Source organism: Nissabacter archeti (assembly GCF_018257325.1).
Classification (GTDB): Bacteria; Pseudomonadota; Gammaproteobacteria; order Enterobacterales; family Enterobacteriaceae; genus Chimaeribacter; species Chimaeribacter arupi.
On the sequence record NZ_JAERKB010000010.1, the window covers coordinates 57,672 to 115,342 of the forward strand.

The window sequence follows — 57,671 nt, forward strand, 5'->3', positions numbered from 1 at the left end:
TGTCGTCCAGGAAGAAGGTGCCGTCGAGGATCTGATCCTGCGCCTGCTCCCCGGCATCGACCACATCATCCCCGGCAAAGGGGTAAAACACGAAGCCGCCGCTGAAGGGCTGCGTGTTAAAGGTGACGTTGTGGCTGGCGGTGGTGAGCGTGCCGTCCGGGGCGGTGAGTTCTGCCGCCAGGGTATAGACGCCATTAGTGACGCCGCTGAAACTGCCCGCCGGTACGGTCACCTGCCAGGTGCCGTCAGCCGCCACGGTGCCGGTGTAGCGGTAGGCCGGGTCCTCAAAGGCGGTGACGGCAACGGTGCCGCCCGCCGCGCTCACCGGCGCATGGCCGCTGATGACGACGTCGTTGGCTGTTTCCTCCGCAGTCAGGATGTTGTCTTCGGTCAGCGGATCAAGGCGGAAGTCATCGAACGCGACCCTCAGGGTGAGCGTGTCACTGACCGGCACGGTGTTGGTGTCCAGCGCGTCGGCGGTAACGGTGTAGACGCCGCTGGTCAGGTCAGCCAGATCCCCGGCCGGGATTTGCAGGCTCCAGGTGTTATCACTCTGCACCAGCGCGGTGTAGCTCTGGCCGCCCAGCGTCACGGTGACGGTGTTGTCCGCCGGCACGCCGATCACCACGCCGCTGACCGTCAGGTTGTTGGCGGCTTCGGCGGTGTCGAGCTGGTTATCCCCGGCCACAATCCCGATGGCCACTGCCGTGCGGCCGGTGACCACCGTCACCTCTTCGGTGGCGGTGACGCTCTCGCCCCCGGCGTTGCTGACAGTGGCGGTGAGGTCATAGCGCGGGCGCACCACACCCAGTTCAGCCAGGTCGGCCTGCGGCACAATCAGCCGCCAGCTGCCGTCCGCCTCCACCGTGGTGGTGTAGGTGTTGTCGTTAAAGGTGACGGTGATGGTCTGCCCCGCCTCCACGTTGGTGGTGGTGCCGGTCAGCTCCTGCGCCACGCCGCGTTCGGCGCTGTTCAGCTCGCTGTCACCGGTGAACGGGTCAATGATCAGCCGCGGCAGGTCGGTCTCTGCAACGGTGATTTCACGGCTCACGAGGGTTTCATTAAGGAACCCATCGCCCACCCTGGCCGTCACGGTATAGCTGCCCGGCGCGAGGCCGTTCAGCGCCGCCGGGGAGAGCACCACGTTCCACAGCCCGTCGCCGTCCACAGAGCCATAATAGTTATTGCCGTTGAAGGTAACGAAGACACTGGTGCCCAGTTCGTCACTGTGGCCGGTAAGGGTGATGCCCGCCAGCAGCTCCGCGCGGTCCAGCGTGTCGTCCCCGGTGACCGGGTCGAAGGTCAGCGTTGGCGCGGTGACATCCACCTCCAGCTGGCTGGTGGCGCTGCGGCTGTTGCCCGCCATATCGGTCACGGTGGCGGTCAGCGGGTAGTTGCCGTCATTCAGGGTTTGCAGGACACCGGCAGGCAGCGTGACGCGCCAGGTGCCGTCGCTGCCCACCGGCCCCTGGTAGGTCTGGCCGTCGAGGGTGACGCTGACAACCGGGTTAAGCCCGTTGACTTGGGCGGTGCCGGACAGGACCTGATCCTGCTGGGCGCGCTCAGCGTTGATTGAAATGGGGAAATCGATAGAGATCTGCGGCAGCGCACCGGCGTAGACGCCCAGGGTCAGGCTGTCCGTCAGCGGGTCACCGGCGGCGTTAACGGTGGTGACTTCTGCCGTGACCGGCCCATCGGACAACGCCTGAAGGTCGGCGGCGGGCACGGTGGCCTGCCAGCGGCCATCAGCCGCCACGGTGCCGCTGTAGCTCTGGCCGTTCAGCGTCAGGGTCACGGGCGTGCCCTGCGCCAGATTGCTGGAGGCCCCCTGCACTGTCAGATCGCTTTGCGCCTCCTGCGCATTGAGGCGGTTATCCCCGGCAAGGGTGTCGATGGCGATGCCGTCCAGCGAGTCTTCCACCGCAAAACGGTTGATCACCGTTTCCGCCGGGTTACCGGCGCTGTCAGTGACGTCGGCCAGCAGGATATTGGCCCCGTTGGGCAGCGCGGCGATGTCCGCCGCCGGGATAATCAGGCTCCAGCTGCCGTCGGCCTGCACCACGGCGGTGTAGCTTTTTTCATTCAGGCTGACGGTCACCACCTGCCCGGCTTCCACGTTCTGGGCAGTGCCGTAAATCGCCTGCGCGACCTGGTGCTCCGCACCCGTCAGGATATTGTCCAGCCCGCCGCTTAACGAGGGGAGTGAGGCGGGGTCGGCGTTGATCCGCAGTTCCCGTGTGGCGGAAACAGGGTTGCCGTCGCCATCCGCGGCTTCGGCAACCAGCGGGTAGGTGCCGTCCGGGAAGCTGCCGTCACGGGCGCTGAGGGTATGCGCCGGGATGGTGAACTGCCAGTCGCCCCCGGCCCCGGTCTGGGCGGTAAAGGTCTGGCTGCCGAGGGTTACGGTGACCAGCGCGCTCTCCAGCGAGGAGGTGCCGCTGACAACAATATCCTGTTCAGCTTCGGCAAAGTTAATGACGTTGTCCGGCACCAGCGGGTTGATGGCCAGCACCGGGACGGCCAGCGCGCTGCTCGCGGTGGCGGCCACCACCCCGGCGCGGCTCATGTCTGACGCGCCGGAATAACGGGAAAGTTCTGGGTTATTTTTCATAGGCTGCCTCTTATTTAAAAAAACCGACTACATTCCATCCTGAACGCCCCCGCTTATTTCATTCGGAGGCAAAAAGAAGATGGAAAATTATCTGTACACCCTGCCCGGCAAGGCGTACCTCTTTTTAATGAGCGAACCTGAATAAAAAATCACCCTATGAAAACGGTTATTTTCCTGTGCATTATTCCTGTGTATTGATAAGCAATGTTTTTTAAATAACCACCGCGTTGAATTTCCTTTTCAGCCCTGCTTATCTGTTCTGTTTTTCACTGCACACGCCGGGCAGAAATAACCTTTATGCTCAAAGAGATGGGGGGTTACATACAAAAACAGGGCGTTACAGGCCGCCCCGCGCCTGGCATTGTCACCCGCCCCGGTTTTAACAAATTTAGCTATTGTTAAAATCAGGTTAAATAATAGGCTTATTTCCTGGCAGATTAAATAGCCTGCAACTTCCGCCCGGCGATTTTATTCATTATGGGAGCTGAATCGCAAATAACCCAGCGCCTATTAACGGCGTACAAAATAAACCGTCATTTCATCTGCTGTTTAAAAGAATAAACAGCGAAGCGGCAATAAAAAAGGGCCACAATAGCGGCCCCTGATATAAATAACAGGCTGTTTTGGGTTACACCTGCTGCACCTGAATACCGTGCTGCACCAGCAGGTCGCCCAGCGCATCGGCGTTTTCCAGCCCGGTGGCGTGGTAAACGTCAAATGTCAGGCCGCCGACCTCACGCTGGCCGTGTGTCTCCCAGGTGTTATCGCCGGTGAGCACAAGCTGGCTGCCGTCCGTCCCGCGGATAAACAGGTTCTCTTCCGGCGTATCCCGCACCGTTTCGGCCTCGTGCAGGCCCAGCGTCAGACTGTTGTGGCCGTTACCGAGGTCAAAGATATCGATGTTCTCTATCTTCAGCCCGAGCGCGGTGAGGTCCAGATGCTGGTCGCTGCCCGCCAGCAACAGCGTGTCGGTGCCGCTGCCGCCGTCGATGTGCAGGAAGTCCAGGGTGTGCAACACAATGGTGTCATTGCCGCTGCCGCCGAGGGCTTCACCGCCCGGTTCCGTCAGGGTCAGCGTCTGCCCGCCGATGGTGTAGGTGCCGTGCCCGGCCGGGGTCTCCGCAGCGGCCGCCTCCGGCGTGACCAGCGCGCTGGTCAGGGTGCTGTCGGCGTTATCTGCCGCCACCGCCTGGCTGGTGACCGTCAGGGCGGAAAGCTGTTCGGCGCTATCGGTATCCGGTGCCGCGTCCAGCGTGATCGCACTGGTCACCGTGGTCAGGTTCCCGGCCACGTCCGTGAGGCTCACCGTCAGCGGGTAGTCACCGGCCGGTTGGTCGGCCAGTGCCTCAGGCGGGATCGCCACCGACCAGTCACCGCTCGCCTGCACCTTACCGTGATACTCCACGCCGTTAAGCACCACCAGCACCAGCAGCCCGGCGGCGGCCATCCCGGCGCTGCCGGTCAGGGAGAAGCCCGCCTGCACCTCCTGCTGGCTTATCCGGTTGTCGCCGGTAGCTGGGTTAAATGCCAGTTCAGGGGCGGTGGTGTCCACCGTCAATACCGCTTTGGCGTAGAGCATCTGGCCGCCGGCGCTTTTCACGCAGGCGGTCAGCGTGGCGCTGCCCGCTTTCAGTGCTGCCACATCGGCCGCCGGGAGTATCGCCGACCAGTTGCCGTCTTCCCCCACGGTGGCGGTGTAGTGTTTGCTGTTCAGCGTCAGTTGTACTGTCGCCCCATGCTGCACGCCGTCGGTGTGGCCGGTCAGGATGATCGCGCCGCCCGCTTCGTCACCGTTGATCAGGTTGTCGCCGGTGACCGGGTCGATGCTCAGGCCGTCACGGTCACTTTTGATGTTGAGGTTGCGGCTGGCGGTGGCGCGGTGGCCGGCCGCGTCCATGACGCTGGCGCGCAGCGTCAACCCGCCATCGCCCAGCGCCGCCAGATCGGCGGCCGGGACAATCAGCGACCAGCCGCCGCCCGGCTGTACCTGGGTGGTGTAGGTCACGCTGCCGATTTTCAGGCTCAGCGTCTGCCCGCTCTCCACGTTCTCTGAGCTGCCGGTGATGACCTGGTCGCTCTGGAGTTCCGCGCCATTGATCAGGTTATCCCCGGAGATGTTATGGATGCGCAGCACCGGGCGGACGGTGGATTCCACCTCCAGGCGCAGATCCTGGGTGGTGGTGGTGGTGTTGCCGTGGTCGTCGTTTGCCGTGAGCACCAACTGATAGGTGCCATCCGGGAAGCTGCCGTCGCGGCCGCTGAGGGTATGCGCCGGGATGGTGATCTGCCAGATGCCGTTACTCCCGGCCTCGGTGGTGAGGGTCAGGCCACCGAGTGTTATCGTCACTGTCGCATAGGGTTCGGAGGAGGTGCCGCTGAGGGTGATATCCTTTTCCGCCTCGGCGAAGGTGATCACGTTATCCCCGGCGACCGGCTCCAGCGTCAGGGTCGGCGCAACCAGGTCAACGGTGACGAAATACCGGTCCTCGGTCGCAGTGTTACCGGCAATGTCACTCACGGTAACGATAAGCGTGGTGAAATCTTTACCGGCCAGCGCCTGCAACGCAGAGGACGGCAGGATCAGCTGCCAGTTCCCCTCTTCATCAACCGTCCCGTTGTAGGTGATGCCTTCCATCGTGACGGTCGCCGTCTGCCCCGGCCCGCGCAGGCCGGTGGTGCCGGTGAGCAGCTGGTCAACGGCGGCCTTCTCCGCGTTGAGCACCTCGTTGCCAAACGGCGTATCAAGCTGGGCCGTGGCGGAGTCGTAATGCATGCCAATCTGTATGCTGGCACTCCGCCCGTCCGGCGCTTTCACCGTCAGCGTCTGTTGGTCCACCCGATTCCAGTATCCGTAGAGCTCGTCACTCGAGATCTTATACGACCAGCTGCCGTCTTCGCGGGTGGTGGTGTGATAATACCGGATGCCGCCGTCGCTCGGGTGCTGGAGTATAGTCAGGGTAAGCCCGGTACCGGCCGGCAACCCGTCCGTCATACCGCTCAGGGTGATCCCCGCCTTGCCTTCCGCATAGTTGATCAGGTTGTCACCGGCCACTGGGTTGATGCTGATGGGGGCGAAAACCAAATCCACCTGGGCAGTGGTGGCCGCGCTGCCGCTGTTACCGGCCGCATCGGTGGCCAGCACTGACAGCGCCGCAGCACCCTCCGGCAGCGCCTGCAAATCCACCGCCGGGAGCGTGGCCTGCCAGTGGCCGTCATTATCGACGGCAGCGGCATAGGTTTTGCCGTTCAGCGTCAGGGTCACTGACTGCCCGCTGCCGGAGACGCCGGTGGTGCCGGTGAGCAACTGGTCGGTGGCCGCCTCCTCTGCCGTCAATACGCCGTCACCAAACGGCAGGTCAAATGCCGGCGTGGGGCTGGCCTGAATCGTTACGTTCACGTCGAGTGTGGCTGGGGTCGTACCCGGCACGCTGGCCGTCGCGGTGACGATGCCATCCGGTAAGTTGATCAGCTCCACCGTGGGGATCGGCACCGACCAGCTGCCGTCTTCGTTGATGGTAGTGGTATGGGCCACGCCGTTGAGCGTCACCGTCACCGTCAGCCACGCCGCAGCCGGGTCGGCGCTGCCGCTGAGCGTGATGCCTGCCGCCGCTTCCGCGGCCGTGATGATATTATCCCCGGTCACCGGATTCAGGGTCAGGTTGATCTCACCGGGTACGATGTCGACGGAATGGGTCGTCGTGGTACGGTTCTCGGCCACATCAAAGGCTTCCACCGTGAGCCCTGCCTGGGTTCCCCAATGGGCAATCAGCTCCTGCAATCCCTCCGGGGTGAGGGTCACGCGCCAGTGGCCTTCTGCGTCCACGGTACCCTGATATGTCCCATTACCAATGCTGACCTCCACCCGCAGCATGCCTTTTGAGGCAGTGCCGGTTAATACCTGGCCCTGCGCTGCTTCTGCGGGCGTCAGCACGCCATCGCCAAAGGGGATCTCTGACTTCACCCAATAGTTTTCGCGATTTAAATAGAGCCCCACTTCCCGGGTGACCGGCGCGCTGCCCGGTGCGGAAATGGTGAAATTATACTGGCCGTCAGGAAGGCGGAAAAATTTATAATAATCAACGTCGATACTCCATTCCCCATTTCGCTGTACTACGCCTTCAAACTTGTTATCGGCAAACTCAACCCTGACTCTCGACCCGGCGGGAAGAGAGGGTGCCGTTCCGCTGATAACCAGAAAATTTGCTTCACCGACGTTGACATAGTTATCCCCGGCGATGGGGTTTACCGTCAGCCTGTTTGAGGTATAAGCCACCGTCAGGATTTCACTGCCGTGGGTGGTCTGCCCGGCCAGGTTAGCGGCGCTGGCGGTAATCTCTGTCTGGCCGTTATAGAGTTGCAGCAGATCGGCGGCCGGCACCGTGGTGGCGAAGCTGCCGTCTGCCGCGACGGTGGCGCTGTAGGTTTTATAATCCAGGGTAAGGGTGACTACCTGTCCCGCCTCAATGCCGGTGGTGGTGCCGCTCAGGATCTGCGGCCGCAGCGCTTCGGCATCACTCAGCACATGGTCAGTGGCAAAGGGATTAATGGACAGAGAGGGCTGGCTGCTGTCCACCGTCAACTTGCTGGTGTAACCCGCCTCCTGCCCGGCCAGGTTGCTGACGGTAGCGATAATCTTTGCGCCGTCAGGTAACGCAGCCACCTCGGCCGCCGGGACGGTGGTTTGCCAATAACCGTCCTCCCCCACGATCGCGGTGTAGGTGTGGCCGTTAAGCGTCAGGGTGACCGTCTGCCCCGCTTCCACATGGTGGGTTCTGCCGCTCAGGATCTGGGTGGCCTGGCCTTCCGGGCCGCTGAGGGTGTTGTCACCGGCAAACGCATACACAAGCAAGGAGGGCCAGGCGCGGTCGGACGTCATCGGCACGCTGACGCTGATCTCGTCCCCTGTTTCCGTTCTGGCAGACACCTCAATCGCAGGGCCGGCCCCCTGCCTGAGCAGGGTATCCATTTCTGAAGACGTAAGTTCCGTGCGCCAGCTGCCGTCCGCCTCTACCGTGGCTGAGACCATATCCACAAAGTTACTGAGCCGGAGGGTGACTATACTTCCGGCCGCAATGCCGGTGGTGGTGCCGCTCAGGACGCGGGTTTGAATAAAATCGCCTTCAAACGGTGTAAGGATATTGTCTCCGGCAAAGGGGTCAACGGTAATTGACGGGGTCACAGCAGCCTGCACGTCAGTGGTGGCGGCGGTTGCCTGCACGGCCAGCGCACTCAGGGCGTTTTCATCGGACGCAGAGGAAATAAGGTTGCCGGTAGAGCGGGAGGAACGCGTGGTAGTCATATACTGCCTCTTGTTTAATAATCCTGAATAATTGCCCTGCGGTATATTCCGGTGAATGGAAATAAACCGCATGGCGATTCCATAAAGACTCAACGATCATGGCGTTACGCTTTCCAGGCTGGTGCAGCAAGGCAAAAAAAGAATAAAAAGGTTAATTAATCACGCGACTAAAATAACAGCCTGCCCTGATGGGCGCTTATCCACCACTGGGGCGGATTAACGTATTGATTCAGGGTCTATTGTCAGGTGCCCAGTGTAACCGAAAAATAACAGGAAAATAGGGTAAACCGGGTTATTTATATTTTCTTCTGTTGGTATCTGAATATCATTTCTTAATCTATCAGGAATAAAAAAATCGCTTTTTAAGAAAAAGGCCAGAGACGCCTCGTTTTTAAAACCGGCTATATCCGGCAAATAAGGCGCCGGATTCCCCGGCGCCTCTTTTAATTACCCCTGTTGCACCAGAATGCCCTGCTGTACCAGCAGATCCGCACTCTCCAGCCCGGTGGCGTGGTAGACATCAAACAGCAGGCCGCCGACTTCGCGCTGGCCACTGGTTTCCCAGGTGTTATCGCCCGCTAACGTCAGCTGGCTGCCGTCTTGCCCGCGGATAAACAGGTTCTCTTCCGGCGTATCCCGCACCGTTTCGGCCTCATGCAGCCCCAGCGTCAGGCTGTTGCTGCCGTTGCCGAGGTCGAAGATGTCGATGTTCTCAATCTTCAGCCCGAGCGCGGTGAGGTCGAGGTGCTGGTCGCTGCCCGCCAGCAGCAGCGTGTCGGTGCCGCTGCCGCCGTCGATGTGCAGGAAGTCCAGGGTGTTGAGCAGGATGGTGTCATCGCCGCTGCCGCCGAGGGCTTCGCCACCGCTTTCCGTCAAGGTCAGCGTCTGGCCGCCGATGGCGTAGGTGCCGTCTGCCGTGTCAGTTGAGGTGTCCGGTACCGCCAGCGCGCTGGTCAGGGTGCTGTCAACGCTCTCCGCCACCGTCTGGCTGGTGACCGTCAGGGCGGCGGTCTCTGTGGCGTCCGCGTCCGGCGCGGCTTCCAGCGTCACGACACTGGTCAACGAGGTGAGGTTGCCTGCGGTGTCGGTGAGGCTTACCGTCAGCGGGTAATCCCCGGCCGGTTGGTCAGCCAGCGTCCCGGCCGGGATGGCAACCGTCCAGTCACCGCCCGCCTGCACTGTGCCGTGGTACTCCACGCCGTTGAGCACTACCAGCACCAGCAGCCCGGCCGCCGCTATCCCGGCGCTGCCGGTCAGCGCAAAGCCCGCCTGCGCCTCCTGAAGGCTGATGAGGTTGTCACCGGTGACTGCGGTCAACGTCAGCTCCGGCGCACGGGTGTCCACCGTCAGCACCGCTTTGGCATACAACATCTGGCCGCAGGCGCTTTTCACGCAGGCGGTGAGCGTGGCGCTGCCCTCTTCCAGCGCCGCCACATCGGCGGCCGGGACCTTAGCCGACCAGCTGCCGTCTTTGCCGACTTTGGCGGTGTAGTGCTCACCGTTGAGCGTCAGCCGTACCGTGGCGCCATGCCGCACGCCGTCGGTGTGGCCGGTCAGGGTAATCGCGCCCTCTGCATCGGCAGCGTTAATCAGGTTGTCGCCGGTGACCGGGTCGATGCTCAGGCCGTCACGGTCGCTTTTAATGGTGAGGTTACGGCTGGCGGTGGCGCGGTTGCCGGAGGCATCGGTGACGCCGGCGCGCAGCGTCTCGCCACCGTCACCCAGCGCCGCCAGGTCTTCCGCCGGGACAATCAGCGACCAGCCGCCGCCCGGCTGCACCTGGGTGGTGTAGGTCACGCCGCCGATTTTCAGGCTCAACGTCTGCCCGCTCTCCACGTTCTCCGAGCTGCCGGTGATAATCTGGTCGCTCTGAAGCTCCGCGCCGTTGAGCACGTTATCGTGGGAGATGGTGTGGATGCGCAACACCGGCCGGTTGGCCGGGTCGGCGTCCAGCAGCAGCGACTCCGTGACGGTGGTGGTCTGGCCGTTGAAACCGGTCTGGCTGAGGGTCAGGGTATAGCGGCCATCTTCCAGCCCGGCGAGGGCACTGTTCGGCAGGGCCAGCTGCCAGCTGCCCTCTTCATCAACCCCGGCCTCATAAGTCACGCCGTTGAGCTGTACGCTGACCACCCCGCCCGCTTCCGAACTCTGGCCGCTGAGCACCACCCCCGCCGCCGCTTCGGCGGCGTTGATGATGTTATCCCCGGCGATCGGGTCGAGGGTGATCACCGGCACGTAAAGATCGACCACCAGCAGGTTCAGGCCGTTTATCTGATTGCCGCTGAGATCGGTGGAGGTCGCCGAGACCCAGTACTCGGTGTTGCCCAGCTGCGCCAGATCCTCCACCGGCACCGACACTTGCCAGCTGCCGTCAGAGGCCGTGACCGTGGTCTGGTAGAGGTGGCCGTTCAGGTCCACCGTCACTGCCGCGCCCACCCGGCCGTTGGTGATGGTGCCGCTGATAACCAATGGCACGGTGGCCTCATCGGCCGTCAGGATGCCGTTCCCCGCCAGGGTGTCGATGTTGAGCTCGCCCGGCGTGCGGTAGAGCAGGAAGGTATGGCTGCCCGCCGCCAGCAGGTTGCCGTCAGCATCGGTGACCGTGGCGCTGATGTCGGTGGTGGCGTCATTGGGCAGGGTTTGCAGATCCGCAGACGGGATCAGCACGCTCCAGCTGTGGTCCGCCTGCACCTCGGCCTGGTAGGTAAAGCTGCCCAGCGTCAGCGTGATGATACTGCCTGCCGCGAGGTTGCCCGCCTGGCCGCTGAGCAGCTGGTCACTCTCCAGCTCATCTTCATCCAGGTAGTTGTCATCCCCGCCGAAGGGGTTGAAGGTCAGCGGTTGCAGGTCGCCCAGATCCACCGTCAACGTCGAGGTCGCGGTAATCAGGTTGAATTCAATATCGTAAGCCGTGACCGTGACGGTCAGCGGGCCATCCGGGAAGCCGGCCAGCTGTTGCGGGGTAAAGGTCACTGACCAGTCAGAACTGTAATCAGAGAACCCCTGGGAGACGCCGTTAATCGTCACCTCAAGGGAGAGCGGCATATCCAGGAATTCGCCGCTGCCGCTGACCACCAGCCCGTTACCAATCTCATCCACAGTCAGCACGTTATCCCCGGCGATCGGGTCAATGGTGAGGGAGCCGATGCCTGCCAGCACCGTGAACTGGCTTTCATTGCTGAGGGTATTGCCTGCGCCGTCAGCCACCGTGCCGACCAGGTTTACCCAGCCGTTGCGTAATTGCTCCAAATCAGACGACGGCAGGGTCACCTGCCAATACCCATTCTCGCCGGTGGTGGTGGTGTAGGTGAATTGCTGGCCGTCGAATGTGGTCATCTGGATAGTCACCGCCAGCCCCGCGACATTACCGCCGTCGTCGCTGAAGACTTCCCCCTCCAGGATTTGATCCTGCGCCTGTTCCTCGGCGTTCAGCACATCATCCCCGGCAAAAACGTAGAACGCAAAACCGCCGCTGAACGGCAGCTGGTTGCTGGTGACGTCATGGTTAAGGGTGGTGACGGTGCCGTCCGGCGCGGTGAGTTCGGCCACCAGCGTATAGACACCGTTGGCCCGGCCGCTGAAGGCCCCGGCCGGCACGGTGACCTGCCAGGTGCCGCCCTCCTCCACCGTCGCGGTGTAGCGATAAGCCGGGTCGTCAAAGGCAGTGACCGTGACGGTGCCACCCTGGGTGCTTAACGGCGCGCGGCCGGTGATCACAATCTCGCCGTCCGCCTCATCGGCATAGATCACATCGTCGCCGGTGACCGGGTCAAGGGTCAGCGTTGACACATCGCTCAGGTTCACCTCCAGGGTGGCGGTGGTGGTCACCCGGTTCCCGCTGAGGTCATACCCGGAGGCGGTCACTGTCAGCGGGCCGTCCGGCAGGGTGGCGATAAACTCCCGGCTGAAGGTCACTGACCAGTCGGACTCATAATCGGCATAAATGCGGAGCGTCCCGTTTATCTCGACCTCGATCTGCGTATACCGCTCCCCCATATAGGTGCTGCTGCCGCTGATCGTCAGCCCATCGCTGATTTCATCCGCCGTCAGCACATTGTCCCCGGCGATCGGGTTAACGGTGATGGTGCCGCCGGTTGCCGGCAATACGGCGAAGTCTGCTTCGCGGGAGCTGGAGGCACCGTTGCCTGCGGCGTCTGTGGCGGTGGCCGTCATGTAACTCCAGCCCTCGCTCAGTTGTTGCAGGTCGGCGGCCGGAATGGTGACTGACCAGCGGCCGTTGCCGTCCGTGGTGCCGGTATAGGCAAAGGTCTGGCCGTCGTTGTCATGCATGTAGACGGTGATCCCCAACCCGCTGACATCGTTCTCCTCGCTCGCGAAGGTGCCGCTGAAGAGCTGATCCTGCGTGCGCTCTTCCGCCGTCAATGTGCTGTCGCCGGTAAAGTCATCAAAGTAGAAGTCACCGCTGAAGGGCCACACGTTAATGGTGATGTCGTGGGTGGTGGTGGTGACGGTGCCGTCCGGTGCGGTGAGTTCCGCCACCAGCGTATAGACGCCATTCGATGTGCCGCCGAAATTATATTCCGGCACGGTAACCTGCCAGGTGCCGTCTGCCGCGACGGTGCCGGTGTAGCGGTAAGCCGGGTCGTCAAATGCGGTGACGGTGACGGACCCGCCCACGGCGCTGACCGGCGCACGGCCTGTTATCACAATCTCACCGGAGGTTTCATCGACGTAGAGGATATCGTCACCGGTGACCGGGTCTACGCTGAAGGCCGGGGCGGGAGCAAGATCCACCGTCAGATCCTGTTGGGTGGTGACCGGTTCGAGGTCAATGTTGATGGTGCCGGCGGTCACGGTGTAGACACCGTCCGTCAGCCCCGCCAGATCGGCCGCCGGAACCTGCACGCTCCAGGTGTCATTACCCGGTGCGGTGGTGGTGTACTCCTTGCCGTTCAGCGTTACGGTAATCGTTACGCCCTCCGGCACCCGGTACGACACGCCGCTTACTGTCAGGGGCGTCGCGGTTTCGGCCGCTGTCAGGATATTATCGCCGGTGATCGGGTCAATGGTCAGGGTGGCGGGGCTGAAGACCAGCTCAAATGACCTGCCCACGGCGATGCTGTTCCCGGCCAGATCCGCGGCCTGCACATACACATAACCATTAGGGTTTTGCAGCGCCTGCAAGGCGGCGGCGGGCACGGTGATCGTCCAGTTGCCGTCGTTGTCCACGCTGCCGGTGTGGGTGACCCCTTCCAGCTCGGCGCTGATTGTCTGGCCCGCGCCGGTGATACCGGTGGTGCCGGTCAGTACCTGATCCTGCAAGGTTTCACCGGGGGTCAGCACGTCGTCACCGAACAGGGTATCGATCTGCACGTTGAGCTGCGCCTGGTTATCAATGTACAGCCCGACATCCAGCGTCACCGGCGCACTGCCCGGCGCGCTGAAGGTGATGGGGTACTGGCCGTCGGGGAAACTGTTCACCACCAGGTCACTGACGTAGGTGCTCCAACTGCCGTCCGCTTCGACTTCGGCGCGGAAGATGCGGTCATTGAAGGTGATGACGACCCACGACCCGGCCGGTACATCCACCGTTGTGCCGCTCAGCACCAGGTAGCTGGATTCACTGGCATTGATGTAGTTATCCCCCGCGACCGGGTCGACCACCAGCCGCGCGGTGGCGAAGTCCACGGTCAGGATCTCGCTGCCCTGGGTCTCCTGCCCGGCCAGGTTGGCGGCGCGGGCCGCGATCGTGGTCTGGCCGCTGTAGAGCGCCAGCAGGTCAGCAGACGGCACGGAAAGGGAGAAACTGCCGTCCGCCGCGACGGTGGTGCTGTAGGTTATTTCGTTCAGTGTGACCGTGACGGCCTGCCCCGCCTCCACGCCGGTGGTGGTGCCGCTCAGCGTCTGGGCGCTTTGCGCCTCGGCATCACTCAGCACATTGTCGGTGGCAAACGGGTCAACGGTCAGGGACGGCAGGCTGCTGTTGACCGTCAGGGTGGCGCTGTCCCCGGCTTCCCGGCCGAGCGCATTGGTGACGGTGGCGACCAGCTGCGCGCCGTCCGGCAGCGCGGCCACGTCTGCGGCGGGCACGCTGGTGCGCCAGTAGCCGTCTGCATCCACGGTGGCGGTGTAGGTGTTGCCGTTCAGCGTCAGGGTGACCGTCTGCCCGGCTTCTACCCGGCTGGTGCTGCCGCTCAGGATCTGGGTCGCCTGATCTTCCGGGCCGCTGATGACGTTATCCCCGGCAAAGGCGTTCAGGGTCACGGAGGGCCAGTCGCTGAGCACCTGGAACGGCACGCTGACGGTGGCTTCCTCCCCGGCCGCATTGGCGCTTTCCGCGGTGATCTCGGTGGAGCCGTAGCGCAACAGGTCGTACATCGACGCGGCGTTAAGCGTCAGCTGCCAGCTGCCGTCGGCCTGCACCTCCGTCCAGAAGGAAACTATGCTGTTGAAGGCGACCGTCAGCGACTGCCCGGCCTCAATGCCGGTGGTGGTGCCGCTCAACACCTGCTCGACCTGCCCTTCGGCGTAGTTGATGATGTTGTCACCGGCAAAGGTATTGATGGTAATCGTGGGTGTATCGGCCGCATCAACATCAGCCACGGCGTTAATGTCGGCGGCGCTCGCCTGGGTGCTGCGCGCGGCGCCGGCGGCCTCAACCGGCGCGTGGTACGCCTTAAACACCGGCGTCAGGCTGCTGCTGCCGGCATCATGGCTGAACACCGCCTGCGTGGCCGGGCCGCTGCCGTCATCAAATACCAGGGTACCGGCGCTGCCGGCCGCGAAGAAGTGACGGTATTGCAGGGTGGTGCCGTCTTGGGTCGCCAGCGACAGGTCGTCACCGCTGCGGGAATAACCGGTGGCCCAGTCGCGGGCGTTATTAATGGTAATCACGCTGGGCTCTGTCAGTGAAATAACCTGACTGGCATCAATAATCTGGGAAATAAGGTTGCCGGTCTGCCGGGAAAAAAGAGTTGCGGTCGTCATGGATTGCCTCTTATTCAATAAGCTGTAAATAATGTCCATGCCGTTTTCCCCATTATTCATGGGTAACGGGCATGGTGATCATAAAATCACTTCAACATCACATAGCTACGCTTTCTGAACTGGTGCGGCAACGCTAAATAAAAATGAAATAAAAGCGAAATGAATAAACTTTTTTTCTATTTTTAAAAAAACGACATCGCCTTAGCGGAAAGGGAAAGGCGTATTAAGCCACCCTTCCGCTTATTATTAATAAGCAGAATGACACATTAGAAAAATGGCGCGAAATTTGATTTAAGGCGCACAGTGTAGACACAAATTTTCACAACTTAAAAGGGGGTGCCGGCAGGTTGCCGGGCGCTATTTTTCACCGCCTGCCAAAAACCTCGTGCGCCCCGGTCTCTCCGGCGGGGGCCACGGGTTCACTTTCGGAAAAATGCCACGTTATACCCTGTTACTTTCTGCTAACATGACGCGCTTGCCCGCCCGCGAGGTCAATGTGAAACCCACTGAACAGTGCTGGCAGCGGCTGCAAACCTCACCGTTTCGCGCCCGCTTCCGGCTGAATACCCACGATGCCGCTTACCTGCACGCCAAAGGCCTGCCGCAGGTGCTGGCCCATGCCCGGGAATTCATTGCCCGGCGGCTGGCGGCGGCCCACCCGGCCAATGACGGCAAACAGACGCCGATGCGCGGCCACCCGGTGTTTGTTGCCCAGCACGCCACCGCCACCTGTTGCCGCGGCTGCCTGGAGAAATGGCACGGGATCCCGCGCGGCGTGCCGCTGTCCCCGGCGCAACAGGCGTATAGTGTGGAGATGATCGCGCTGTGGCTGCAACGCCGTGCGCCCACGGCACCGGCCCCCGCCCCTGCCCCGGCAGCGCCGCAACAACTGGAACTGCTGCCGCCCGGCGGCCGGGAACGTTAACTGGTTTTACCAGATACGCTAAAAACGGTATCCTTCACATAACAGGTCTGAAACAGGGAATTCGTATCGCCATGACCACTGACTACTGCGCCGGGCAACCTGCGCCGGGCATTGCGCAACAGATCGCCACCCGTGTGACGTTTTTTGTCGCCGGGTTCGGGATGTCCGCCTGGGCGCCGCTGGTGCCGTTTGTGAAAGCGCGGCTGGCGATTAACGACGCGTCACTCGGCCTGCTGCTGCTCTGCATCGGGGCCGGCTCCATGCTGGGGATGCCGCTGACCGGCGTATTGACCGGCCGCCTGGGGTGCCGCTGGGTAATTATGCTGGCGGCCGCGCTCATCTGCCTGGACCTGCCGCTGCTGGCGGTGATGGAGAGCCAGGCCGGGATGGCGCTGGCGCTGCTGTTGTTCGGGGCGGCGATCGGGATGCTCGATGTGTCGATGAATATCCATGCGGTGCTGGTGGAGAAAGCCAGCGGGCGGGCGATGATGTCCGGGTTCCACGGCTTTTTCAGCATCGGCAGCATTGCCGGTGCGCTGGGCGTGAGTGCGCTGCTGTGGCTGACGCGCTCGCCGCTGTGGGCTGCCCTGGCGGTGGTGGCGGTCACCGTGCTGCTGATGGCCCCGGCGCGCCGCCACCTCTGGCCGCAACATGAGCCACAGTCGGGGCCGCTGCTGGTGCTGCCGCGCGGCTGGGTGGTGTTCCTCGGTTTCCTCTGTTTTGTGATGTTCCTGCTGGAAGGCGCGATGCTGGACTGGGGCGCGCTGTTTTTGATCGGCTCACGCGGCGTGGCACCGGAACATGCCGGCATCGGCTATGCCGCTTTTTCGGTGGCGATGACCCTGGGGCGGCTGAACGGTGACCGCATTGTGCAGGCGCTCGGCCGCTTCCGTGTGCTGCTGTCCGGCAGCCTGTGCGCCGTGGCCGGGCTGCTGCTGGCGATCCTGGTGCCGGGCCTGGTGAGCGCGCTGGCCGGGTTTGTGCTGGTGGGCATCGGGGCGGCTAACCTGGTGCCGATTATGTTCAGCGCCGCCGGTAACCAGACGGCGATGCCCGCCAACCTGGCGATCGCCTCAGTCACGACGCTGGGCTACGCCGGTATTCTGGCCGGGCCGGCGCTGATTGGTTTTATTGCCCAATTGAGTAATTTGTCGGTGGCCTTTGCCTGCGTGGCCGCCCTGATGCTGGTAGTCACTGCCAGCGCCAGATTCGTGACGCGGTAATCAAGGATCCCTATTCACTTTTATGCAAAAGTATTTGTCATTGACGTCTACCAATATCACCCGGTTTTTTCTGGTGTTTATCCTGTTGCTCACCACCGGGATTGGGATATATGGGTATAACTACACCACGGCGTATCTGAACGATAAAAAGCACGTGCTGGAGAACATCGCCGGCCGGATGCAGCAGCGGATCGATATTTACCGCTATAACACCTACCAGATTTACGACAACTATACCGGCAGCCCGCAAGGGGAGAGCGCGACACCGGCGCAGGAGATCCGCCTGCGGCCGGACGTGTTCTATGTGCAGAAACCGCACCGCAAAACCGACGCGGTGATTTTCGGCAACCATGAGAGCGCCACCCTGGATTTGACCCTGCAGGTGTCGAACTACCTCGACATGCAGTGGGGCGGCAAGCCGCAGACCTACACCATGTACTACCTGAACGGGCAGGATAACAGCCTGATCATGGTCACCACCCAGCCGTTGCAGGAGCTGACGTCGCGCTTCAAGGAGAATTACCTCACCACCTCCGCCGACGCACGCCGCAATGAGATGCTGCAACAGGCCAATACGCTGGATGAGCGCGAGAGCTTCTCGACCCTGCGCAAATCCCGCTTCAGCAATGACATGTTCTTCTCGCTGCGCACCACCTTTAATAACCCCGGCCATCTGGCGACGGTGATCGCCTTTGACCTGCCGGTGAACGACCTGCTGCCGGCCAACCTGGCGCGCGCCAATTTCCAGTTGCGCGAACCCACGGCACCGGCCGGCGAAGGTGAGGCCGACAATAACGGCAGCAACACGCAGGTGACGCGCACCGGCTGGTGGCTTGATTTCTCCACGCCGCTCGCCAACGCGCCGTTAGAGGTGGTATACCGCGTTCCCCTGCCGGGCCTGGCGCTGGATATGCTGCACAATAACAGCTGGCTGCTGCTGATTAACCTGGCGCTGCTGGGGATGGCGATGAGCGGCATCTACTTTATCCGCCATCAGTTTATCCGCCCGAGTGAGAACATGGCGGCGCAACTGCGCGCCCAGCAGGCGCTGAACCAGGAGATTGTCTCCAGCCTGCCGACCGGGCTGCTGGTGTATAACTTCGGCAGCAACAGTGTGGTCGCCAGCAATAAGATTGCCGACCACCTGCTGCCGCACCTCAGCCTGCAAAAGATCGCCGCGATGGCGGAGCAGCACCACGGCACCATTCAGGCCACGGTGAACAATGAGGTGTATGAGATCCGCATGTTGCGCAGCAAGTTTGCGCCGGAAACCTACCTGTTCCTGCTGCATGACCAGGACAAAGAGGTGATGGTCAACAAGAAGCTGCAACAGGCGCGGCGCGAATATGAGAAGAACCTCCAGGCACGCAAACTGATGCTGCATAACCTGGGGATCGAGCTGAACCAGCCGCTCAACACCATCCATGCGCTCTCCACCGCCCTCCAGGAAGCCCCGGACAACGAGCGGCAGCCGCTGCTGGATGACCTGGCGTATGAGTCGCAGTCGGTGCTGACGCTGATTGACAACATCACCCTGCTGACCCGGCTGGAAACCCAGGACTGGCAGCCGTCCCGCCACCAGTTCTCCCTCTCCGGGATGGTGGATGAACTGCTGCTGGAGACGCTGCCGGCACTGAACCGCAAAGGGCTGTCGCTGTTCAACCACTTCCAGCTTGATGCGACGCAGAACTACATCGGCGACGTACAGGCGCTGAAGAAAGTGCTGTCGCTGCTGCTGGACTACGCGATCGTCACTACCGCGTTCGGCAAGATCTCGCTGATTGTGGAGAGTGAGCCGCAACAGCCTGAGCAACTGATTTTCCACATCACCGACACCGGCAGCGGCATCTCCAAAGAGGAGATCCGTAACCTGAACTACCCGTTCCTCAGCCAGACGCTGATCGACCGCTTCAACCACGGTTCCGGCCTCACCTTCTTCCTGTGCAACCAGTTGTGCAAGAAGCTGAACGGCCAGCTGGAGATCCGCAGCAAGGCGGATATCGGCACGCGTTATACCGTGCGCATCCTGCTGGGGATCGAACCGCGTGACGAGGAAGAGAGCGAAAAACTGTTGGATGACGTGACGGTATTGCTGGATGTGACCTCGGAAGAGGTGCGCTCAATCGTCACCCGGCTGCTGGCCGGATACGGTGCAAACTGTATTACCGCAGAGGATAGACAGATTAGTCGTGATTATGATGTCATGTTGACAGATAATCCCCATCACTGTGATCGCTACACTTTGTTGCTCTCCAGCGACGAGGCGGGCTTCCAACAGTTGCAGCGGGATTATATTCGCGTGAATTATAATATCAGCAGCGCTGTCATTGATGCCATTCTGGTGCTGATCGAGCAACAGATGGCGGCCACCGTTGACAGCCCGGCCCCAGAGAGCACCCTGGGCGACGACACCCAGGATTACCGGGCGCAGCTTGAGGCCAGCGATTACTACGCGCTGTTCACCGAGACCGTCCCGGAGGACCTGGAAAAACTGCATAGCGAAAGCCAGCAACATGATTTCACAGCACTTTCTCAGACTGCACATCGCCTGAAGGGGGTTTTTGCCATGTTGAATCTGACCCCCGGCAAAGTATTATGTGAAACGTTAGAACAGCATATTGTTGAAACCGATATGCTGAAAATCGAGAATAACATCAGTCAGATTGATCATTTTGTCAGCAGACTGCTACAGCAAGGTAGCCAAAACCATGAATAACCTGAACGTAATTATTGCCGATGACCACCCTATTGTTCTGTTTGGCATCAAAAAGTCACTGGAACAGATAGAGTGGGTGAATGTGGTTGGGGAGTTTGAGGACTCCACCGCGCTGATTAACAATCTGGCGAAACTGGACGCCAACGTACTGGTCACCGATCTCTCGATGCCGGGCGAGAAGTACGGCGACGGCATTACGCTAATCAAGTACATCAAACGCCACTACCCGCAACTGGCGATCATTGTACTGACCATGAACAACAACCCGGCGATCCTGAGCGCCGTGCTGGATCTGGACATCGAAGGCATTGTGCTGAAACAGGGTGCGCCGACCGATCTGCCGAAAGCGCTGGCCGCCCTGCAAAAAGGCAAGAAGTTCACGCCGGAGAGCGTCTCCAAGCTGCTGGAGAAGATCAGTGCCAACGGTTACGGCGACAAGCGCCTGTCACCGAAGGAGAGCGAAGTGCTGCGCCTGTTCGCCGAAGGCTTCCTGGTGACTGAGATCGCCAAAAAGCTGAACCGCAGCATCAAAACCATCAGCAGCCAGAAGAAGTCGGCGATGATGAAGCTGGGCGTGGACAACGACATCGCCCTGCTCAACTACCTCTCTTCCGTCAGCACCACCCCGGTGGATCGCGGCTGATAACCGCGTCAGAAAAACAAAAAGCGCCCAATGGGCGCTTTTTTTATGGTGCGTTGATCGCGGTGGCAGGCGGCATCACGCCGGGACGTCACCACCCTGCTCTGCGTCAGCGGCTTCGCGTTCGGCGCGTTCGCGGGCGCGCTGTTCAGCCTGGCGGATCTGGCGGGTACGCGCGCTGTAGTACGCAAGCGTGGTGCGCAGGGTGTCGAGGGTCACCGGTTTGGAGAGGCAGTTGTCCATGCCAGCCTCAATACAGCGCTGCTTCTCTTCCGCCAGCGCGTTGGCGGTGACGCCGATCACCGGCCGGATGTAGTCCATCTGCCGCAGGCGCTGCGTCAGGCGGTAGCCGTCCATTTTCGGCATGTTGACGTCCGTCAGCACAATATCAATGGTGTTGCAGCGCATCACCTCCAGCGCGTCCAGCCCGTCGTTGGCGGTCAGGATCTGGTAACCGAGCGAGCCGAGCTGGTCGGCCAGCAGGCGGCGGTTGATCGGGTGGTCATCCACCACCAGCAACTGGATTTCATGGTTCGCCTGCTGCGCTTCGGTGTTGACCACCGGCAGTTGCAGCATCGCGCGCGCGTTGCCCTCGTCCAGCTGGTAGAGGCGGTTGAACAGGCTGGTCAGCTCCAGCGGGGTCGAGGTGCTGTGCAGCCAGTAGCCTGGGCGCGTCTCCACCGGCGGGCCGATGTGCTCCAGGGAAAACTCAATCTGCGCCAGCAATGACAGCGGATGGTTCAGCGCATAGTCAGCAAGCAGGATGTCACTTTCATAGGTGATCATGCCCGGCTGGTAGCGCACCACGTCCGCCCCGTGCTGTTTCAGCATCGGCTCCAGGTAGTCCTCCAGCCGCGCATTGCGCACAGACAGGATAATGCGTTTCCCCTGCCACAAGGTGCCGTCCGGCGGCGTGGCGAATTTGGCGTCGTACATCGGCAGGCGCACGGTGAACAGGCTGCCCAGCCCCGGCTCCGACTCCACGCCGATGTCACCATCCATCAGGTTGATCAGCTTCTCACAGATCGCCAGCCCCAGCCCGGTGCCCTGAAAGTGGCGCTGCACGCCGGTGCCGACCTGGAAGAACGGGTCAAACAGCCGCGGGATCTCTTTCGCCGGGATACCGACGCCGGTATCCCGCACGCGGAACTCCAGGTAGTTATCCCGCGTGCAGGCATGCAGCACGATGCAGCCGGTATCGGTGAATTTGATCGCGTTATTGAGGATGTTGGAGAGCACCTGCTGTAACCGCACCGGGTCACCGGAGAGGAACTCCGGCACATCGTGCTCGATAAAGCAGTAGAGGCCCAGGCGCTTTTTCACCACCAGCGGCAAATAGTTGCCGGCGATGTGGGTAATCACTTCCCGGCAGGAGAACTCGCGCGGCTCAATCTTCAGCTGTTCAGACTCAATCTTCGAGAAGTCGAGGATGTCGCTGATGATTTTCAGCAGCAGGCCGGAGGAGTTGTTCATCGCCGTGACCAGCCGGTCAACGCCTTCCGGCAGCCCTTTGGTCTGCAACAGATCCAGGTTGCCGATGATGCCGTACAGCGGCGTGCGCAGCTCATGGCTGACGGTGGCCAGGAACATCGATTTCGACTGGCTCGCCTGCTCGGCGGCGTTGGCCATCTCCTGCAACGACTCTTCCATCTTCACGCGCGCGCTGACGTCCACCAGCACGCAGATCGCCACATCCTCGTTGCGGTAGCGCGAATGCACAAAGCTCAGTTGCAGGTTGTTGTTATTGCTGGTGATCACATCCACAAAGTTAACCTGCTGATCGCAGATGATGCGCGTGATGCGCTGGCGATCCTCGTGGGTCAGCATGTTGATATAGTTATGCGCCAGCTCATTACTGAGGATGTTCACGCCGTCACTGATGCGCAAAATAGAGATGCCGACCGGTGCCGACGCCACAATTTTGTGGTTGAACTGCTCGTTCTCCTCCAGCCGGAAGGCGTTCTCTTCCGCCGGGAAGAACATTTTGCGCTCAAACAGCCACGCCAGCGTGAACAGCAGGATCGCCGAGAAGATGTTCAGCAGGAAGGCGTTGAGGATCAGGATTTTAAAGCGGTCCAGCAGGGTGCGCACCGGCAGCGAGTAGACAATGCTGAGCGTCGACGGTTGCAGGCTCTTTTTCATGATCAGGTCGTTATACCCGTTCACGTAGCCAAAGTAACTGGCGGCGTCCGGGTAGCGGCCCAGCATCGAGATGTAGCGCTCCCCTTCGCTGAAGCGCAGCAGCGGCTCGTTGGACGGCCCCAGCAGCGTGACGCCAATCGGCAGGGCGCTCGGGCTGGAGAAATCTTCCAGCCGCAGGATCTGCTCGATACCGATCAGCGCCTCGAGTTTGTTGCCCACGTAGATCGGTGCCAGCACATAGAGGTAGCCGACGTCGGCGCGCGGGCCGGGGCTGACCCAGTAAAGGTTGTTGTCTTTCTCTTTGTTCTTGGCGTTGCGGAATTTCAGGATGCGCTCATGCAGCGATTTCAGCACATTTTCGTGGTCGATGGGCCGCGTGGTGTTGTTGATGTTGAAATCGGCCATGCAGAGGCTGTCGCCGCCGATGAAGAACACCCGGTTCAGGTCATAGGCGGCGGAGAAATTATCTTTCCAGTAGTGCACGGTGTTGCTCAGCGACTGGAGCGAGTTGCGGTAGTCACCGTTGAGCTGGGCACAGTCGGAATCACTGAACAGCGGGTAGATGCGCGGCTGGTTGGTTTTCCCGGCAAATACCCCGTTCAGGATGTCGAGGCCGTTGACCGCGCCGCTGAGGCGGTTCTCCGCCATATAGCGGATATCGCGCATGATGTCCGCCGAATGGCGGAAGTAACTCTGGGCCTGATCGTAGTTGAGGTAATACTCCTGGCGGATTTGCGACTCTTTTTCGTGGAAGATATTCAGGATGTAAAAGGTAGTCAGCAACGCGCCCAGCGACCAGAGCATAATGGCCAGCACCCGGAACAAGTAACGGGAAATTTTCAGCGTTGTGCGGAACGAAGCCAGATATTTCAATCGGATACCATCTTAATGTGTCAGGCTAATCAGGGCAGGCAGCGAACAGAATACACTACCGATCCGCCATAAAAAAGCCAGCCCGCAGGCTGGCTTCAAGATGCATGGGCGGGGAGAGGCTCCGCCGCCCGGTGTCGTCACGCCATCAGGCGTCGTCACCCTCGTCTTCCACGTCATCGGCGTCGTCGGGTTCTGCCTCGTCCGGCTCACCCTCGTCGACCGGCAGTTCGCCTTCCACGGCGACCACGCCGTCCAGCTCCTCGTCTTCCACCGGTTCCGCCACACGTTGCAGGCCAACCACATTTTCATCTTCCGCGGTGCGGATCAATGTGACGCCCTGGGTGTTACGGCCCACGATGCTGACTTCGGAGACGCGGGTACGCACCAGCGTGCCGGCATCGGTGATCATCATGATCTGGTCGCTGGTATCCACCTGCACCGCGCCAACCACCGGCCCGTTACGCTCGCTGACCTTGATGGAGATCACGCCCTGCGTGGCACGGGATTTGGTCGGGTACTCGGCGGCAGCGGTACGCTTGCCGAAACCGTTCTGCGTGACGGTGAGGATATCCCCCTCGCCGCGCGGCACAATCAGTGACACCACGCTGTCGGTTTCCGCCAGCCGGATGCCGCGCACACCGGCCGCCGTACGGCCCATTTTACGTACGGCGCTCTCGTTGAAGCGCACCACTTTCCCGGCGGCGGAGAACAGCATCACTTCGTTGCTGCCGTCGGTCAGGTCAACGCCAATCAGCTCGTCGCCCTCGTTCAGGTTCACCGCGATGATGCCCGCACTGCGCGGACGGCTGAACTCGGTCAGCTCGGTTTTCTTCACCGTGCCGCTGGCGGTCGCCATAAAGACGTAACGCCCCTCTTCGTACTCCCGCACCGGCAGGATCGCGGTGATGCGTTCGTTCGGCTCCAGCGGCAGCAGGTTGACGATCGGCCGGCCACGTGCGCCGCGGCTGGCTTCCGGCAACTGGTAAACCTTCATCCAGTAGAGACGGCCCCGGCTGGAGAAGCAGAGGATGGTGTCGTGGGTGTTCGCCACCAGCAACCGGTCGATGAAGTCCTCTTCCTTGATACGGGCGGCGGATTTGCCTTTCCCGCCGCGGCGCTGGGCTTCATAGTCGGTCAGCGGCTGGTACTTCACATAGCCCTGGTGCGACAGCGTCACGACCACATCTTCCTGGTTGATCAGGTCTTCGATGTTGATGTCCGCCGTGTTGGCGGTGATTTCGGTACGGCGCGCGTCGTTGTACTGCTCTCTTATCGCAATCAGCTCTTCACGGATGACTTCCATCAGCCGGTCAGGGTTTTCCAGGATAAAGATCAGTTCAGCGATCTGGTTGAGCAGCTCTTTGTACTCATCCAGCAGCTTCTCATGCTCCAGACCGGTGAGTTTTTGCAGGCGCAGGTCCAGAATCGCCTGGGCTTGCTGCTCGGTCAGGAAGTATTTGCCGTCACGGATGCCGAACTCCGGCTCCAGCCACTCCGGGCGGGCCGCGTTGTCACCGGCACGGGAGAGCATCTCCGCGACGTTGCCCAGCGACCATGGGTGGGCCACCAGCGCGGCTTTCGCCTCGGCCGGCGACGGTGCCTGGCGGATCAGTTCAATGATCGGGTCGATGTTGGCCAGCGCAATCGCCAGCGCTTCCAGGATGTGGGCGCGGTCACGCGCTTTGCGCAGTTCAAAGATGGTACGGCGCGTCACCACTTCACGGCGGTGGCGCACAAAGGCGGACAGGATGTCCTTGAGGCCGAGGATCTTCGGCTGCCCCTGGTGCAGTGCCACCATGTTGATGCCGAACGACACCTGCAACTGGGTCAGGGAGTAGAGGTTGTTCAGCACCACTTCCCCGACGGCGTCACGTTTGATCTCGATGACGATGCGCATGCCGTCTTTGTCGGACTCATCACGCAGGGCGCTGATGCCCTCGACGCGCTTCTCTTTCACCAGCTCGGCGATTTTTTCGATCAGCCGCGCTTTGTTCACCTGATACGGGATCTCGTGAACGATAATGGTTTCGCGGCCGGTTTTGGCGTCCGCTTCCACTTCCGCGCGCGCGCGGATATAGATTTTACCGCGCCCGGTGCGGTACGCCTCTTCAATGCCGCGGCGGCCATTGATGATCGCGGCGGTCGGGAAATCCGGCCCCGGGATGTGTTCCATCAGCCCTTCAACGCTGATGTTCTCATCGTCAATGTAGGCCAGGCAGCCGTTGATCACTTCCGCCAGGTTGTGCGGCGGGATGTTGGTGGCCATGCCCACGGCGATCCCGGACGAGCCGTTAACCAGCAGGTTCGGGATTTTGGTCGGCATCACGGCCGGGATCTGCTCGGTGCCGTCATAGTTCGGGACGAAGTCGACCGTCTCTTTTTCGAGATCCGCCAGCAATTCATGGGCAATCTTCGACATGCGCACTTCGGTGTAACGCATTGCCGCGGCGGAGTCGCCGTCGATCGAGCCGAAGTTGCCCTGGCCGTCAACCAGCATGTAGCGCAGCGAGAACGGCTGCGCCATACGGACGATGGTGTCATAGACCGCAGTGTCGCCATGCGGGTGGTATTTACCGATGACGTCACCGACCACACGGGCCGATTTCTTATAGGCTTTATTCCAGTCGTTACCCAGAACATTCATTGCGTACAGTACGCGGCGGTGCACCGGTTTCAACCCATCGCGCACATCCGGAAGCGCACGCCCGACGATAACGGACATGGCGTAATCCAGATACGAGCTCTTGAGCTCTTCTTCGATGTTGACCGGTGTGATTTCTCTGGCAAGGTCGCTCATGGAGCTGCTATCCCTCTACTGAATGGTTCATCTGCCCGCTGCCTGTGGATAGGCAAAGGTGTAAAACTATACCACAAACCGCCCATTCGTGGGAAACAAAGGCACCATTATGCCCCGGTTTTCATGCCTTTCCGGTGCAGGGGGCGCGCCACAAATCTGCCGCCGCGCCGCAGTAATATGTATAATCCGGAATATTGAGGTTTAAGGAGTGATAAAGCCGATGAATGAACATCTGTCTGCACAGGCCGCTGCGCCACAAAACGTTGACCAGAACGAGATCGCCAAATTTGAGGCCGTGGCCTCACGCTGGTGGGATCTGGAAGGGGAATTCAAGCCGCTGCACCGCATCAACCCGCTGCGCCTGAATTACATCATCACCCGCGCTGACGGCATTTTCGGCAAGAAAGTGCTGGATGTCGGCTGCGGCGGCGGCATCCTGGCGGAAAGCATGGCGCGCGAGGGCGCGGACGTCACCGGGCTGGACATGGGTGCCGAGCCGTTACAGGTGGCGCGCCTGCATGCGCTGGAAGCGGGCGTCACGCTCAATTACGTGCAGGAGACGGTCGAGGCGCACGCCGAAGCCAACCCGCAGCAGTATGACGTGGTGACCTGTATGGAGATGCTGGAGCACGTGCCGGACCCGGCCTCGGTGGTGATCGCCTGCGCGAAGCTGGTGAAACCGGGCGGCCATGTCTTCTTCTCCACCCTGAACCGCAACAACAAAGCCTGGCTGATGGCGATTGTCGGCGCGGAATATGTGCTGAAGATGGTGCCGAAAGGCACGCACGACATCAAAAAGTTCATCAAGCCGTCTGAGCTACTGCACTGGGTAGACCATACGCCGCTGGTGGAGCGCCACATCATCGGGCTGCATTACAACCCGCTGACCAACCACTTCAAGCTGGCACCGAATGTGGACGTCAACTACATGGTGCACACCCAGTACCCGGCCCCGGTCTAACCGGCGCTCTGCCATATTTCATGCCGTACCGCCAGCGCTTTTTTAGGAATTACCGCAGCCCGGCGGGCGGCATTACCGAATAAATCTTTATTTTTAGGCATTTGGCACGCGCCGTTGCAGAAATACGCGTTTTTAGAATAGTAAACCACATCAATATAGCGATTTTTTCTAACGTTTAATAAATCAGCAGTCGATCAAGTTTTGAAAAAATATAAGAATTTCCTATAGAAGATATTGACAGCGCAGCCACACCAGCGCTGCTGGGCGTTTCACCGTTGCTTCACATTTTAACCCCCAAGTTATCCACAATCTCCCGTGGTTTTGTCCCCTTGTCAATTCGCTGAACTGACACTATCTTGTTAGCCGAACTGACGACACCCACAATATATTGTGTTTATATCCTGACCAACTGCCTATACTTCGTTTGCTGCTGCGCACTGTGCTGCGCGGTGCGGCGCTGGCCGTTTATAAACCTTTAAGGTACGCACCCCATGAACCAGAGTCTGCTTGTTACTAAACGTGATGGCCGCAAAGAACGCATCAATCTTGATAAAATCCACCGTGTCATTGACTGGGCCGCGGAAGGGCTGCAAAACGTCTCCGTTTCCCAGGTAGAACTGCGTTCCCACATCCAGTTTTATGACGGCATCAAAACCGCCGACATCCATGAAACCATCATCAAAGCCGCCGCGGACCTGATCTCGCGTGACGCGCCGGACTACCAGTACCTGGCTGCCCGCCTGGCCATTTTCCACCTGCGCAAGAAAGCTTACGGCCAGTTTGAGCCGCCAAAACTGCTTGAGCACGTGAGCCGGATGATTGACCTGGGCAAATACGATAAACATCTGCTGGAAGACTACACGGCTGAAGAGTTCGAGCAGATGGACAGCTTTATCGACCACTGGCGCGACATGAGCTTCTCCTACGCGGCCGTGAAGCAGCTTGAAGGCAAGTACCTGGTACAGAACCGTGTGACCGGCGAGATCTACGAGAGCGCCCAGTTCCTCTACATCCTGGTGGCGGCGTGCCTGTTCTCCAACTACCCGCGTGAGACGCGCCTTGATTACATCAAGCGCTTCTATGATGCGATCTCGACGTTCAAAATCTCACTGCCGACCCCGATCATGTCCGGCGTGCGTACCCCAACCCGTCAGTTCAGCTCCTGCGTGCTGATTGAGTGCGGCGACAGCCTCGACTCCATCAACGCCACCTCCAGCGCCATTGTGAAATATGTCTCCCAGCGTGCCGGCATCGGCATCAACGCCGGGCGTATCCGTGCGCTGGGCAGCCCAATCCGTGGCGGCGAAGCCTTCCACACCGGCTGTATCCCGTTCTATAAGCACTTCCAGACCGCAGTGAAATCCTGTTCGCAGGGCGGCGTGCGCGGCGGTGCGGCCACCCTGTTCTACCCGATGTGGCACCTGGAAGTGGAAAGCCTGCTGGTGCTGAAAAACAACCGCGGCGTGGAAGGCAACCGCGTGCGCCACATGGACTACGGCGTGCAGCTCAACAAGCTGATGTACCAGCGCCTGGTGAAAAACGAAGACATCACCCTGTTCAGCCCGTCTGACGTGCCGGGGCTGTATGACGCCTTCTTCGCCGATCAGGACGAATTTGAGCGCCTGTACACCAAATATGAGCAGGATGAGAGCATCCGCAAACAGCGCATCAAAGCGGTCGAGCTGTTCTCCCTGATGATGCAGGAGCGCGCCTCCACCGGCCGTATCTACATCCAGAACGTGGACCACTGCAACACCCACAGCCCGTTTGACCCGGCCATCGCCCCGGTGCGCCAGTCCAACCTCTGCCTGGAGATTGCGCTGCCGACCAAACCGCTGGAAGACGTCAACGACGAGAACGGCGAAATCGCCCTGTGCACCCTCTCCGCCTTCAACCTGGGCGCGATTGAGAGCCTGGACGACCTGGAAGAGCTGGCGACGCTGGCCGTGCGCGCCCTCGATGCGCTGCTGGATTACCAGGACTACCCGATCCCGGCCGCCAAACGCGGCGCGATGGGCCGCCGTACCCTGGGCATCGGCGTCATCAACTACGCCTACTACCTGGCGAAAAACGGCGTGCGTTACTCTGACGGCAGTGCCAACAACCTGACGCACCGCACCTTTGAGGCGATCCAGTACTACCTGCTGAAAGCCTCGAACAACCTGGCGAAAGAGCAAGGTGCCTGCCCGTGGTTCAACGAAACCACCTATGCCCAGGGCATCATGCCGGTCGACACCTACAAGCGTGACCTGGACACGGTCTGCAGCGAGCCGCTGCACCTCGACTGGGACAGCCTGCGTGCCGACATCAAAGAGTTCGGCCTGCGTAACTCCACGCTCTCTGCGCTGATGCCGTCCGAGACCTCGTCGCAGATCTCCAACGCCACCAACGGCATTGAGCCGCCGCGCGGCCACGTCAGCATCAAGCAGTCGAAAGACGGCATCCTGCGCCAGGTGGTGCCGGAGTATGAGCGCCTGAAAGACGCCTATGAGCTGCTGTGGGAAATGCCGAACAATGACGGTTACCTGCAACTGGTCGGCGTGATGCAGAAGTTCATCGATCAGGCGATCTCATCCAACACCAACTATGACCCGTCGCGTTTCGCGGGCAACAAGGTGCCGATGAAGCAGCTGCTGAAAGACCTGCTCACCGCCTACAAGTTCGGCGTGAAAACCCTCTACTACCAAAACACCCGTGATGGCGCGGAAGATGCCCAGGATGACCTGGCCCCGTCGATTCAGGATGACGGCTGCGAAAGCGGCGCCTGCAAGATTTAACACAGCGGGGCCGGGTGGATGCCCGGCCCCTGCTGACAGACAGGATTTGCATTATGGCCTATACCACGTTTTCTCAGACTAAAAACAACCAGCTGCTGGAGCCGATGTTCTTCGGCCAGCCGGTGAACGTTGCCCGCTTTGACCAGCAGAAACACGCGATCTTTGAGAAACTGATCGAGAAGCAGCTCTCCTTCTTCTGGCGCCCGGAAGAGGTGGACGTCTCGCGCGACCGCATCGACTTCCAGGCCCTGCCGGACCATGAGAAGCACATTTTCCTCAGCAACCTGAAGTACCAGACGCTGCTGGACTCGATCCAGGGGCGCAGCCCGAACGTGGCGCTGCTGCCGCTGATCTCCATCCCGGAGCTGGAAACCTGGATTGAGACCTGGTCTTTCTCTGAGACGATCCACTCGCGCTCTTACACCCACATCATCCGCAACATCGTTAACGATCCGGCGCTGGTGTTTGATGACATCGTGACCAATGAAGAGATCCTGAAGCGCGCCAAGGACATCTCCGGTTACTACGATGAGCTGATCACCCTGAGCGGTTACTACAACCTGCTGGGTGAAGGCACCCACCAGGTCAACGGCGAAACCATTGAGGTGAGCCTGCATGAGCTGAAGAAGAAGCTCTACCTCTGCGTGATGAGCGTCAACGCGCTGGAAGCGATCCGCTTCTACGTCAGCTTTGCCTGCTCCTTTGCCTTCGCCGAGCGCGAGCTGATGGAAGGCAACGCCAAAATCATCCGCCTGATTGCGCGTGATGAGGCGCTGCACCTGACCGGCACCCAGCACATCATCAACCTGATGCGCTCCGGCGCGGATGACCCGGAGATGGCGGAGATCGCCAAAGAGTGCCAGCAGCAGAGCTATGACCTGTTCGTGCTGGCGGCGCAGCAGGAGAAAGAGTGGGCGGAATACCTGTTCCGTGACGGCTCGATGATTGGCCTGAACAAAGACATCCTCTGCCAGTATGTGGAGTACATCACCAACATCCGTATGCAGGCGGTAGGGCTGGATCTGCCGTTCAAAACCCGCTCCAACCCGATCCCGTGGATCAACAGCTGGCTGGTGTCGGACAACGTGCAGGTCGCGCCGCAGGAAGTGGAAGTCAGCTCCTATCTGGTCGGCCAGATTGACTCTGAAGTCAATGCCGACGACCTGAGCGACTTCCAGCTCTGATATGGCCGGCGACTCCCTGACGCGCGGCGGCCACACCATTCTGCTGCGCAGCAGCGGCGCGCAACTCCCCTGCGCGCCGGAACACCGTTGCCTGCTGGAGCTGCTGGAAACCCACCAGCTTGAGGTCGAGTACCAGTGCCGCGAAGGCTATTGCGGTGCCTGCCGCGTGCGGCTGCTCAAAGGCAGCGTCAGTTACCACCAGACGCCGCTGGCCTTTATCCAGCAGGGCGAGATCCTGCCCTGCTGCTGCCTGCCGCAGGAAGATATTGAGATCGATATCTGACCGACGCGCATAAAAAAACGGGCTGAATTTTCAGCCCGTTTTTTTTATTTCACCCTTCCGGCGATCCTACCCTTCCGGCACTTACCGCGCGCGGCTCACCGCCACACCCAGTTGCCACACCGCCATCGCGTAGTGGGTGCTGTGGTTGTAACGGGTGATCACGTAGAAGTTCGGCAGCCCGTACCAGTACTGGTAGCCGGTGCCGACATCCAGACGCAGCAGGCTCACCTGCTGGTCATCATTCAGCGGGCTTAACGGCCGCAGCCCGGCAGCGCTCAGCGCGCCCACGGTATATTTGGTGGTGAAGCCCTGCTGCATCAGCGGTGCCTGCCCGCTGGCCGGGACGGCCACCGTCTGGTCTTTCACCCAGCCGTGCGCTTTGAAATAGTTGGCAACGCTGCCGATGGCGTCTTCCGGGTCCCACAGGTTGACGTGGTCGTCACCGTTGAAATCCACCGCGTAATCCTTGAACGAGGACGGCATAAACTGGCCGTAGCCCATCGCCCCGGCAAAGGAGCCGCGCAGGGAGAGCGGGTCATCCCCTTCGCTGCGCGCCATCAGCAGGAAGGTTTCCAGCTCGCCGGTGAAGTACTCGGCGCGGCGCGGGTAGGCGAAGGCCAGCGTCGCCAGCGCGTCGATGATCCGCGTTTTGCCCATCACCCGGCCCCAGCGCGTCTCCACGCCGATGATGCCGACGATAATTTCCGGCGGCACGCCATAGGTGGCATAGGCACGCCGCAGCGCCTGCTCATGCTGGTTCCAGAACACCACGCCGTTTTGCACGTTATCCGGCGTGATGAATTTTTTGCTGTAGCGCAGCCAGGCGCCGTTCGGGCCGCTGGGGCGCTGGCCGGGCGTCGGGGCTTGCTGGTTCATCAGACGCAGCACGTAATCGAGCTGTTTGGTCTGCGCCAGCACATCGTGCAGTTGCTGGCGGTCAAAACCGTGCTCGCGCACCATTTTGTCGATGAAGCGTTCAGTGGCCGGGTTGTTGGCGAAATCCCCGGTCAGCGGGTGGATGTTGTGGGCCGGTTCCAGCAGGAAACCGCTGTGAGCCGGCGACGGCTGGGCAGTGAGATCAGCGGGCTTGGGTTTACTGCTACAGGCGGAGAGCAAAAGACATACGGGCAAAAGTGCAGCAAGGTGACGCATCAGGTTTCCATACAGCCAGAGAAAAAGAAAAGAGCGACATCATAAAACATCGCCCGGTGCGCCGGGAACAGCCACCGGCGCACCGCGTGAAAAATAGCGCGATCAGACTTCCGCCAGCCGCGTCATCCACGGGTAGTGGCCCACCGGCGGCCAGCCGTTGAGGTAACGGCGCAACATGTCCATCGCCACCATGGCGATGGTTTCCTGTTGCAGCACCGTGCTGTGGTGTTTCGCGCTGTAGCGCAGGGTCTGGCCGCGGGTGCCGGCCGGGGTATGCAGCGCCAGGCTGATTTCGCCCTCCCGTAGTGAGCCGACCGCCAGCGCCAGCGGTGCGCCCTGCTGCTCAGCCAAATCCTGCGCACGGCCCAGCAGCGCGTCCAGGGTGTCATCACTTTCCGGCAACACCTCACCGGCCGCCAGCGGCACCCCGCCGCCCTGTAGCCGCCAGCTGATAAGCCCGGCGGTAAACTGCTCACTCAGCGACACACGCAGCGCCTGGGTCAGCATCTGTTCAGCCAGCCGTGACGGCAGGCCGCCGGTGCCCTCAAACAGCGTGCTTTCGCCGGCGACTTCCCGCACCCGCTCCCACGCCTGGTGCATCGCGGCCTGCTGCGCGCGCGGGCCGGTGAGCTTCAGCTCAATAATCGGGGCGGAGGAGCGGTACCCCATCACCACGCCTTCCGGCAGCGCCAGGCCGTCCAGCTCGGAAGCCAGATCGCTTTCGCCGCGGCCAAAGGTGGTCAGGCGCAGGCAGAGCGGCGGCTCGGCCTGCGGGAACTGTTGCCGCAGGCGCGGCACAATCTGCTGCTGCACCATCACCTTGAATTCGGACGGCACGCCCGGCGTAAAGAACAGCCAACAGCGGTTCAGGCGCAGGCTGAAACCACAGGCGGTGCCGACCGGGTTGTCCAGCATCTCAGCCGTGGCCGGGATCAGCGCCTGTTTACGGTTCGCCGGGGCCATCTCCCGGCCGCGCCCGGCAAAAAATGCCTCCATACGGGCGATCCAACCGGCATGTTCCACCAGCTCCACCCCGGCCGCCGTGGCCGCTGCCAGCGCGCTTAAATCGTCACTGGTCGGCCCCAGCCCGCCGTTCACAATCAACACATCGGCAATCTGGCTGCGCTCCTGCAACACCGCCACCAGCGCCGACAGCTCATCGCCTACCGTTTCACGGCTGGTGAGCGGGAATCCTTCGTTAAACAGGGTATCCGCCAGCCAGGCGGCATTGGTGTCGGTGATCTGGCCGTGCAGCACTTCATCACCGGTACTGAGCATCTCAACCCTAAGCATCTCTCTCTCCTGCGCATTAATATGCTTTACAGAGTAGGAAGCCCGCGCGGTGATTACAATCCACCGGGGATAAATAGGCACAGAAACAGAACAGGCCGGGACATGCCCGGCCTGTTTTTCACGGCATGGATCAGAAGTTCAGGCTGGCACCGATGTAGGGGCCGTCTGCCACCACGTTGTCGCGGTGATCATCCTTGCCGGACATCGCCATGTAACGGTAGCCGAGATCCACCGAAAGCAGCGGGATGACGTTCAGCCGCAGCCCGGCGTTGGCCTCGGTGTAATCATTGATGCCGCTGGAGAGGGAATCCGGCGAGAAGTAGCCGTCGCCATACAGCGCAAAGTAGCGCCCCAGCGGCAGTTCCAGCCCGCCGCCCACCGCCAGTGCATAGCCTTCCTCGCCATCTTTCGGCCCCATGTAGAGCGCCTTGCCGCCCAGCGTGCCCATAAACGGCCCCAGCGGCAGGTTGAAGCCCAGCCCCAGCCCGGCGATGTCGCCGTCATTGTCGCTGTGTGCCCAGTTCAGGGTGGTGACCAGCCCCGGTGACGAGGTGCCGAAACCCACGCCGAGGTTGGTGTAATGCTGGCCCGCCTGGCCGCTGACGCTGACTGCCTGGGCCGCGCCGGCACTGAGTAACAGCGCGGCGGCCAGGGCACTTTTCATTTTTTTCATCATTCATTCCTGTGAGTAGTAAAACAAAGCGCATTCCCGGCGCAGAGTGTAAACCCGCTCTCCCCTCAATCCCGTGTTCTAACGCATAAAAGCGGCAGGTAACCCTCCCTTATTCCCCACAGAGTATGTGGCCGTAAACTACTGAATAAATAACCAATAGTAACGATAACCGAGGCCGATTTGCCGCAGATCAACACCCGCGGGAAGATAGGCGCGCAAAGTGACCAGGCGATCACGGCGCATGGCACATTTTTCACACCGCCTCTGATCTTCCCCTTTCCGGCAGCGTGTTGCCGGCATAAAAAAAGCAGGTAGAGAATATGACAAAAAAATTTATGACTACAGCAGCAGGTGCACCGGTTGTCAGCAATAACAATGTGATGACTGCCGGCCGCCGCGGGCCGATGCTGCTCCAGGATGTCTGGTTCCTGGAGAAGCTGGCGCATTTTGACCGTGAGGTCATCCCTGAGCGCCGGATGCACGCCAAAGGCTCCGCCGCCTATGGCCGTTTCACCGTGACCCATGACATCACCCGCTACACCCGTGCCAAACTGTTTGCGGAGATTGGCAAGCAGACCGAGATGTTTGTGCGCTTCTCTACCGTGGCCGGGGAGCGCGGCGGTGCCGATGCCGAACGCGACATCCGCGGCTTCTCGATGCGTTTCTACACTGAAGAGGGCAACTGGGATCTGGTCGGCAACGACACACCGGTGTTCTACCTGCGCGACCCGCTGAAATTCCCTGACCTGAACCACGTGGTGAAACGTGACCCGCGCACCAACCTGCGCAACCCGGTCTACAAATGGGATTTCTTCTCGCACCTGCCGGAAGCGCTGCACCAGCTGACCATCGACTTCAGCGACCGCGGCCTGCCGCGCTCCTACCGCCATATGCACGGTTTCGGCAGCCACACCTTCAGCTTTATCAACCATGACAACGAACGGTTCTGGGTGAAATTCCACTTCCGCACCCAACAGGGGATTGAGAACCTGATGGATGACGAAGCCGCTGAACTGATCGGCCGTGACCGCGAAAGCTCGCAGCGTGACCTGTTCGAGGCGGTGGAAAGCGGCAACTTCCCGCGCTGGACAATGTTTGTGCAGATTATGCCGGAGAAAGAGGCCTCTGCGGTGCCGTATAACCCGTTTGACCTGACCAAGGTGTGGCCGCACGCCGACTACCCGCTGATCGAGGTCGGGGAGTTCGAACTGAACCGCAACCCGGACAACTACTTTGCCGAAGTGGAACAGGTGGCGATGACCCCGGCCAACGTGGTGCCGGGCATCGGCTTCTCGCCGGACCGCATGTTGCAGGGGCGGTTGTTCTCCTACGGTGATGCGCACCGCTACCGCCTGGGGGTAAACCACCACCAGATCCCGGTGAACCAGCCGCGCTGCCCGTTCCATAACACCCACCGCGACGGCGCAATGCGCGTGGACGGCAACGGCGGCAACAACGGCCCGACCTATGAGCCGAACAGCTTCGGCCTGTTCCAGGAGCAACCGGACTACAGCGAGCCACCGCTCTCCCTGGAGGGCGCGGCTGACCACTGGAACCACCGCGAAGATGACGACTACTACAGCCAGCCGCGCGCGCTCTATAACCTGCTGAGCGACGAGGAGCACCAGCGGATGTTTACCCGCATCGCCGGTGAACTGGCGCAGGTGCCGGAGAACATCCGCCAGCGCCAGATCGAGCTGTTCTTCAAGGTGCACCCGGAGTATGGCCAGGGCATCGTGGATGCGCTGAATCTGGTGAGATAAGCCTGCTGACGTGAACAGGGCCGCTAATGCGGCCCTTTTTTATGGCTGCGCGGCCACCCATTGTTGCACCTGATGGCGCGGGATTTTAATCCCGCCCTGCTTCAGACTCGCCGGCAGCGGGTAATAGGCTACCGGCAACTGGAAGCGCGGCACCTGGGGGGCCAGCCAGTGTGCCAACTGTTCCGGGTGCAGCGCGGCGGCCGTTTCCAGCACCGCGACCGGCCGCTGGCCAAACTGCACATCGTTTACCGGCACCACAAACGCCTGCGTCACCTGCGGATGACGCGCCAGTATCCGCTCAATCTCCTCCGGCTGAATGCCTTCGCCCCCGCTGAAAAACAGATTATCGAGCCGGCCGAGGATGCGCAGCTCGCCCGCCTCCATCACCCCGCGATCGCGGCTGTGGTACCAGCCCTCACTGTCTGCCAGCGGGTGCAGCACGCCGTCACGCCAGTAGCCCGCCGCCTGCCCCGGCGCACGGATCAGCACTTCCTCATCCACCAGCGAGATCTCACACCCGGCCAGCGGCAGCCCGACACCGGGCCGCGCATCGGCACGTTTGGCGCACACGGTCGAGGCCATCTCCGTCATGCCGTAGCCGCACCAGCAGCGGATGCCCGCCTGCTCCGCCCGGTCTGTCAGTGATGTCGGAATCGCCGCACCGCCCAACAGCACTGCCCGCAACGTTTCCGGCACACGGCCCTGCTCCAGCAGCCGCCAGAGCTGGGTCGGCACCAGCGAGGCGTGGGTACACCCCGCCAGCGCGTCGGCCAGCGGCCACTGCGGCCTGACCGCCAGCGCCGCCCCGGCGCGCAGCCAGCGCCAGACAATGCCCTGGCCGGAGACGTGGAACAGCGGCAGCGAGAGCAGCCAGCAGGCGTCAGCCGGGAAAGGGATCCGCGCCAGCACGCCCGCTGCGCTGGCAAGGTGCGCGGCGAGGCTGTGCGCCGCCGCTTTCGGCAGCCCGCTGGAGCCGGAGGTGAGGGTCAGCGTCGCGAGCCGTGACGGCGCAAACGCCACCGGCGCAACATGGCACGGGGCCGGCGCCTGACGCGGCGGATAGAGCGGCGGCACCGGGGTGGTGACCGGCGCGGCGTGCTCGCGCAGAAACGCCAGCGTCAGGCCGGGCAGTAACTGCGCCAGCAGCGCCGCCGGGAGTTGTGGGTTCAGCACCAGCACCCGCGCGCCGCACTGGATCAGCGCCAGATAATCGAGCAGCAGCGCAAGGCTGTTTTTACCGCGCAGCGCCACGCCGCTCCCCTCCTGCACCCCCTGCGCCTGATAGCCCGCCGCACGCCGGTCCAGTTCGGCGGCGAGTTGCCGCCAGTTATAGGGTTCGCTTTCCCCGTGCAACGCCGGCTGTTCGGGCCGCAGCCGCGCCCAGTGCTGCCACGGCCACGTCGTCAGCATGACCAGACCTCCTGAAGATCGGCAGCAGGCCGCAGCGGCAGCGTACTGCCCGGCCACGGGCGCACCAGTTGCGCCGCCATCAGGGAGAGCGTATCCAGCCCCGGCGTGCTGCCGGGCGTCAGCCAGGCGGCCAGCCGCGCCAGTTGCGTCAGCCCCAGGCTGCTCTCCACCGAGGAGCTTATCACCACCGCCAGCCCGGCCGCCTGTGCCTCTGTGATGCGCGCCTGCACCTGCGCCAGGCTGCCCATCAGCATGGGTTTTATCACCAGCGCTGCCAGGCCGGGTTCGGCCTGCACCTGAAACCCGCTGTCACGCACGGTTTCATCCCAGGCGAGCGGGATGCCGCTCTCCTGGGCAAACGCGCGCGATGCCTGCGGCGTGCGGCACGGTTCTTCCAGAAACGCGATACGCGCACGCAGCGCCGGGGCGACATAGCGGGCGAACTGGCGCGCTTTTTCCGGCGTCCAGCTCCGGTTGGCATCCAGCCGCAGGCGCAGATCCGGCAGGGCTTCCAGCAGCAGCGTCACTAACATGCCGTCACGCACGGCCTCATACAGCCCGACTTTCATCTTCGCCAGGGGTTGCCCCGCCAGCCGGGTAAAGAGCGCATCCGGGTCGCCGTGGCATAACGGCACCGTGGTGAACTCCGCGGCATCCGGCAATGCGCCGGTGAGTTCAGCCAGCGCGATGCTCAGCCCCCAGTCCACGGACGGCAGCCCGCTCTGTGCGGGTGCCCCGCCCGCCCGCCAGGCCGCCAGCCCGGTTTGCGCGGCGGCCTGCGCCTCTGCCAGGGTTTCCCGGCTGAAGCCCGGCAGCGGGGCCACTTCGCCCCAGCCCACGGCCGTGCCGTGGCACAGCTGCACCAGCAGCCCCTCGCGTTCAGTGACGCGCCGGTCACGCAGCACGGTGCCCGGCACCAGCGGCAGCCGGTAACGGTAAAGGGTCGCGCGGCGCATCAGGGATTCCGGGTAAATTTGCTGAAATCCGGCGCGCGTTTCTGGTTGAAGGCGTTGCGCCCCTCCTGCCCCTCTTCCGTCATGTAGAACAGCATGGTGGCGTTGCCCGCCAGCTCCTGCAACCCGGCCTGCCCGTCACAGTCGGCATTCAGCGCTGCCTTCAGGCAGCGCAACGCCATCGGGCTGTTTTGCAGCATCTCCCGACACCAGCGCACGGTTTCGCGCTCCAGCCTCGCCAGCGGCACCACATGGTTCACCAGCCCCATCTCCAGCGCCTCAGCTGCGCCATACTGGCGGCAGAGGAACCAGATTTCACGCGCCTTTTTCTGCCCGACGATGCGCGCCATATAGGAAGCCCCCCAGCCGCCGTCAAACGAGCCAACCTTCGGCCCGGTCTGGCCGAATACGGCATTCTCCGCCGCCAGCGTCAGGTCACACATCATGTGCAGCACATGGCCGCCGCCAATCGCGTAGCCCGCCACCATCGCCACCACCGGTTTCGGGCAGGTGCGGATCTGGCGCTGGAAATCGAGCACATTCAGGTGATGCGTACCGGCTTCATCGCGGTAACCGCCGTAGTCGCCGCGTACTTTCTGGTCGCCCCCGGCGCAGAACGCTTTTTCGCCTTCACCGGTCAGAATGATCACGCCGATGCCCTCATCATGGCGCGCATCATCCAGCGCCCGCATCATCTCTTTTACCGTTTGCGGGCGGAACGCGTTGCGCACCTGCGGGCGGTTAATGGTGATTTTCGCGATGCCGTCAGCGGTTTTGTGGTAACGGATATCGTCAAAACCGGCGCTGCAATCCCGCCAGTCAACCGGGGCATACAGGGCATGTTCATCTACAGGGATCATATTTATTCCTTGGTTAACAGCGGATAAGGGACAACAGACGGTGGGCGAAGTCATCGGGGTGCGCATGATGCACATTGTGCCCGCCCGGCAGCAGCGACAGCGGCAGCCCGCGCGTCTCAGCCAGCGCACGGAAGCGGGCATCCTGCTCACCGCACAGGCAATAAAAGGGGTGGCGCAACCGCCGCAATGCGGCATCGAGTGGCGGCTGGTGGCCAAGCGAGGTGGCCAGCAGCATCTGGGCGATCCCAGCCGGTTGATTGTGGCTGCGCAGGCCAATCAACCCCTGCCGCTGGGGGTCGGTCAATTCCGCAAACAGCGGCTGGCGATACCAGGCATCCAGCACCTGCGGCAGCGGCTGCTGCAGGAAACGCTGCGCCCAGCGGCGATCGCTCACCAGCCGCGCCAGCCGCTCTGCCGGATGCAGCAAGCCGGGGTGGCTGCCCTCCACCACCAGCCCACACAGCCCGACAGGCTGCCGGGCGGCGTGGTACATCGCCACACGGCCGCCCAGCGAGTAGCCAACCAGCCAATAGCGCTCAATGTTCTGCTGACGCAACACCGCGGTTAACTGGTTGTCCAGCGCGGCAAAGCCGGAGGGGCTGATGGCGGCGGACGCCCCGTGCCCCGGCAAATCCACCGTCAGGCAGGGCCAGTCACCGCACCGGGCCAGCACCGGCTGCCATTCGCTGCCGCGACCCAGCAACCCGTGCAGGAACACCAGCCACGGACGGCGTTGAACGCCGGAATGCGCGGGATACGCGCGACAGGCCAGGCTCATGTCGCACCTGCCTGTTGCAGGCGCTGCAACATCTCTGCCCCGGCATCCGGCGCAGTACAGACTTCAATCAGGGTGGTGCCCTGCCAGCACCACGCCTCCTGCACCGCCGCCTCCAGTTCATGCCACTCTGCCGGGCAGGCATAACGCAGGCCAAACATCGCGGCCGCCGGTTTAAACGAAACCTGCTGCGGCATACAGTAGAACTGCTCGCGCACCGCTTCCGGCGTCGGCAGCAAGGAGAAGATGCGCCCGCCATTATTGTTGACCAGCAGGATCACCAGCGGGGCGGGCGTATAGCGCAGCAGCGCCAGCGCGTTCAGGTCATACAGGGCAGAGAGGTCGCCCAGCAACAGCAGCGTCGGTTTACCGGTGGCCCGCTGCACCCCGGCCGCGGTGGAGATCAGGCCGTCAATGCCGCTCGCCCCCCGGTTGCCGGACACCGGATACCCGGCGGGCAGTTGCGCCAGCGCATCCACCAGCCGCACGATCAGGCTGTTGCCGATAAAAAGTTGCCCGTTCGCCGGCAGCAGTGCCGGCAGCCGGTGCGCCAGCATTGCCTCGCCGAAGGACGTGACCTCACGCGCCACCCGTTGTTGTGCCTGCGCGGCGCAGGCGGCCAGCGCCGGTGCCCAGGGTTGACGCGCCAGCGGCGGATGCTGCGCCAGCCACGCCATGACCGGGGCCACCATACGGCGGCCCCGGTGGTGCGCCGGGTCACGCCGCCCCGGCTGCGCCTCAATCAGCCACCAGTGCGGCGGCCGGGCGGTGGCCTGCCATTGCAGCAGCCGTTTGCCGGTCAGGCTGCTGCCGAACTGCACCACCAGTTCCGCTTCGGCCAGCGTGGCCTGGGCTTCCGGCGTCGCGAGCCACAGTTCCGCGCAGGGCAACGGCTGGCCGGTTTGCGACTGCACATCCGCCAGCAGCGGCCAGCCCAGCGCCGCCGCCCAGCGCGCCACGGCCTCACCTTCCGGCGCGCTCAGCCGCCCCGCCAGCACCACGCCGCGCGTCTGCCGCCAGTGTGGCCAGTCAGGCTCAGGCGTTACCCGGCTCTGCGCCGGCTGGCTCAGCCAGGGTTCATGCCCGCGCCACCAGTCGCCCAGCGCCGCGGACCACGCCTGATGCGCGCCGTCGTCTTCGCCATACAGCGGCTCAGCAAACGGGCAATTCAGGTGCAGCGCGCCGCCTGAAAGCGAGGAGATCGCATTATCCAGCGCCGACACCAGCCAGGCGGCCGGGATAGCCGGTGTGGGGCGCGGCAGGTTAAGCACGGCCGCCGGGTGCGCGCCGAACATGCCCTCCTGCCGGATCGCCTGGTTTGCGCCGCACGCCCACAGCTCCGGCGGGCGATCCGCCGTCAGCATTACCAGCCGCTCGCCGCTCAGCCCGGCCTCAATCAACGCCGGGTAGAGGTTGGCGGCCGCGGTGCCGGACGTGACGATCACGGCCACCGGCTGCCCGCTGCCTTTCGCCAGCCCCAGGGCCAGATGCCCCAGCCCGCGCTCATCAAAATGGGTGTGGCACTGCAACCGGGGGTGGGCCGCTGCCGCCAGGGTTAATGGGGTAGAACGCGATCCGGGCGCAATACAGACATGCTGGATATGATGGCGGCTCAGCGCCTCAAGGATTAACGTCGCCCAGCGGCGATTAAATTCACTGGTTAACATCTGAAGCCTATGCAACGTGCGGAGAAGAGGGGCAGTTATGCACGGCAACCGGGGCCGTGCGGGGGGAGTATATTTTTTTTCAATGGATCGATTATTGATTTGAACCGGGTAAAGCAGCTATTGGACGGCGGGCGTATGTAACAAGGTGCGCAGCCCGGCGGCCTTGTTCTCAATCTCCTGCCACTCCTGCGCCGGGTCAGACCCGGCCACGATGCCCGCCCCGGCATAGAGGTGCACCTGGTTTCCCTCCAGCAACGCTGAACGCAGTGACACCGCAAATTCTGACTGGCCGCGGGAGAGGTAACCTGCCGACCCGGCATACCAGTGGCGGGCAAACGGCTCATGGCTGAGGATAAACCGCCGTGCAGGCCGGCGCGGCAACCCGGCCACCGCCGCCGTGGGTTGCAGCCGCGCCAGGCAGAGGGCGTCATTGGCAGCACGCAACTGGCCGTGGATGCTGCGCCGCAGATGCTGCACGTTGCGCAGGCGGACAATCTCCGGCGGCATCACATCCAGCCCGTGCGCTTCATCCTGCAACTGGCGGCAGATGTCATCCACCACCAGCCAGTTTTCACGCTGGTTTTTCTCACTCTTCATCAGCCAGGCGGCCAGTGCCGCGGCCTGGCTGTCGTCGTCACTGCCTGCCACCGTCCCGGCCAGCGCCTCGGTGGTGAGCTGATCCCCCTGCCGCAGGAACAGCCGTTCCGGGCTGGCGCTGAGAAACGCCATCGTGGGCGAGAACGCCATCAGAAAATGGTAACAGTGATGATTAACCTGCCGGCTGGCCGCCAGCATCCGCCAGGCATCCACCGGCTGGCTGAAAGTCAGCACGGTTTTGCGCGCCAGCACCACTTTTTCCATCACACCGTCGGCGATCTCTGCCAGGGCGCGCCGCAGCATCGCTTCCCACCCCGCTTCATCCGGCTGGTGGCAGGCATGGGTAAGCGTCAGATTCAGCGGTGACAGCATGGCTACCGGTTGGAGTTGTTGCAGGAACGCCGCGGCGCGTGTCAGATCGCCCTGTAAGGCGTGCGGATCGGCCAGGTTAAGGGTCAGCGTCAGGGTGTTGGCCTGCTGATGCAAGGTCAGGCGCGGAACAAACAAGCAGGCCTGTTGCGCCCCGCCCGGTTGGGGCACCGCCTCAAAAGCATTCAGGCCCCAGACGCGCAGCCGCTCTGCCCCTTCCACATGGTGTTGTAAGAACTGCCCCGCCTGTGCCGGGTCGTCGAATTGCGCGACCTGACCACACACCGCCACCGTTTCGGTGCCGTCACGCGGTTGCCAGTAGAATTTCGGGAAGTGCGGCTGGGCCGCCAGCCAGCCCAGCAACGGCAGATCCTGCGGGCTGTAAAAGGTCAGCACCAATTGCCTGACGCCGGTTGCGCGGCACAGCGCCTCATCCTGTAAAGCCTGTTCAAGCGCCGCCATGATCTGTTGGAGACATCCGGGAAGTATCGTCACCGCAACCTCAATAACCAAAGAGAAAGTAGGGGATTATACGTGGCCTGCGGGAGAAAAAAACTGTCTGTCACCGGCGGCGGCGCAACAAAAAAGGGTGCACCTGAGTGCACCCTGTCAGTCACCGGACTGCCTGTCGCTGGCGGCCCTGCTGCACCTGTTATTAACGTGATACCTGTCAATAACAAGGCCTGGCCTGTTAACGACGCATCAGCAGGCCCAGGATCATCCCGGCCGCTGCGCCCATCCCGACTGCATGCCACGGTTTGTCATGCACGTAGCTGTCGGCAGTACAGGCAGCCTGCTTGGCTTTGTAGTAGTAGGCATCTGACTTTTCGCTCAGGCGCTTTTTCACCTGATGCAGCGCTTCTTCCGCGCGATGTTTGATCTCAATGTATTTCTGATCAGACTTATCGCCGGAGGAGGCCAGTACCTCTTCCAGGGTTTCTGACAGCATTTTCAGATCATCATCCAGGGAGCTTTTGGAGTCTTCCTGGAACTCAGCCTTTTTTGGCTGCGGATTTTGTTTCGGCTGTTTTGGCTGTTGTGGTTCCGTAGTATCTACCATGCGTGTCTCCTTGGTTTTTGTAGGACTGGTCTATTAAACATAGTCACTTTTTCACCATTTTGCAGAACGCGGCCGTCTGTTTTTGTGAGGAGTCAGCAGTTTAAGAACCTTCTTACACCGCGGCGTGGCCTGACGAAAGCCCGCCCGCGACAACCTTAGCGGGATTTGGTGACCGGTTGCCGGCCGGCTTTACCTGTCTTCGACCGGGCGGCCAGCCACAGCCCGCTGTTTTTCATCGCGTAGCCAAACACCAACCCGACCAGCAGTGAAGGCAGCACCAGCCGCCAGTTGCCCTGGGCGGCAAACATGGCGCAGGCACCGATAAAGGTGCCCGGCACAAAGGCAAGCCAGCGGTTCGCCGCCTGCACACACATGAGAAACGACACCACGCCGGTCATCAGGTAGCCGAGCATCGTCCATTCCGGTTGCAATGCCGTGCCGTCCATAATGACCTGTGCCCAGAATACGCCGCTGAGGGTGGTCAGCCCGGCAACCGCCAGCCCGCGCAGGCCGCCCTGTGGGCAGGCAAAATAGGCGGTACAGCCCAGAAACCCGGCCCAGCCCAATAACCCGAGGCTGACTGCCACCCAGGCCCACAGGCCGGAAAGCAGGCCGGTGGTCAGTGCAAGAGAGAGAAGTACGTTCATCAGTGACCTGCCGCAGAGAAAAGCGCGCAGTGTACGCGAGTGCTAAAAAATAAACGCGATCTCCATCACTCTTTATACTAAAAAAAATGTAGCTTGCATGAAAAAATGTGATCTACATCACCTTAACCAGTGCCGCGTTCAGCCGATGATCCGTTCATTCTGTGCGGCATCGTGCCATTGTTTAAATTCGGTCAGCAGCAGGTCATATAAACGATCGTCTTTCATCGCAGCAAAATCGTCGATGGCGAAAAAGTGGGTATTATCCAGCCGCCGATCGGTAAAGGTATCCAGCTTTTCCAGCACGCCGTAATTCGTTCCGCCCAGCCCGACGAATTTCCAGAATATCGGGTAATTGGCTGACCGCTGGATCGCCTGCTTAATTTCCCGGGTCTTGCTGATGCCGCCGTCAGTAATAAACACCACAAACACCGGTAATTCGCTGCGTTTAAACGTGTCGGTAATCTCTTCCATCACCGGCGGCTCGTTATTGGTGCCGCCCAGGCCGGGCAGGTTTTCCCAGGCCGCGCGCTTCGCCGTGCCCTGAATCTCCAGAATATACTCATCAAGATTAGCCAGTGTCACATCTGGGTATTTCCGGTGCCGCTCGGCAAAGCCCCAGAGGTCCATTGCGCCATCGTCATCAAATTGCACCGCCAGCACGGCAATGCGGTCAAGCACTGCCTGTACATTCCCTTTGCTGAACTGCCCTTTCATCGATCCTGAGGCATCCAGCACAAACGCCACTTTGGCCCGGATGTCATGTAACTGATATTTCTTCAGGCTGATCGTAGCCTCTTTTGCCAGGCTGACCAGCCGGGGTGCCTGCGCCTGTAGCTTTTTCTCCAGGCTGACCGTCCTGGCCGGGGGCTGAACCACGGGTGCCGCGGGTTCAACCTCAACGCCATAATGCACCGCCAGCGGCTCCAGCCCGCCATTAAAGCCCTGCCCCAACGCCCGGAGTTTCCAGTTTCCTGCATGGCGGTAAATTTCCGCCATAATCAGCGCCTTTTCAGTGCGCCCGGCGGTCGCCACCCCGAACTGCGCGATATGCTCCGCCGTCAGGGTCACCTGCTGGAGTTGCGCGAGGGTGTCCGGCCCGTCGATCACCAGCGTGATGGCTATTTTGCTGATGTCAGCCGGCACCTTTGCCAGATCCAGCGTGATGCGGCTGTTCCGGGGCGCCGTGTCCAGCCGCAAACTGCCGTCCGCTGCGGCTGGGTGGTTAAAGAAGTAGAAGTCATCGTCGCCCCTGACGCGGCCGTCTGCGGTAAGCAAAAACGCCGAGGTATCCACTTCACTGGTGAACGCCGCAGTCGTGGGGTAAGCAAGGGTTAACTGGAGTGATGTGTGGGGTAAAACGATATTCTGGCCGGCCTGAAGATGCATAACTGCCTCCTTTAAAGAAAAATGTCCGGTCAATGCACCGGGAAATAACACCGGTACTACTGTAAAGCAGTGATCAGGCATTAACGTTTAATCACTCATAAATCATGAGTTAAAACGCCGCCGGCCCCTGCCCTGCGCCATAAAAAAAGCCGCCCGGAGGCGGCTCTGTTTTCTCGCGTTATTTACAGCAGCGGCTGCGCGGCCTGCACCAGCGAAATCAGCGGTTGCGGGAAGATCCCGAGCAGCAGCACCAGAATCGCGGAGATCAGCACCACCACCCCACCGGCGGTAAACGCCCAGTTGGTTGGCGTGTCGCGCTGCAATTCTGCCGGGGCGTTGAGGTAGAGGCTCACCGTCACGCGCAAGTAGTAGTAGAGGCCGATCGCACTGCCCACCACCACTGCGCCGGTCAGCCACCACAGGTGCGCGCTGACACCCATCGCAATCACGAAGAATTTCCCGATGAAGCCCAGCGTGACCGGAATACCTGCCAGCGACAGCATCATCACCGTCATCACCGCAGAAAGGATCGGCTTATGCCAGAACAGCCCGCGGTAAGAGAACAGGGATTCCGCATCCGGCCCGGTGTACGGGCTGGACATCAGGCTGACCACCCCAAAGGCACCCAGGCTGCTGAACAGGTAACCCGCCAGATAGACACCGACGGTTTCCATCGCCAGTTGGTGCGTCTGCACGGCAATCAACGCCACCAGCAGATAGCCCAGATGGGCGATGGAGGAGTAGCCGAGCAGACGTTTGATGTTGCTCTGGCTGACCGCCATGATGTTACCGAACAGGATCGAGCAGACGGCGATAATCGCCAGCACAGTACGCACGGCTTCGCTGTCAGTGACCGGCGCATACAGGAACAGGCGCATCACCACCGCGAAGATCGCGATCTTGCTGGCGGTGGCCAGGAAGGTCGAGACCGGGGCCGGCGCGCCCTGGTAGACATCCGGCGTCCAGAGCTGGAACGGCACCAGCGAGAGTTTGAAGCCGAGGCCGACAATCATCATGCCCAGGCCTGCCAGCAGCAGCGGCTGGTGCAGCATACTGTCACTGATGCTCTTGCCGAGACCGACGAACGACAGGTCGCCGGAATCGGCATAGAGCAGCGCCATCCCAAACAGCAGGAAAGAGGAGGCCGCCGCTGACAGCAGCATGTACTTGATGCTGGCCTCCAGCGAGCGTTTCTGCCGGTAGGCATAGCCAATCAGGCCAAACAGCGGCAGCGAAACCAGCTCAATCCCCAGGAACAGCGAGGCCAGATGGTTGGCGCTGGCCAGCAAAATGCCGCCCATCGCCGCAATCAGCACCAGCAGGTAGAACTCTTCCTTGTTGTCCGGGTAACCCGCCAGCCACGGATAGGCAAAGGTGCAGGTCGCCAGGCTGGCCAACAGCACCAGCCCGGTGTAGAGCATTGCGTAGCCATCCACGCGCAGCAGCGGCGTGACATCCATCGCGCCGTTTTGCCAGACAAAGTAAAGCGACAGCAACGCCAGGTTCAGCCCGATAACCGAGAGAGTCGCGTTGAAAAAGTGGTCGCGTCGCCACGCAATGCACAGCATCACAACCACTACCGTCAATCCGACGATCAATAGTGGCAATAGTGCGATCAGGTGTTGAGGAGTAAATGTCATGGCGAATTACGGCCTTGTTGTTGAAATGGATGGAATCACAGACCCGAACCAGTGCTGCACGTTGCTCATCGCCGCATGGGAGGTGTCCAGGATAGGCTGCGGGTAAACCCCCAGCAGCACCAGCAGTACCACCAGCAACAGAATGATGAACAGCTCACGCAACGACATCCCTGGCAGCGGCTGATCGGATTTCGGCGTACCGAAATAGGCACGCTGCAACATAATCAACGAGTAGACCGAGGCAAACACCAGACCAAAGGTTGAGATCACGGTAATTACCGGCACCACACTGAAACTGCCGAACAGGATCATGAATTCGCCGACGAAGTTACCGGTCCCCGGCATCCCGAGGGTGGCAACCGCAAAGAACATCGACAACGCCGGGATGAACTTGATGCGCCCCCAGAGGCCGCCCATCAGGCGCATATCACGGGTGTGCAGGCGCTCATAGAGCTGGCCGCAGATGATGAACAGACCGGCGGCAGAGAGGCCGTGGGCGATCATCTGAATTACCGCACCCTGATAGGCGAGCTGGCTGCCGGTGAAGATGGCAATCAGCACGAAGCCCATGTGTGACACGCTGGTGTAAGCGATCAGGCGTTTGATGTCCGTCTGGGCAAAGGCCATCCAGGCACCGTAGAAAATGCCGATGACACCAAGCCACATGGCAATCGGCGCAAACTCGGCCGACGCGTGCGGGAACAACGGCAGGCTGAAGCGCAGCAGGCCGTAGGCCGCGGTTTTCAGCAAAATCCCCGCCAGGTCAACGGAACCGGCAGTCGGGGCCTGGCTGTGGGCGTCCGGCAGCCAGCCGTGCAGCGGCACCACCGGCATTTTTACCGCGAAGGCAATGAAGAAGCCCAGCATCAGCAGGTATTCAACGTTGCGCGACATCGGCGTGCTCAGCAGTGCTTCGTAGCTGAACGTCCAGACACCGGTGGCGTTGTAATGCACAAACACCAGCCCGAGGATGGCGATAAGCATCACCAGTCCGCTTGCCTGGGTGTAGATGAAGAACTTGGTCGCCGCCGTGATGCGCGTTTTCCCGTCTGACGCTTTGTGTCCCCACAGCGCAATCAGGAAGTACATCGGCACCAACATCATTTCCCAGAAGAAGAAGAACAGGAACATGTCGATGGCGAGGAACACGCCGATCACGCCGCCCAGGATGAACAGCAGGTTCAGGTGGAAGAAACCCTGATAGCGTTCAATCTCACGCCATGAGCAGAGCACTGCCAGCACGCCGAGCAGGCCGGTGAGCACCACCATCAGCAGCGACAGGCCATCCAGCGCCAGATGGAATTCAATGCCGAAACGTGGGATCCACGGCAGGCGGAATTCAGATTGCCATTGCGGAATGCCCTGCGGCACCAGTAAAGAATAACCCCCCTGCAACCAGAGTTGCAGCGACAGCGCCAGCGTCAGCCCCATGGTGATCAGAGCGATCCAGCGCGGTACCTTGCTACCGAAGCGCTCACACTGCCAACACAGCAGACCGCCGATAAAGGGGATAAGAATTAGCCAAGGTAGTAGCATGGCGTTTGGTGTCCCTTATTTGAATAAACGTGAAACGTGCTGTCCGGCAGGCGGCCAATACCTGGCGCACCTGCCCGCATTGCAATGTTCGACAAACTCTTATTCGTTAAACCACTAACAACAGCGCCAGTACGACCACTGCACCCAGACCCATTGACGCCACATACCAGCGCACCTGGCCATTTTCCGTGAGAACCAGCCCGCGGTTACCGACACGGGTTACCAGCGCCGGCAGGTTCATCACTGAATTCAGCGGATCGCGGTGCAGCAATTTCGCAATGAACAGATAAGGTTTGACGAAGATCATGTCGTAGAGCCAGTCAAAGCCCCATGCATGGAACCACCAGACCGTAAAGAAGCGGCCTGGGGCACTCTTCGCCACACTGTTCACCAGCGAACGCTTGCCCAGGTAGAGGGCAGCCGCCAGCAGGATGCCGACAATCGCCACGATCCCGGAGGTGATTTCCAGCATCATCTTGCCCTCTTCCCCGAAGTGATTCTCCGGCAGCACGCCCGCCAGCGGTGGCGTAATCAATGCGCCGACAAAGGTCGAGAGCACCAGCAGCACCAGCAGCGGCAGATGATGGGTGATGCCTTTACCGGCGTGCGCCTTGGTTTTCGGCTCACCGTGGAACACGATAAAGATCATGCGGAAGGTATAGAGCGAGGTCAGGAATGCACCCACCAGCCCGGCAAGCATCAGGTTGATGTGGCCATTGGCAAAGGCACCAAACAGGATCTCATCTTTACTGTAGAAGCCCGCGGTCACCAGCGGCAGGGCTGCCAGAGCCGCACCACCCACCAGGAAGCAGACATACACCATCGGAATGGTTTTACGCAGGCCGCCCATCTTGAAGATGTTCTGCTCGTGGTGGCAGGCCAGGATCACCGAACCGGAGGAGAGGAACAGCAATGCCTTGAAGAACGCGTGGGTCATCAGGTGGAAGATCGCCGCGTCCCAGGCCTGCACACCCAGCGCCAGGAACATGTAGCCGATCTGGCTCATGGTGGAGTAGGCCAGCACACGTTTGATGTCGGTCTGCACCAGCGCGGCAAACCCGGCCAGCAGCAGCGTAACGGCACCAATAATCCCGACCAGATGCAACACTTCCGGCGCCATCAGGAACAGGCCATGCGTGCGGGCAATCAGGTAGACGCCCGCCGTCACCATGGTCGCGGCGTGGATCAGCGCGGAGACTGGCGTCGGGCCGGCCATCGCGTCAGCCAGCCAGGTTTGCAACGGCAATTGCGCAGATTTACCCACCGCACCACCCAACAGCATCAGCGTCGCCCAGGTAATGGCCGTGTCGCCCACCGCCAGTTTCTGCGGGGCCAGCACCATCAGTTCACGGATGTTCAGCGTGCCCAGCTCGTGGTAAAGGATAAACAGCGCAAAGGCCAGGAACACGTCACCCACGCGGGTCACGATAAACGCCTTCATCGCCGCTTTGCCGTTTTCCGGGTTGGTGTAGTAGAACCCAATCAGCAGGTAGGAGCAGAGGCCCACCCCTTCCCAACCGAGGTAGAGCAGCAGCAGGTTATCGGCCAGCACCAGAACCACCATGCTGGCGATAAACAGGTTGGTGTAGGCGAAGAAGCGCGAGTAGCCCTCCTCTCCCCGCATGTACCAGGAGGCAAACATGTGGATGAAGAAGCCGACACCCGTCACCACCGACAGCATGGTCAGCGAAAGGCCGTCCAGCGTCAGGGTGGCAGCGATGTTAAAATCGCCGACCTGCATCCAGTTCCACAGGTTCTGGTTAAAGACCTGCACCCCGGCCGCGCGCTGGCTTAAGAAATCCATACCCACATAGACGGTGACCAGCGCCGCCAGGCCAATCGACCCGACGCCGACAGTCGCCGACAGGTTTTCCGACCAGCGGCCGCGGGAAAATGCCAACAGCAAAAAGCCGATCAGCGGTAGCAGAACAGTTAAGTAGAGTAAGTTCATCCGCGCATCTCACTGACAGTATCAATATTCAGGGTATGGCGACGGCGATAGAGCTGGAGCAGCAGCGCCAGGCCCACGCTGGCCTCTGCCGCCGCCAGGCTTATCGCCAGGATATACATCACCTGGCCGTCGGCCTGTCCCCAATAGCTTCCTGCCACCACGAAGGCCAGTGCGGCCGCGTTGATCATCACCTCAAGGCTTATCAGCATAAACAGCAGGTTGCGGCGAATCAGCAACCCGGTCAGCCCCAGCACAAACAGGATGGCCGCCAGAATCAGGCCATGTTGTAGAGGGATCATGCTTTTTCCTCCGTTTTTCTTTTCACCGCGTCATTGCTCAGCACGTCGCCGGGCTTCTGCTCACGGCCTACGTGGTAAGCCACCACCAGGCCGGCCAGCAGCAGCATTGAGGCCAGCTCCACCGCCAGCACGTAAGGGCCGAACAGGCTGATGCCTACCGCTTTCGCATCAATGACCTGGCCGTCAATGCCCTGGTCGTTGATGGTGCGGATGGCGTAAATCAGCACCGCCAGCAGCAGCAGTGACAGAATACCGGGCCCGACCCAGGCTGAGGGTTTCAGCCAGGTACGCTCCTGCTCCTGTACCGAGTTGCCGAGGTTAAGCATCATCACCACGAACACGAACAGCACCATAATGGCCCCGGCATACACGATGATCTCCAGTGCGCCCGCAAAGTACGCGCCCAGTGAGAAGAACACCGCGGCAATCGCCAGCAGGGAGATAATCAGGTACAGCAGGGCATGCACGGGGTTGGTGTGCGAGATGACGCGGATGGTCGCGACCACGGCCACCAATGCGGCGATATAAAAGGCGTATTCCATGCTTGCGAGCTCCTTAAGGCATCAGGCCTTTGACGTCGATCGGCTTGGCTTCATTTTCCGCATCGCCTTTCGCTTTGCCGTCAATTGCCATACCGGCCATCCGGTAGAAGTTATATTCCGGATATTTACCCGGCCCGGAGATCAGCAGATCCTCTTTCTCATACACCAGATCCTGGCGCTTGAACTCGCCCAGCTCGAAATCCGGCGTCAGCTGGATGGCAGTGGTCGGGCACGCCTCTTCACACATGCCGCAAAAGATGCAGCGGGAGAAGTTGATGCGGAAAAATTCCGGGTACCAGCGTCCGTCTTTGGTCTCTGCTTTTTGCAGGGAAATACAGCTGACCGGGCAGGCGACCGCACACAGGTTACAGGCTACGCAACGCTCCTCGCCGTCCGGATCGCGCGTCAGCACGATGCGGCCACGGTAGCGCGGCGGCAGGTAAACCGGCTCTTCCGGATACATCTGGGTTTCACGCTTACTGAACGCGTGCAGCCCGATCATCCAGATACTGCGTAGCTGGGTGCCGAAACCAACCACTAACTCTTTCAATGTCATGGTTCATTCACCCCTTATTGAGCGTTGTACAAAATAACCGCGGCCGTCGCCAGCAGGTTCAGCAAGGTCAGCGGCAGACAGACTTTCCAGCCGAATGACATCACCTGGTCATAACGCGGACGCGGCAGGGCCGCACGGATCAGGATAAACATCATCATGAAGAAGGCCGTTTTCAGCGCGAACCAGATAAACGGCGGCAAGAACGGGCCTTGCCAGCCGCCGAAGAACAACGTCACAATCAGGGCAGAAACCGTCACGATCCCGATATATTCCCCGACAAAGAACAGCCCGAACTTCATGCCGGAATATTCAATGTGGTAACCGTCCGCCAGTTCCTGCTCGGCTTCCGGCTGGTCAAACGGGTGACGGTGACACACGGCTACCCCGGCTATCGCAAAGGTCACGAAGCCGAAGAACTGCGGAATGATGTTCCACACGTGTGCCTGGTCATTAACGATGTCGGCCATATTGAATGACCCCGCCTGTGCCACCACGCCCATCAGCGACAGCCCGAGGAACACTTCGTAGCTCAGGGTCTGGGCAGAGGCACGCATCGCCCCCAGCAGCGAGTATTTGTTGTTACTCGACCAGCCGGCGAACAGCACGGCGTACACCGTCAGGCCGGCCATCATCAGGAAGAACAGGATCCCGATATTCAGGTTGGAGACCGCCCAGGTCGGGCTGACCGGCACAATGGCGAAGGCCAGCAGCAACGAGGTAAACGCGATCATCGGGGCCAGGGTGAAGATCACCCGGTCGGTGAACGGCGGTACCCAGTCCTCTTTGAAGAACATCTTGATCATGTCGGCCACCAGCTGGAGCGACCCGCCCCAGCCGACACGGTTTGGCCCGTAACGGTTCTGGAACAGGCCGAGCAGGCGGCGTTCACCGAAGCTCATAAAGGCACCGCAGGAGACCACCACCAGCAGAATCACCACCGCCTTCAGGATGGCGATCAGGACATCGATCACCTCAGAGGTAAACCAACTCATAATGCCGCCTCCCGCAGATTTTCAACCGTTGCCCCGGCCAGGATAGGCGGGATACCCGGCAACCCCAGCGGCAGGCCAAGCTGCCCCTGGCTGAGTGTCTCACTCAGGCGTACCGGCAGGCGTAGGCGCTGGCCGGCGCAGGTGAATTCCACCAGCGCACCGGGGTTGACGCCCAGACGGGCCACGTCGTCGCGGCTGACCATCACATACGGTTGCGGCATCCGTTGCTGGATAACCGGCGCGCGCTGTGACAGCTCTTCACTGCCGAACAGATGATAGTAAGGGGCCACGCGCCACTGACCGGCAACCGCCGGAACGGCGGCCGGGACATCGCGGAACCAGTCGAGGCTGCCCTCCCCTGCTTCAATCAGGCGCACACCCGGATCGCCGTGGCGCAGGTGGCCGCCCACTTCGTCCTGGAACTTGTTCCAGGCCTGTGGGGAGTTCCAGCCCGGTGCCCAGGCAAACGGCACCTGGTTACGGTCGGCCAGCGGGTTGTTGTTCCCTTCCATTGAGAAGGCAAACATGGTGTCACGGTCAACCGGCTGACGCGGCTCATGCACGTTGATATTGGCGCGCATCGCCGTACGGCCGCTGTAACGGTGCGGGGAACGGGAAAGCTTCTGCCCGCGGATGCGGAAAGAGGCATCCGGCGCGGCATCACGGATGGCGCTGAGTTGCGGCAGCGCGGTGACGCAGGCGGCAATCACATCATCGAGCTGCGTCCAGTCCACCTGGCGGCTGGTATAGACTGAATGCAGCGAGTGCATCCAGCGCCAGCTCTCCAGCATCGCCACGCTGTGATCGTAATACGCCGGATCATAGACCTGGAAGAAGCGCTGGGCACGGCCTTCCTGGTTCACCAGCGTGCCGTCACTCTCGGCAAAACTGGCGGCCGGGAGAATCAGCGTCGCTTTATCCATCAGCGCTGTATGCTGGTGATCGGCCACAATCAGGTTGCTGACGTTTGCCAATGCGGCATCCACACGGTCAGCGGCGGCATGGCGGTAGAGATCGTTCTCCATCACGATGGCGCTGTCTGCATGGCCGTTCGCCAGCAGCGCCAGCGCGTCGTCAAGCGACCCGCCGCCCATCAGGGCCAGGCCCATGCTGTTGGCGGCCGAGGCCACGAAGGTGATGCCGACATTGCTGCCGCGGGTTTTCAGTGCACGGGCCACGTTCGCCGCAGCGGCAATCACCGCATCACTGCCTGCATTGCTGCCGGTGATGATCAGCGGTTTCTGCGCACCGGCCAGGGCCTGCACGATCACGTCCAGTTTGCCTTTCAGGCCGTCAGCGAGATCGGTGACCGCCGGGGCGCTGTCGTCCAGTGCATGGGCGATGGCAAAACCGAGGCGCGCCTGCTCTTCCACCGGGGCACGGTAGCTCCAGGCAGCGATATCATCCATTTTGGTGCTGTCGACGCTGGTCATGAACAGCGGGTGTTTGGCGTGCTGGCCGATGTTAAGCACAGCAGCGATCTGCCAGTCAGCCACGCGCTGGGCGGCGGCCATCTGGCGCGCTTTGCCTTTCACGGCCTGACGGACGGAAAGCGCAATACGCGCGCCGGTCTGGGTCAGATCCTCACCCAGAATCAGCACGGCGTCATAGCTCTCAATCTCGCGCAACGACGGCGTATGTACGCCGCTGTTTTGCAGGATGTTCAGCATCATTTTCAGCCGCGCCTGTTCCTGTGCCGCAATGCCGGTATAGAAGTTTTCAGCGCCGACCAGCTCACGCAGGGCAAAGTTGCTCTCCAGGCTGGCACGCGGTGATCCGATACCGATGGTTTTTTTCGCCTGGCGCAGGATATCCGCCGCGCCCTGCATCGCCTGTTCGGCGTTGAGTTCGATCCAGTCATTGCCGCGCCGCTGACGGGGATGTTTGGGGCGATCTTTCAGGTTCACGTATCCGTAGCCAAAGCGGCCGCGGTCACACAGGAAGTACTGGTTAACCGTGCCGTTATAGCGGTTTTCGATACGGCGCAGTTCGCCGTAACGCTCACCGGGGCTGGTGTTGCAGCCGACGCTGCACTGCTGGCAGATGCTCGGGGCAAACTGCATGTCCCACTTACGGTTATAGCGCTCGGAGTGCGTCTTGTCGGTGAATACGCCGGTCGGGCAGACTTCCACCAGGTTGCCGGAGAATTCGCTCTCCAGAACCCCATCTTCCGGGCGGCCGAAATAGACGTTGTCATGCGCGCCGTACACCCCAAGGTCGGTGCCGTCCGCATAATCTTTGTAGTAGCGTACGCAGCGGTAACAGGCGATGCAGCGGTTCATCTCGTGTGAGATAAACGGCCCGAGATCCTGGTTCTGGTGGGTGCGTTTGGTGAAACGGTAACGGCGGAAACTGTGGCCGGTCATTACCGTCATATCCTGCAGATGGCAGTTGCCGCCCTCCTCGCAGACCGGGCAGTCATGCGGGTGGTTGGTCATCAGCCATTCAACGACGCTCTCACGGAAATCCTTCGCTTCTTTATCATCAATGGAGATAAAGGTGCCGTCCGATGCGGGTGTCATACAGGACATCACCAGGCGGCCACGGGTATCTTCCGCATTTTGGTACTGCTTGACCGCACATTGGCGGCAAGCGCCGACGCTTCCCAGCGCCGGATGCCAGCAAAAATAAGGAATATCGAGGCCAAGGGAGAGGCAAGCCTGCAACAGGTTGTCCGCTCCGTCTACTTCGTATTCTTTGCCGTCTACATGAATCGTAGCCATAGTCAGCATGCTTCCACGAGGCCCGTGCAGGCACGGGCGTTAATCAAAAATTCTATAGGGCGCGGGCGGGATAACCTCCCCGCCTCTGCGGCGGCAATCAAAAACGCTGCTTCAGCAGGTTATTGCTCTGGATGCCATTGATGGCATGTGCATTGCTGAAATGCTGCTTGGCGATGCCCGCCTCAAATTCGTCCCGGAAATATTTAATCGCGCTTTGCAGCGGCTCCACGGCCCCCGGCGCATGGGCGCAGAAGGTTTTACCGGGGCCAAGGAAGCGGCAGAGCTGCTCCAGCGTTTCGATGTCGCCGGGCTGGCCTTCGCCGCGCTCCAGCGCCCGCAGGATTTTGACGCTCCACGGCAGGCCATCACGGCACGGTGTGCACCAGCCGCAGGATTCACGGGCAAAAAACTCTTCCAGGTTGCGCACCAGCGACACCATGTTGATCTCGTGGTCGACCGCCATCGCCAGTGCCGTCCCCAGACGGCTGCCGGCTTTACCGATGCTTTCAAAGTCCATCGGCAGGTCAAGGTGGTCAGCGGTCAGGAAGTCCGTCCCCGCCCCGCCCGGCTGCCAGGCTTTGAATTTCAGCCCGTCACGCATCCCCCCGGCGTAATCTTCGAGGATTTCACGTGCGGTGATGCCGAACGGCAGCTCCCAGACGCCCGGATTTTTAACCCGGCCGGAGAAGCCCATCATTTTGGTGCCCGCATCTTTGCTTTTGCCGCCGGTAATGCCCTGATACCACTCCACGCCGTGTTCGACGATGGCCGGCACGTTGCACAGCGTTTCCACGTTGTTCACGCAGGTGGGTTTGCCCCACACCCCGGCAGAGGCCGGGAACGGCGGCTTGGAGCGCGGGTTCGCGCGGCGCCCTTCCAGGGAGTTGATCAGCGCCGTCTCTTCACCGCAGATGTAACGGCCGGCCCCGGTGTGCACAATCAGCTCAAAATCAAAGCCGGAACCCAGGATGTTTTTGCCGAGCAAGCCCGCTTCAGTGGCTTCGGCAATGGCGCGGCGCAGGTTGACGGCTGCCTCAATGTATTCACCGCGCAGGAAGATGTAGCCGCGGTACGCTTTCAGCGCATAGGCCGCAATCAGCATTCCTTCCACCAGCAGGTGGGGCAGTTGCTCCATCAGCAGGCGGTCTTTGTAGGTGCCCGGCTCCATCTCATCCGCGTTACACAGCAGGTAACGGATGTTCATGCTGTCGTCTTTCGGCATCAGGCTCCATTTCAGCCCGGTGGAAAAGCCTGCGCCGCCGCGGCCCTTCAGGCCCGCGTCTTTCACCAGGGTGACCACGTCATCCTGCGCCAGCCCTTTCAGTGCTTTTTCCGCGCCGACATAGCCATTTTTGCTGCGGTATTCATCCAGCCACACCGGCTGTTTGTCGTCACGCAGGCGCCAGGTCAGCGGGTGCTGCTCAGCGGTACGGACGATGGTTCGTGGA

Annotated in this window: 35 protein-coding genes (2 of these 35 cut by a window edge); 9 read left to right on the forward strand and 26 right to left on the reverse strand. The window is 61.3% G+C overall.

Going from position 1 to position 57,671, the window contains the following annotated elements; genetic code table 11:
* From JK232_RS15115 to JK232_RS15125, 3 genes are all read right to left on the reverse strand, one after another.
* Positions 1 to 2,611, reverse strand: the 5' portion of a protein-coding gene (locus JK232_RS15115; RefSeq protein ID WP_212589358.1) for an Ig-like domain-containing protein. Its footprint begins 2,945 nt before the window's first position; only the first 2,611 of its 5,556 coding nucleotides appear in the window; its start codon is at positions 2,609 to 2,611; its stop codon lies beyond the left edge, outside the window.
* Positions 2,612 to 3,239: 628 nt separating this feature from the next.
* Positions 3,240 to 7,910, reverse strand: coding sequence for an Ig-like domain-containing protein (locus JK232_RS15120; RefSeq protein WP_212589359.1), 4,671 nt, complete (start codon positions 7,908 to 7,910; stop codon positions 3,240 to 3,242).
* Between the two features lie 447 nt (positions 7,911 to 8,357).
* Positions 8,358 to 14,858: an Ig-like domain-containing protein gene (locus JK232_RS15125; protein WP_212589360.1), complete on the reverse strand. Its 6,501-nt coding sequence runs from the start codon at positions 14,856 to 14,858 to the stop codon at positions 8,358 to 8,360.
* 466 nt (positions 14,859 to 15,324) lie between these two features.
* On the opposite strand from JK232_RS15125, the gene JK232_RS15130 reads away from it, so the two are divergent.
* The 4 genes from JK232_RS15130 (at position 15,325) to rcsB (ending at position 20,365) form a co-directional block, all read left to right on the forward strand.
* Entirely contained in the window at positions 15,325 to 15,783 is a 459-nt protein-coding gene (locus tag JK232_RS15130) for a DUF4186 domain-containing protein (RefSeq protein WP_101857558.1), read from the forward strand.
* A gap of 71 nt (positions 15,784 to 15,854) precedes the next feature.
* Positions 15,855 to 17,006 carry an MFS transporter gene (locus JK232_RS15135; RefSeq protein ID WP_101854257.1) on the forward strand — a complete coding sequence of 384 codons (1,152 nt, stop codon included), beginning with the start codon at positions 15,855 to 15,857 and terminating at the stop codon, positions 17,004 to 17,006.
* A 22-nt stretch (positions 17,007 to 17,028) separates the two neighbouring features.
* A complete protein-coding gene (gene rcsD / locus JK232_RS15140) occupies positions 17,029 to 19,722 on the forward strand; it encodes a phosphotransferase RcsD (protein WP_072930474.1) in 2,694 nt (897 codons plus the stop codon).
* Positions 19,715 to 20,365 carry a response regulator transcription factor RcsB gene (gene rcsB, locus JK232_RS15145; RefSeq protein WP_072930476.1) on the forward strand — a complete coding sequence of 217 codons (651 nt, stop codon included), beginning with the start codon at positions 19,715 to 19,717 and terminating at the stop codon, positions 20,363 to 20,365. The genes rcsD and rcsB overlap by 8 nt, the downstream gene beginning before the upstream one ends.
* A gap of 75 nt (positions 20,366 to 20,440) precedes the next feature.
* On the opposite strand, the gene rcsC is transcribed toward rcsB, so the two are convergent.
* Both rcsC and gyrA read right to left on the reverse strand, forming a co-directional pair.
* Positions 20,441 to 23,377: a two-component system sensor histidine kinase RcsC gene (gene rcsC, locus JK232_RS15150; protein WP_072930478.1), complete on the reverse strand. Its 2,937-nt coding sequence runs from the start codon at positions 23,375 to 23,377 to the stop codon at positions 20,441 to 20,443.
* Positions 23,378 to 23,522: 145 nt separating this feature from the next.
* Entirely contained in the window at positions 23,523 to 26,174 is a 2,652-nt protein-coding gene (gene gyrA / locus JK232_RS15155) for a DNA topoisomerase (ATP-hydrolyzing) subunit A (RefSeq protein WP_072930480.1), read from the reverse strand.
* A 220-nt stretch (positions 26,175 to 26,394) separates the two neighbouring features.
* Here gyrA and ubiG point away from each other — a divergent pair, with 220 nt between their 5' ends.
* The 4 genes from ubiG (at position 26,395) to yfaE (ending at position 31,379) form a co-directional block, all read left to right on the forward strand.
* Positions 26,395 to 27,135, forward strand: coding sequence for a bifunctional 2-polyprenyl-6-hydroxyphenol methylase/3-demethylubiquinol 3-O-methyltransferase UbiG (gene ubiG / locus JK232_RS15160; protein WP_072930482.1), 741 nt, complete (start codon positions 26,395 to 26,397; stop codon positions 27,133 to 27,135).
* 491 nt (positions 27,136 to 27,626) lie between these two features.
* On the forward strand, positions 27,627 to 29,912 hold the full coding sequence (gene nrdA / locus JK232_RS15165) for a class 1a ribonucleoside-diphosphate reductase subunit alpha (RefSeq protein ID WP_101828468.1): 2,286 nt from the start codon (positions 27,627 to 27,629) through the stop codon (positions 29,910 to 29,912).
* A gap of 53 nt (positions 29,913 to 29,965) precedes the next feature.
* Positions 29,966 to 31,096, forward strand: coding sequence for a class Ia ribonucleoside-diphosphate reductase subunit beta (gene nrdB / locus JK232_RS15170; protein WP_072930486.1), 1,131 nt, complete (start codon positions 29,966 to 29,968; stop codon positions 31,094 to 31,096).
* A 1-nt stretch (position 31,097) separates the two neighbouring features.
* Positions 31,098 to 31,379 carry a class I ribonucleotide reductase maintenance protein YfaE gene (yfaE, locus tag JK232_RS15175; protein WP_072930488.1) on the forward strand — a complete coding sequence of 94 codons (282 nt, stop codon included), beginning with the start codon at positions 31,098 to 31,100 and terminating at the stop codon, positions 31,377 to 31,379.
* Between the two features lie 81 nt (positions 31,380 to 31,460).
* Here the strand turns inward: yfaE and mltB are convergent, their stop codons facing one another.
* The 3 genes from mltB to JK232_RS15190 form a co-directional block, all read right to left on the reverse strand.
* Positions 31,461 to 32,531, reverse strand: a complete 1,071-nt coding sequence (gene mltB / locus JK232_RS15180; protein WP_101828469.1) for a lytic murein transglycosylase B — start codon at positions 32,529 to 32,531, stop codon at positions 31,461 to 31,463.
* A gap of 102 nt (positions 32,532 to 32,633) precedes the next feature.
* Positions 32,634 to 33,824 (reverse strand): nicotinamide mononucleotide deamidase-related protein YfaY, encoded by a 1,191-nt coding sequence (locus tag JK232_RS15185; protein ID WP_072930494.1) that lies wholly within the window; start codon positions 33,822 to 33,824, stop codon positions 32,634 to 32,636.
* 130 nt (positions 33,825 to 33,954) lie between these two features.
* The gene (locus JK232_RS15190) at positions 33,955 to 34,500 is read right to left on the reverse strand and encodes a YfaZ family outer membrane protein (RefSeq protein WP_241506080.1); all 546 of its coding nucleotides are present in this window, start codon (positions 34,498 to 34,500) and stop codon (positions 33,955 to 33,957) included.
* 317 nt (positions 34,501 to 34,817) lie between these two features.
* On the opposite strand from JK232_RS15190, the gene katA reads away from it, so the two are divergent.
* Positions 34,818 to 36,260, forward strand: coding sequence for a catalase KatA (katA, locus tag JK232_RS15195; protein WP_072930498.1), 1,443 nt, complete (start codon positions 34,818 to 34,820; stop codon positions 36,258 to 36,260).
* Positions 36,261 to 36,299: 39 nt separating this feature from the next.
* Here the strand turns inward: katA and menE are convergent, their stop codons facing one another.
* The 18 genes from menE to nuoF all read right to left on the reverse strand — a co-directional run.
* Positions 36,300 to 37,676, reverse strand: a complete 1,377-nt coding sequence (gene menE / locus JK232_RS15200; protein ID WP_420847733.1) for an o-succinylbenzoate--CoA ligase — start codon at positions 37,674 to 37,676, stop codon at positions 36,300 to 36,302.
* Positions 37,664 to 38,626: an o-succinylbenzoate synthase gene (menC, locus tag JK232_RS15205; protein ID WP_212589362.1), complete on the reverse strand. Its 963-nt coding sequence runs from the start codon at positions 38,624 to 38,626 to the stop codon at positions 37,664 to 37,666. The genes menE and menC overlap by 13 nt, the downstream gene beginning before the upstream one ends.
* Positions 38,626 to 39,483: a 1,4-dihydroxy-2-naphthoyl-CoA synthase gene (gene menB, locus JK232_RS15210; RefSeq protein ID WP_212589363.1), complete on the reverse strand. Its 858-nt coding sequence runs from the start codon at positions 39,481 to 39,483 to the stop codon at positions 38,626 to 38,628. The genes menC and menB overlap by 1 nt, the downstream gene beginning before the upstream one ends.
* A 13-nt stretch (positions 39,484 to 39,496) precedes the next feature.
* A complete protein-coding gene (gene menH / locus JK232_RS15215) occupies positions 39,497 to 40,261 on the reverse strand; it encodes a 2-succinyl-6-hydroxy-2,4-cyclohexadiene-1-carboxylate synthase (protein ID WP_212589364.1) in 765 nt (254 codons plus the stop codon).
* Complete coding sequence (gene menD, locus JK232_RS15220) at positions 40,258 to 41,925, reverse strand: 2-succinyl-5-enolpyruvyl-6-hydroxy-3-cyclohexene-1-carboxylic-acid synthase (protein ID WP_212589365.1); 1,668 nt, start codon at positions 41,923 to 41,925, stop codon at positions 40,258 to 40,260. Before menD ends, menH begins: the two co-directional genes overlap by 4 nt.
* A 117-nt stretch (positions 41,926 to 42,042) precedes the next feature.
* Positions 42,043 to 43,353 (reverse strand): isochorismate synthase MenF, encoded by a 1,311-nt coding sequence (gene menF, locus JK232_RS15225; protein ID WP_072930510.1) that lies wholly within the window; start codon positions 43,351 to 43,353, stop codon positions 42,043 to 42,045.
* A 229-nt stretch (positions 43,354 to 43,582) separates the two neighbouring features.
* Positions 43,583 to 43,951: a stress response protein ElaB gene (elaB, locus tag JK232_RS15230; RefSeq protein ID WP_072930512.1), complete on the reverse strand. Its 369-nt coding sequence runs from the start codon at positions 43,949 to 43,951 to the stop codon at positions 43,583 to 43,585.
* 155 nt (positions 43,952 to 44,106) lie between these two features.
* Entirely contained in the window at positions 44,107 to 44,598 is a 492-nt protein-coding gene (locus JK232_RS15235; protein WP_212589366.1) for a DUF1097 domain-containing protein, read from the reverse strand.
* A gap of 138 nt (positions 44,599 to 44,736) precedes the next feature.
* A complete protein-coding gene (locus tag JK232_RS15240) occupies positions 44,737 to 45,984 on the reverse strand; it encodes a VWA domain-containing protein (RefSeq protein ID WP_072930516.1) in 1,248 nt (415 codons plus the stop codon).
* Positions 45,985 to 46,166: 182 nt separating this feature from the next.
* On the reverse strand, positions 46,167 to 47,624 hold the full coding sequence (gene nuoN / locus JK232_RS15245) for an NADH-quinone oxidoreductase subunit NuoN (RefSeq protein WP_072930519.1): 1,458 nt from the start codon (positions 47,622 to 47,624) through the stop codon (positions 46,167 to 46,169).
* Between the two features lie 6 nt (positions 47,625 to 47,630).
* Positions 47,631 to 49,160: an NADH-quinone oxidoreductase subunit M gene (gene nuoM / locus JK232_RS15250; protein WP_072930521.1), complete on the reverse strand. Its 1,530-nt coding sequence runs from the start codon at positions 49,158 to 49,160 to the stop codon at positions 47,631 to 47,633.
* 106 nt (positions 49,161 to 49,266) lie between these two features.
* Positions 49,267 to 51,111 (reverse strand): NADH-quinone oxidoreductase subunit L, encoded by a 1,845-nt coding sequence (nuoL, locus tag JK232_RS15255; protein ID WP_212589367.1) that lies wholly within the window; start codon positions 51,109 to 51,111, stop codon positions 49,267 to 49,269.
* Entirely contained in the window at positions 51,108 to 51,410 is a 303-nt protein-coding gene (nuoK, locus tag JK232_RS15260; RefSeq protein WP_072930525.1) for an NADH-quinone oxidoreductase subunit NuoK, read from the reverse strand. The genes nuoL and nuoK overlap by 4 nt, the downstream gene beginning before the upstream one ends.
* A complete protein-coding gene (nuoJ, locus tag JK232_RS15265) occupies positions 51,407 to 51,952 on the reverse strand; it encodes an NADH-quinone oxidoreductase subunit J (RefSeq protein WP_072930527.1) in 546 nt (181 codons plus the stop codon). The genes nuoK and nuoJ overlap by 4 nt, the downstream gene beginning before the upstream one ends.
* Positions 51,953 to 51,965: 13 nt before the next feature.
* Positions 51,966 to 52,508: an NADH-quinone oxidoreductase subunit NuoI gene (gene nuoI / locus JK232_RS15270; protein ID WP_072930529.1), complete on the reverse strand. Its 543-nt coding sequence runs from the start codon at positions 52,506 to 52,508 to the stop codon at positions 51,966 to 51,968.
* Between the two features lie 14 nt (positions 52,509 to 52,522).
* On the reverse strand, positions 52,523 to 53,500 hold the full coding sequence (gene nuoH, locus JK232_RS15275; RefSeq protein ID WP_072930531.1) for an NADH-quinone oxidoreductase subunit NuoH: 978 nt from the start codon (positions 53,498 to 53,500) through the stop codon (positions 52,523 to 52,525).
* Entirely contained in the window at positions 53,497 to 56,223 is a 2,727-nt protein-coding gene (gene nuoG / locus JK232_RS15280) for an NADH-quinone oxidoreductase subunit NuoG (protein WP_072930533.1), read from the reverse strand. Before nuoG ends, nuoH begins: the two co-directional genes overlap by 4 nt.
* 97 nt (positions 56,224 to 56,320) lie before the next feature.
* Positions 56,321 to 57,671, reverse strand: the 3' portion of a protein-coding gene (nuoF, locus tag JK232_RS15285) for an NADH-quinone oxidoreductase subunit NuoF (protein WP_072930536.1). Its footprint extends 20 nt past the window's final position; only the last 1,351 of its 1,371 coding nucleotides appear in the window; its start codon lies off the right edge, out of view — the gene reads right to left on this strand; it ends in the stop codon at positions 56,321 to 56,323.

What these genes read in the sequence shown, in the direction of transcription:
- JK232_RS15120 (WP_212589359.1), bottom strand. Translation starts at nt 7,910, where the DNA reads ATGACTACCACGCGTTCCTCCCGCTCTACCGGCAACCTTATTTCCTCT.
- JK232_RS15125 (WP_212589360.1), bottom strand. Translation starts at nt 14,858, where the DNA reads ATGACGACCGCAACTCTTTTTTCCCGGCAGACCGGCAACCTTATTTCC.
- JK232_RS15130 (WP_101857558.1), top strand. Translation starts at nt 15,325, where the DNA reads ATGACGCGCTTGCCCGCCCGCGAGGTCAATGTGAAACCCACTGAACAG.
- JK232_RS15135 (WP_101854257.1), top strand. Translation starts at nt 15,855, where the DNA reads ATGACCACTGACTACTGCGCCGGGCAACCTGCGCCGGGCATTGCGCAA.
- rcsD (WP_072930474.1), top strand. Translation starts at nt 17,029, where the DNA reads ATGCAAAAGTATTTGTCATTGACGTCTACCAATATCACCCGGTTTTTT.
- rcsB (WP_072930476.1), top strand. Translation starts at nt 19,715, where the DNA reads ATGAATAACCTGAACGTAATTATTGCCGATGACCACCCTATTGTTCTG.
- gyrA (WP_072930480.1), bottom strand. Translation starts at nt 26,174, where the DNA reads ATGAGCGACCTTGCCAGAGAAATCACACCGGTCAACATCGAAGAAGAG.
- ubiG (WP_072930482.1), top strand. Translation starts at nt 26,395, where the DNA reads ATGAATGAACATCTGTCTGCACAGGCCGCTGCGCCACAAAACGTTGAC.
- nrdA (WP_101828468.1), top strand. Translation starts at nt 27,627, where the DNA reads ATGAACCAGAGTCTGCTTGTTACTAAACGTGATGGCCGCAAAGAACGC.
- nrdB (WP_072930486.1), top strand. Translation starts at nt 29,966, where the DNA reads ATGGCCTATACCACGTTTTCTCAGACTAAAAACAACCAGCTGCTGGAG.
- yfaE (WP_072930488.1), top strand. Translation starts at nt 31,098, where the DNA reads ATGGCCGGCGACTCCCTGACGCGCGGCGGCCACACCATTCTGCTGCGC.
- mltB (WP_101828469.1), bottom strand. Translation starts at nt 32,531, where the DNA reads ATGCGTCACCTTGCTGCACTTTTGCCCGTATGTCTTTTGCTCTCCGCC.
- JK232_RS15185 (WP_072930494.1), bottom strand. Translation starts at nt 33,824, where the DNA reads ATGCTTAGGGTTGAGATGCTCAGTACCGGTGATGAAGTGCTGCACGGC.
- JK232_RS15190 (WP_241506080.1), bottom strand. Translation starts at nt 34,500, where the DNA reads ATGATGAAAAAAATGAAAAGTGCCCTGGCCGCCGCGCTGTTACTCAGT.
- katA (WP_072930498.1), top strand. Translation starts at nt 34,818, where the DNA reads ATGACAAAAAAATTTATGACTACAGCAGCAGGTGCACCGGTTGTCAGC.
- menC (WP_212589362.1), bottom strand. Translation starts at nt 38,626, where the DNA reads ATGCGCCGCGCGACCCTTTACCGTTACCGGCTGCCGCTGGTGCCGGGC.
- menB (WP_212589363.1), bottom strand. Translation starts at nt 39,483, where the DNA reads ATGATCCCTGTAGATGAACATGCCCTGTATGCCCCGGTTGACTGGCGG.
- menH (WP_212589364.1), bottom strand. Translation starts at nt 40,261, where the DNA reads ATGAGCCTGGCCTGTCGCGCGTATCCCGCGCATTCCGGCGTTCAACGC.
- menD (WP_212589365.1), bottom strand. Translation starts at nt 41,925, where the DNA reads ATGTTAACCAGTGAATTTAATCGCCGCTGGGCGACGTTAATCCTTGAG.
- menF (WP_072930510.1), bottom strand. Translation starts at nt 43,353, where the DNA reads ATGGCGGCGCTTGAACAGGCTTTACAGGATGAGGCGCTGTGCCGCGCA.
- elaB (WP_072930512.1), bottom strand. Translation starts at nt 43,951, where the DNA reads ATGGTAGATACTACGGAACCACAACAGCCAAAACAGCCGAAACAAAAT.
- JK232_RS15235 (WP_212589366.1), bottom strand. Translation starts at nt 44,598, where the DNA reads ATGAACGTACTTCTCTCTCTTGCACTGACCACCGGCCTGCTTTCCGGC.
- JK232_RS15240 (WP_072930516.1), bottom strand. Translation starts at nt 45,984, where the DNA reads ATGCATCTTCAGGCCGGCCAGAATATCGTTTTACCCCACACATCACTC.
- nuoN (WP_072930519.1), bottom strand. Translation starts at nt 47,624, where the DNA reads ATGACATTTACTCCTCAACACCTGATCGCACTATTGCCACTATTGATC.
- nuoM (WP_072930521.1), bottom strand. Translation starts at nt 49,160, where the DNA reads ATGCTACTACCTTGGCTAATTCTTATCCCCTTTATCGGCGGTCTGCTG.
- nuoL (WP_212589367.1), bottom strand. Translation starts at nt 51,111, where the DNA reads ATGAACTTACTCTACTTAACTGTTCTGCTACCGCTGATCGGCTTTTTG.
- nuoK (WP_072930525.1), bottom strand. Translation starts at nt 51,410, where the DNA reads ATGATCCCTCTACAACATGGCCTGATTCTGGCGGCCATCCTGTTTGTG.
- nuoJ (WP_072930527.1), bottom strand. Translation starts at nt 51,952, where the DNA reads ATGGAATACGCCTTTTATATCGCCGCATTGGTGGCCGTGGTCGCGACC.
- nuoI (WP_072930529.1), bottom strand. Translation starts at nt 52,508, where the DNA reads ATGACATTGAAAGAGTTAGTGGTTGGTTTCGGCACCCAGCTACGCAGT.
- nuoH (WP_072930531.1), bottom strand. Translation starts at nt 53,500, where the DNA reads ATGAGTTGGTTTACCTCTGAGGTGATCGATGTCCTGATCGCCATCCTG.
- nuoG (WP_072930533.1), bottom strand. Translation starts at nt 56,223, where the DNA reads ATGGCTACGATTCATGTAGACGGCAAAGAATACGAAGTAGACGGAGCG.